The sequence below is a fragment of the Seohaeicola zhoushanensis genome, from assembly GCF_014656415.1.
In the GTDB taxonomy this organism is placed as follows: Bacteria; Pseudomonadota; Alphaproteobacteria; order Rhodobacterales; family Rhodobacteraceae; genus Seohaeicola_A; species Seohaeicola_A zhoushanensis.
Genome location: NZ_BNCJ01000007.1, coordinates 1 through 55304, shown reverse-complemented (window position 1 = coordinate 55304; position 55304 = coordinate 1). Strand labels below are relative to the sequence as shown.

At 69.0% G+C, this 55304-nt stretch carries 55 protein-coding genes and 1 tRNA gene (1 of these 56 running past the window's edge); 21 read left to right on the top strand and 35 right to left on the bottom strand.

Going from position 1 to position 55304, the window contains the following annotated elements:
- The 5 genes from polA to IE266_RS13560 form a co-directional block, all read right to left on the bottom strand.
- Positions 1-1281 carry the start of a DNA polymerase I gene (gene polA / locus IE266_RS13580; RefSeq protein ID WP_189680639.1) on the bottom strand. Its footprint begins 1530 nt before the window's first position, so the window shows 1281 of its 2811 coding nt (coding positions 1-1281); the start codon lies at positions 1279-1281; the stop codon falls past the left edge of the window.
- 220 nt (positions 1282-1501) lie between these two features.
- Positions 1502-1681: a zinc-finger domain-containing protein gene (locus IE266_RS13575; RefSeq protein WP_189680638.1), complete on the bottom strand. Its 180-nt coding sequence runs from the start codon at positions 1679-1681 to the stop codon at positions 1502-1504.
- 81 nt (positions 1682-1762) lie between these two features.
- Entirely contained in the window at positions 1763-2224 is a 462-nt protein-coding gene (locus IE266_RS13570; RefSeq protein WP_189680637.1) for a DUF1203 domain-containing protein, read from the bottom strand.
- Between the two features lie 334 nt (positions 2225-2558).
- Entirely contained in the window at positions 2559-3758 is a 1200-nt protein-coding gene (locus tag IE266_RS13565; protein WP_189680636.1) for a winged helix-turn-helix domain-containing protein, read from the bottom strand.
- On the bottom strand, positions 3759-4784 hold the full coding sequence (locus IE266_RS13560) for a LacI family DNA-binding transcriptional regulator (RefSeq protein ID WP_189680635.1): 1026 nt from the start codon (positions 4782-4784) through the stop codon (positions 3759-3761).
- A gap of 124 nt (positions 4785-4908) precedes the next feature.
- Between IE266_RS13560 and IE266_RS13555 the strand changes: the two genes are divergently transcribed.
- Positions 4909-4985, top strand: a tRNA-Arg gene (locus IE266_RS13555).
- 64 nt (positions 4986-5049) lie between these two features.
- On the opposite strand, the gene IE266_RS13550 is transcribed toward IE266_RS13555, so the two are convergent.
- Positions 5050-5463, bottom strand: a complete 414-nt coding sequence (locus IE266_RS13550) for an ester cyclase (RefSeq protein ID WP_189680634.1) — start codon at positions 5461-5463, stop codon at positions 5050-5052.
- A gap of 114 nt (positions 5464-5577) precedes the next feature.
- Complete coding sequence (locus tag IE266_RS13545; RefSeq protein WP_189680633.1) at positions 5578-6156, bottom strand: TetR/AcrR family transcriptional regulator; 579 nt, start codon at positions 6154-6156, stop codon at positions 5578-5580.
- 128 nt (positions 6157-6284) lie between these two features.
- Here IE266_RS13545 and IE266_RS13540 point away from each other — a divergent pair, with 128 nt between their 5' ends.
- Positions 6285-6626 (top strand): cupin domain-containing protein, encoded by a 342-nt coding sequence (locus tag IE266_RS13540; RefSeq protein ID WP_189680632.1) that lies wholly within the window; start codon positions 6285-6287, stop codon positions 6624-6626.
- A 7-nt stretch (positions 6627-6633) separates the two neighbouring features.
- On the opposite strand, the gene IE266_RS13535 is transcribed toward IE266_RS13540, so the two are convergent.
- The 5 genes from IE266_RS13535 to IE266_RS13515 all read right to left on the bottom strand — a co-directional run bounded on the left by IE266_RS13535 (position 6634) and on the right by IE266_RS13515 (position 10925).
- Complete coding sequence (locus IE266_RS13535) at positions 6634-7470, bottom strand: L,D-transpeptidase (protein WP_189680631.1); 837 nt, start codon at positions 7468-7470, stop codon at positions 6634-6636.
- A 93-nt stretch (positions 7471-7563) separates the two neighbouring features.
- Positions 7564-8772, bottom strand: a complete 1209-nt coding sequence (locus IE266_RS13530) for an aminopeptidase P family protein (protein ID WP_189680630.1) — start codon at positions 8770-8772, stop codon at positions 7564-7566.
- A gap of 197 nt (positions 8773-8969) precedes the next feature.
- Positions 8970-9275, bottom strand: a complete 306-nt coding sequence (locus IE266_RS13525) for a hypothetical protein (protein WP_189680629.1) — start codon at positions 9273-9275, stop codon at positions 8970-8972.
- Positions 9276-9292: 17 nt separating this feature from the next.
- Positions 9293-10132, bottom strand: a complete 840-nt coding sequence (locus IE266_RS13520) for a hypothetical protein (RefSeq protein ID WP_189680628.1) — start codon at positions 10130-10132, stop codon at positions 9293-9295.
- Position 10133: 1 nt separating this feature from the next.
- A complete protein-coding gene (locus IE266_RS13515) occupies positions 10134-10925 on the bottom strand; it encodes a hormone-sensitive lipase (RefSeq protein WP_189680627.1) in 792 nt (263 codons plus the stop codon).
- 84 nt (positions 10926-11009) lie between these two features.
- Between IE266_RS13515 and IE266_RS13510 the strand changes: the two genes are divergently transcribed.
- Positions 11010-12485 carry an NAD-dependent succinate-semialdehyde dehydrogenase gene (locus IE266_RS13510; protein ID WP_189680626.1) on the top strand — a complete coding sequence of 492 codons (1476 nt, stop codon included), beginning with the start codon at positions 11010-11012 and terminating at the stop codon, positions 12483-12485.
- A 160-nt stretch (positions 12486-12645) separates the two neighbouring features.
- Here the strand turns inward: IE266_RS13510 and IE266_RS13505 are convergent, their stop codons facing one another.
- The 15 genes from IE266_RS13505 to tldD all read right to left on the bottom strand — a co-directional run bounded on the left by IE266_RS13505 (position 12646) and on the right by tldD (position 29203).
- Positions 12646-13149 (bottom strand): SixA phosphatase family protein, encoded by a 504-nt coding sequence (locus tag IE266_RS13505; protein ID WP_189680625.1) that lies wholly within the window; start codon positions 13147-13149, stop codon positions 12646-12648.
- A gap of 68 nt (positions 13150-13217) precedes the next feature.
- On the bottom strand, positions 13218-13400 hold the full coding sequence (locus IE266_RS13500; protein WP_189680624.1) for a hypothetical protein: 183 nt from the start codon (positions 13398-13400) through the stop codon (positions 13218-13220).
- A gap of 105 nt (positions 13401-13505) precedes the next feature.
- The gene (locus IE266_RS13495) at positions 13506-14948 is read right to left on the bottom strand and encodes an amidase (protein ID WP_189680623.1); all 1443 of its coding nucleotides are present in this window, start codon (positions 14946-14948) and stop codon (positions 13506-13508) included.
- Positions 14945-15229 (bottom strand): ArsR/SmtB family transcription factor, encoded by a 285-nt coding sequence (locus tag IE266_RS13490; protein WP_189680766.1) that lies wholly within the window; start codon positions 15227-15229, stop codon positions 14945-14947. Before IE266_RS13490 ends, IE266_RS13495 begins: the two co-directional genes overlap by 4 nt.
- 102 nt (positions 15230-15331) lie before the next feature.
- On the bottom strand, positions 15332-16564 hold the full coding sequence (locus IE266_RS13485; protein WP_189680622.1) for a mandelate racemase/muconate lactonizing enzyme family protein: 1233 nt from the start codon (positions 16562-16564) through the stop codon (positions 15332-15334).
- A gap of 270 nt (positions 16565-16834) precedes the next feature.
- Positions 16835-17923, bottom strand: coding sequence for a Zn-dependent alcohol dehydrogenase (locus tag IE266_RS13480; protein WP_189680621.1), 1089 nt, complete (start codon positions 17921-17923; stop codon positions 16835-16837).
- Positions 17924-18008: 85 nt separating this feature from the next.
- Positions 18009-19208, bottom strand: a complete 1200-nt coding sequence (locus tag IE266_RS13475) for a TCR/Tet family MFS transporter (RefSeq protein ID WP_189680620.1) — start codon at positions 19206-19208, stop codon at positions 18009-18011.
- Positions 19209-19211: 3 nt separating this feature from the next.
- Positions 19212-20543 (bottom strand): lyase family protein, encoded by a 1332-nt coding sequence (locus IE266_RS13470; protein WP_189680619.1) that lies wholly within the window; start codon positions 20541-20543, stop codon positions 19212-19214.
- The gene (locus IE266_RS13465) at positions 20543-21259 is read right to left on the bottom strand and encodes an alpha/beta fold hydrolase (protein WP_189680618.1); all 717 of its coding nucleotides are present in this window, start codon (positions 21257-21259) and stop codon (positions 20543-20545) included. Before IE266_RS13465 ends, IE266_RS13470 begins: the two co-directional genes overlap by 1 nt.
- Positions 21260-21826, bottom strand: coding sequence for a protocatechuate 3,4-dioxygenase subunit alpha (gene pcaG / locus IE266_RS13460; RefSeq protein ID WP_189680617.1), 567 nt, complete (start codon positions 21824-21826; stop codon positions 21260-21262).
- Between the two features lies 1 nt (position 21827).
- Complete coding sequence (gene pcaH, locus IE266_RS13455; RefSeq protein ID WP_189680616.1) at positions 21828-22538, bottom strand: protocatechuate 3,4-dioxygenase subunit beta; 711 nt, start codon at positions 22536-22538, stop codon at positions 21828-21830.
- Between the two features lie 24 nt (positions 22539-22562).
- Entirely contained in the window at positions 22563-23351 is a 789-nt protein-coding gene (pcaD, locus tag IE266_RS13450) for a 3-oxoadipate enol-lactonase (RefSeq protein WP_189680615.1), read from the bottom strand.
- A 111-nt stretch (positions 23352-23462) separates the two neighbouring features.
- On the bottom strand, positions 23463-26081 hold the full coding sequence (gene topA, locus IE266_RS13445; protein ID WP_189680614.1) for a type I DNA topoisomerase: 2619 nt from the start codon (positions 26079-26081) through the stop codon (positions 23463-23465).
- 309 nt (positions 26082-26390) lie between these two features.
- Positions 26391-27545 carry a DNA-processing protein DprA gene (gene dprA / locus IE266_RS13440; protein ID WP_189680613.1) on the bottom strand — a complete coding sequence of 385 codons (1155 nt, stop codon included), beginning with the start codon at positions 27543-27545 and terminating at the stop codon, positions 26391-26393.
- A 236-nt stretch (positions 27546-27781) separates the two neighbouring features.
- On the bottom strand, positions 27782-29203 hold the full coding sequence (tldD, locus tag IE266_RS13435) for a metalloprotease TldD (protein ID WP_189680612.1): 1422 nt from the start codon (positions 29201-29203) through the stop codon (positions 27782-27784).
- A gap of 183 nt (positions 29204-29386) precedes the next feature.
- On the opposite strand from tldD, the gene coxB reads away from it, so the two are divergent.
- The 9 genes from coxB (at position 29387) to IE266_RS13390 (ending at position 36864) form a co-directional block, all read left to right on the top strand.
- Entirely contained in the window at positions 29387-30271 is an 885-nt protein-coding gene (coxB, locus tag IE266_RS13430) for a cytochrome c oxidase subunit II (RefSeq protein WP_189680611.1), read from the top strand.
- A 79-nt stretch (positions 30272-30350) separates the two neighbouring features.
- Positions 30351-31292 (top strand): heme o synthase, encoded by a 942-nt coding sequence (gene cyoE, locus IE266_RS13425; protein ID WP_189680610.1) that lies wholly within the window; start codon positions 30351-30353, stop codon positions 31290-31292.
- Positions 31289-31450, top strand: a complete 162-nt coding sequence (locus IE266_RS13420) for a cytochrome c oxidase system small membrane protein (protein ID WP_189680765.1) — start codon at positions 31289-31291, stop codon at positions 31448-31450. The genes cyoE and IE266_RS13420 overlap by 4 nt, the downstream gene beginning before the upstream one ends.
- Positions 31447-32016 (top strand): cytochrome c oxidase assembly protein, encoded by a 570-nt coding sequence (locus IE266_RS13415; RefSeq protein ID WP_373310578.1) that lies wholly within the window; start codon positions 31447-31449, stop codon positions 32014-32016. The genes IE266_RS13420 and IE266_RS13415 overlap by 4 nt, the downstream gene beginning before the upstream one ends.
- 24 nt (positions 32017-32040) lie before the next feature.
- Positions 32041-32856, top strand: a complete 816-nt coding sequence (locus IE266_RS13410; protein WP_189680609.1) for a cytochrome c oxidase subunit 3 — start codon at positions 32041-32043, stop codon at positions 32854-32856.
- 88 nt (positions 32857-32944) lie between these two features.
- A complete protein-coding gene (locus tag IE266_RS13405) occupies positions 32945-33616 on the top strand; it encodes an SURF1 family protein (RefSeq protein ID WP_189680608.1) in 672 nt (223 codons plus the stop codon).
- A 5-nt stretch (positions 33617-33621) separates the two neighbouring features.
- On the top strand, positions 33622-35010 hold the full coding sequence (thrC, locus tag IE266_RS13400; protein ID WP_189680607.1) for a threonine synthase: 1389 nt from the start codon (positions 33622-33624) through the stop codon (positions 35008-35010).
- The gene (locus tag IE266_RS13395; protein ID WP_189680606.1) at positions 35007-36269 is read left to right on the top strand and encodes a M16 family metallopeptidase; all 1263 of its coding nucleotides are present in this window, start codon (positions 35007-35009) and stop codon (positions 36267-36269) included. Before thrC ends, IE266_RS13395 begins: the two co-directional genes overlap by 4 nt.
- Before the next feature lie 10 nt (positions 36270-36279).
- Positions 36280-36864 (top strand): GNAT family N-acetyltransferase, encoded by a 585-nt coding sequence (locus tag IE266_RS13390; protein WP_189680605.1) that lies wholly within the window; start codon positions 36280-36282, stop codon positions 36862-36864.
- On the opposite strand, the gene IE266_RS13385 is transcribed toward IE266_RS13390, so the two are convergent.
- Positions 36861-37232: a GFA family protein gene (locus tag IE266_RS13385; protein ID WP_189680604.1), complete on the bottom strand. Its 372-nt coding sequence runs from the start codon at positions 37230-37232 to the stop codon at positions 36861-36863. The two genes, IE266_RS13390 and IE266_RS13385, sit on opposite strands and share 4 nt — an antisense overlap.
- Positions 37229-37972, bottom strand: a complete 744-nt coding sequence (locus IE266_RS13380; protein WP_189680603.1) for a rhomboid family intramembrane serine protease — start codon at positions 37970-37972, stop codon at positions 37229-37231. The genes IE266_RS13385 and IE266_RS13380 overlap by 4 nt, the downstream gene beginning before the upstream one ends.
- Positions 37973-38128: 156 nt before the next feature.
- Between IE266_RS13380 and IE266_RS13375 the strand changes: the two genes are divergently transcribed.
- Positions 38129-38296, top strand: a complete 168-nt coding sequence (locus tag IE266_RS13375; RefSeq protein WP_189680602.1) for a hypothetical protein — start codon at positions 38129-38131, stop codon at positions 38294-38296.
- A gap of 138 nt (positions 38297-38434) precedes the next feature.
- Here the strand turns inward: IE266_RS13375 and putA are convergent, their stop codons facing one another.
- The gene (putA, locus tag IE266_RS13370; protein WP_189680601.1) at positions 38435-41815 is read right to left on the bottom strand and encodes a bifunctional proline dehydrogenase/L-glutamate gamma-semialdehyde dehydrogenase PutA; all 3381 of its coding nucleotides are present in this window, start codon (positions 41813-41815) and stop codon (positions 38435-38437) included.
- A gap of 106 nt (positions 41816-41921) precedes the next feature.
- Between putA and IE266_RS13365 the strand changes: the two genes are divergently transcribed.
- Positions 41922-42410, top strand: a complete 489-nt coding sequence (locus IE266_RS13365; RefSeq protein WP_189680600.1) for an Lrp/AsnC family transcriptional regulator — start codon at positions 41922-41924, stop codon at positions 42408-42410.
- 31 nt (positions 42411-42441) lie between these two features.
- Complete coding sequence (locus IE266_RS13360) at positions 42442-42999, top strand: tetratricopeptide repeat protein (protein ID WP_189680599.1); 558 nt, start codon at positions 42442-42444, stop codon at positions 42997-42999.
- Positions 43000-43588: 589 nt separating this feature from the next.
- On the opposite strand, the gene IE266_RS13355 is transcribed toward IE266_RS13360, so the two are convergent.
- The gene (locus IE266_RS13355; RefSeq protein WP_189680598.1) at positions 43589-44902 is read right to left on the bottom strand and encodes an MFS transporter; all 1314 of its coding nucleotides are present in this window, start codon (positions 44900-44902) and stop codon (positions 43589-43591) included.
- Positions 44903-45047: 145 nt separating this feature from the next.
- The gene (locus IE266_RS13350) at positions 45048-46217 is read right to left on the bottom strand and encodes a Do family serine endopeptidase (protein ID WP_189680597.1); all 1170 of its coding nucleotides are present in this window, start codon (positions 46215-46217) and stop codon (positions 45048-45050) included.
- Positions 46218-46408: 191 nt separating this feature from the next.
- Between IE266_RS13350 and IE266_RS13345 the strand changes: the two genes are divergently transcribed.
- Positions 46409-47080: a winged helix-turn-helix domain-containing protein gene (locus tag IE266_RS13345; protein WP_189680596.1), complete on the top strand. Its 672-nt coding sequence runs from the start codon at positions 46409-46411 to the stop codon at positions 47078-47080.
- 3 nt (positions 47081-47083) lie between these two features.
- Positions 47084-48430 carry a sensor histidine kinase gene (locus IE266_RS13340; RefSeq protein ID WP_189680595.1) on the top strand — a complete coding sequence of 449 codons (1347 nt, stop codon included), beginning with the start codon at positions 47084-47086 and terminating at the stop codon, positions 48428-48430.
- On the opposite strand, the gene IE266_RS13335 is transcribed toward IE266_RS13340, so the two are convergent.
- Positions 48405-49043: an ImuA family protein gene (locus tag IE266_RS13335; RefSeq protein ID WP_189680594.1), complete on the bottom strand. Its 639-nt coding sequence runs from the start codon at positions 49041-49043 to the stop codon at positions 48405-48407. The genes IE266_RS13340 and IE266_RS13335 overlap by 26 nt on opposite strands.
- 259 nt (positions 49044-49302) lie before the next feature.
- Positions 49303-49839, bottom strand: coding sequence for a putative glycolipid-binding domain-containing protein (locus IE266_RS13330; protein ID WP_189680593.1), 537 nt, complete (start codon positions 49837-49839; stop codon positions 49303-49305).
- 230 nt (positions 49840-50069) lie between these two features.
- Between IE266_RS13330 and IE266_RS13325 the strand changes: the two genes are divergently transcribed.
- Complete coding sequence (locus IE266_RS13325; protein WP_189680592.1) at positions 50070-51113, top strand: aldo/keto reductase; 1044 nt, start codon at positions 50070-50072, stop codon at positions 51111-51113.
- Here the strand turns inward: IE266_RS13325 and IE266_RS13320 are convergent.
- Complete coding sequence (locus IE266_RS13320; RefSeq protein ID WP_189680591.1) at positions 51110-52081, bottom strand: GlxA family transcriptional regulator; 972 nt, start codon at positions 52079-52081, stop codon at positions 51110-51112. The genes IE266_RS13325 and IE266_RS13320 overlap by 4 nt on opposite strands.
- A gap of 78 nt (positions 52082-52159) precedes the next feature.
- On the opposite strand from IE266_RS13320, the gene bcoG reads away from it, so the two are divergent.
- Genes bcoG through IE266_RS13305 form a run of 3 tightly spaced genes read left to right on the top strand, consistent with a single transcriptional unit; the run spans position 52160 to position 55211 of the window.
- Positions 52160-53068 (top strand): 3-dehydrocarnitine:acetyl-CoA trimethylamine transferase BcoG, encoded by a 909-nt coding sequence (gene bcoG / locus IE266_RS13315; RefSeq protein ID WP_189680590.1) that lies wholly within the window; start codon positions 52160-52162, stop codon positions 53066-53068.
- On the top strand, positions 53065-53742 hold the full coding sequence (locus IE266_RS26900) for a lipocalin family protein (RefSeq protein ID WP_229864106.1): 678 nt from the start codon (positions 53065-53067) through the stop codon (positions 53740-53742). Before bcoG ends, IE266_RS26900 begins: the two co-directional genes overlap by 4 nt.
- The gene (locus IE266_RS13305) at positions 53739-55211 is read left to right on the top strand and encodes a carnitine 3-dehydrogenase (RefSeq protein ID WP_189680589.1); all 1473 of its coding nucleotides are present in this window, start codon (positions 53739-53741) and stop codon (positions 55209-55211) included. Before IE266_RS26900 ends, IE266_RS13305 begins: the two co-directional genes overlap by 4 nt.
- Positions 55212-55304: the final 93 nt, after the last annotated feature.

Sequence of the window (55304 nt, the reverse complement as noted above, 5' to 3'; positions counted from 1 at the left end):
GCCGATCTTGAGGATGGCGTCATCCTCGAGCACCGGCTTCAGGATCGCCAGCGCCTGGTCGAGCGGCATCTGGCCTTCGGCCAGGGTGTCCGAGCCGAAGAGGTCGCCGCTGGCGCCGTCGCGGTGGCCGACCGGGATGTAGCAGGCGTGGCCCGGCTCGACGCAGAGCGAGATGCCCACCAGCTCGGCCTTCATCTCGTCGAGCGAGGTGGTCTCGGTATCGACCGCCACGTAGCCGCGTTCGCGGATCTGCGAGACCCAGGTTTCCAGCGTCGCCGCATCGCGGACGCAGTCGTATCGCGCCTTGTCGAAGTCCGGGGCTTCCGGCGCGGCTGGGGCCTCGGCCGCCGCCTCGGCGGGCTTCTCGGGGATCGCCGGGGTTTCAACGCCCAGCTTGTCGGCGACCCGCTTGGTGAGGGTGCGGAACTCCATCTCGGCGAGGAAGGTCATCAGCGCCTCGGGGTCGGGGTCGCGCACTTCGAGGTCGTCGAGAGTGAAGTCGAGCGGGGTGTTGCAGTCGAGCTGGACCAGCTTCTTGGACAGTTCGATCTGGGCGCGCTTCTCGGTCAGCACCTCGCGCCGCTTGGGCTGCTTGATCTCGCCGGCGCGGTCGAGCAGCTCTTCGAGCGAGCCGTATTCGTTGATGAGCAGCGCGGCGGTCTTGATGCCGATGCCGGGCGCGCCGGGTACGTTGTCGACCGCGTCGCCGGCCAGGGCCTGCACGTCGACCACATGCTCGGGGAAGACGCCGAATTTCTCGAAGACGCCGTCGCGGTCGATGACCTTGCTCTTCATCGCGTCATACATCACCACGCCGTCGCCGACGAGCTGCATCAGGTCCTTGTCCGAGCTGATGATGGTCACCCGGCCGCCGGCGTCGCGGGCCTGGCAGGAGAGGGTGGCGATGATGTCGTCGGCCTCGTAGCCTTCCAGCTCCTTGCAGGCGATGTTGAAGGCGAGGGTGGCCTCGCGGGTCAGCGGGATCTGCGGGCGCAGGTCCTCGGGCATCGCCTCGCGGTTGGCCTTGTAGAGGTCGTACATGTCGTTGCGGAAGGTGTGGCTGCCCTTGTCGAAGACCACGGCGACATGGGTGGGGGCGTCGGGGCCGGTGTTGTCCTCGACCATCTTGAAGATCATGTTGCAGAAGCCTGCGACCGCGCCGATGGGCAGGCCGTCGGACTTGCGTGTCAGCGGCGGCAGCGCGTGGAAGGCGCGGAAGATGAAGGCCGAGCCGTCGATCAGGTGCAGGTGGCAGCCCTTGCCGAAGGTTGTGGTCGCCATGATGCCCTCTTTCGCCTGTATCGCCGGCCCCCTGTATCCCGCATCGGGGAGGGGGCTGCAATGGCCGAGAGAGGGCGGAATTCACCCGCCCCCTGGACTGTCCCAGCTGGGACGGGGGGTCATGTTGTTGATTTTGCTGTGATTCCGTCGGGAGTGGTTTTCGCGGACGAATTTGGGGCCTTGGCTGCGCCCGGAGCCGCTGCGTTCCGGTCCCGCCGGATCAGGCCGCGGCCGCGTGGTCCTTGTGGACGAACTTGCAGTCGCAATAGGGGCATTCGACCTCGCCGGTCTCGTGCGACAGGCTGAGCCAGACGCGGGGATGGCCCAGCGCGCCGTCGCCGCCGTCACAGGCGACGCGATAGCTGTCCACGACCTTGGTTTCCGGCGCTTCGATGCTCATTGCGGGTCACGTCCTTCATGCCGACCGGTTTCGCCCGCGTTTATGCGCAATTGGCCCCGCGGGGGCAAGAGGGGGGATGCCTCAGCCGCGCTCGACCCTCGCCTGGTAGCAGTTGTTGCGCGCCGAGCGGACGTGGACATAGGCGATGTCCTCGCGCGCGAGGATGGTTTCGGCGGCGGTGGGGATCTGTTCGGTGGGCACGATCCGGCCGGTGCCGTAGACGATGCGGTCTTCGGCATTGTAGCCCTTGATGAGGTATTCGGGCGAGGCCAGCGCGGCGGGAATCTCCGTGCCGCCGCCCCGTTCGCAGGGATCGGCGCAGAGGAAGATCGGGCCGGTCTCGGCATAGGGCTGCAAGGCCGGGAAGGGGCGGTGGGCGAGGATCAGCATACCGGCGCCCTTGGGGATCTGTTGCAGGCAATGGCGGCAGGGGTTTCCGGCGCCGTCGGAGATGGTGCGTTCGGGGGCATGGCCATAGGCATCGGGGGCGCCGGATTGCAGGGCGCGTACTTCGGCGGTGGGCAGGGCGGTGAAGCGGATCATGGCGGGTCTCCTTTTGCATCGTGATGCCATTTGAGGGGGTGGTGGAGCGACCCGGATGTTGCGCAATGGGACCGGCGGCCCCCCACCCCCATCCCCTCCCCACGAGGGGGAGGGGAGGCGCCTTTGGACGTGGTAGGAACTTGCGCCACAGGGCGTGCAAGCCGGGCGAGCGCCGGCCCGTGGGGTGGCGCTGCTGCGGTTGTAGTCTGTGCTTTATCCCGGCCACGTCCGGAGGACCTCCGAGCGCAGTGAGCCGGTGCAAAAGCGCCAGCCCGCCGGGACGGGCCGGCGCTCGCCCGGCGCCTTCGGCTTGATTCCGGGCGGTGCGGTGGGGCTACTTCGGCTCGCGTAGCCAGCCGTCGGCGAACGCCACACGGGAGACGCCGGCGAGGCGGCAGAGGCGGGCGAGTTCGGACTCGAGCCGGGCCTGGCGGCCGGCGCCCCAGGCGACGCCGCGTTCGGGCCAGAGGGCGGTGACGCGCAGCACGTCCTGATCGCGCTGGGCCTTCATGTCGATGCGGCCGACCAGGCGGTCGCCTTCGAGCAGGGGGAAGACGTAGTAGCCGTATTGCCGTTTCGCCTCGGGCACGAAGATCTCGATCCGGTAGCGGAAGCCGAAGAGGCGTTCAGCGCGGTTGCGGTCGCGCAGGGCCGGGTCGAAGGGGCTGAGCACGCGCAGGCGCTGGGTGACGGCGGGGATTTCGAATTCGGTGGTGCCGGGGCGGGCGAAGGCGATGCGCTCGGTGCCGTCGGCGCCCTCGATGCGGATCGGTTCGAGGCGACCGGCGGCGCATTCCGCCGCGCACCAGTCCTTGGCCTCCTGCGGGGTGACGGTGGCCCAGAAGGCGGCGATCTCGCCCGAGGTGGCGAAACCCAGTCGGTCGAGCGCGGCGGTGCAGCACCAGTCGATGGTTTCGGCCGGGTCGGGGCGGGTCTCGCGCAGGGTCTCCTCGATCACCCGCTCGGTCAGGTCATAGCGCTTGCGGAAGGCATCGCGGCCCACCACGGTCAGCGCGCCGGTGTGCCAGAGGTATTCGAGCGCGGCCTTGGAGGGGTGCCAGTCCCACCAGCCCGAGCCGCCCTTCTTCTCGTCGCCGCCAACTTCGGCCGCAGAGACCGGGCCGTTGTCGCGGATATGGGTCAGAACCGGTTCGAAGTGGTCGTGGAAGGCCTCGCCCTGCCAGTTCTTCCAGCGGTCCTTGAGCGTCCCGGCGTTGCGGGCGAAGCGGATCTGCCAGTGCGGGTAGAAGGCGCGCGGGATCACCGAGGCGTCATGGGTCCAGTGCTCGAAGAGCTGGCCCTTGGCATAGTGCCTTGTCAGGTTGTCGGAGCGGTAGGCGGGGCGGCGGGCGAAGAGGATCAGGTCATGCGCCCGCGCCACGGTATTGACGCTGTCGAGCTGGACGAAGCCGAGGCGTTCGATCAGCGCCTGCAGGTCGTCGCCCTTGCCGGGGCCCGAGGGGCTTTCGGCCAGCGCGTGGCGGTCGAGGAAGAGCGCGCGGGCGGCGCGGTTGTCGAGCCGGGGCGGGGACACCTAGCGCCGCTTCAGCGTATCGCCGTAGCTGATCTTGGGGACCAGCGTGACCTGGCTCTCGATCTCGACCGGCGGCTCGGCGAGGCGGGCGGCGATGATCTCGGCGGCCTTGCGCCCGATCTCGAGCCGGCAGGCGTCCATGGTGGCAAGCTGGCGGGGTAGGCCCTGGAGCAGTTCCACTCCGTTGAAGCCGGCAAGACCGATCTGGCCGGGCACGTCGATGCCCTTGTCGAGCAGGTAGAGCAGCCCGCCGGCCCCGATCATGTCGTTGGAATAGTAGAGAAAATCGAGCTCGGGCGAGCGTTCGAGCATGGCCTGGGTCATCTCGCGGCCCTTGGCGAGCGCCGAGCCGCCGGAATAGAATTCGCGGTCCTCGATCTCGATGCCGTTCTTGGCGAGGAACTCGGTGAAGCCCTCGAACCGCTTGCGGGCGCGGTGGTCGAGCGGCATCTTGGTGCCCATGAAGCCGATGCGGCGGTAGCCCGCCTTGAGGATCGCAGCCGCCATCTCGCGCCCCGCGCGGCGGTGCGAGATGCCGACCATGGCGTCGACCGGCTTGCCGTCGGTGTCCATGATCTCGACCACCGGGATGCCCGCGGCCTCGAGCATGGCGCGGGAGGCCTCGGAGTGTTCGAGCCCGGCAATGATCACGCCGGAGGGCCGCCAGGAGAGCATCTCGTAGAGGACGCGTTCCTCCTTCTCGGGCAGGTAGTCGGTGACGCCGACCACCGGCTGCAGCTCGGTGTCTTCCAGCACCTGGTTGATGCCGGTCAGGACCTCGGGGAAGACCATGTTCGATAGCGAGGGGATGATGACGGCGACCAGGTTCACCCGGTTCGAGGCCAGCGCGCCGGCGATCTTGTTGGGGACGTAGCCCAGCTCCTTGGCGGCGGCGAGCACCTTCTCGCGCGTGGCCTCGGAGACATCGCCCCGGTTGCGCAGGACGCGGCTGACGGTCATCTCGGAAACGCCAGAGGCCTCGGAAACATCCCTGAGTGTCAGCGGTCGTTTGGGTTCGTTGGCCACGTCAGGTCTTTCCGGTTGCCTTTTCCCGATGCTAGCGCAAACGCCGCGCGGGGTTCAACAACTGTTCACGAGGTGGCGCAAAACCGATGACAAGGCCCGCGAAGCCGGGTAAGAGCGGGTCGGCGGCCCCGTGGCTCAATTGGATAGAGCAGCCCCCTCCTAAGGGGCAGGTTACAGGTTCAAATCCTGTCGGGGTCACCATTTTCCTAGTCGTGGATCGAAGGAACGGGCGGTCATGTCCGTGCGCCTTGCCCTGCGCGCCGGTTCAGGCCCAGCCGAGCTGGGCCAGGGAATGGCCGTCGTTCCAGATCTTGGTCATGTGGCGGATCTTTCCGTCCTCGAATTCCATCGAATAGACGTAGTCCGCCGCGAGCGACTTGCCGGTGGGGGGCAGTGGGCCGCCCTCGCCGGTGTGCGTGCCGCGGAAGATGCCGTAGGCGAGAACGGTGTTGCGCCCCTCGTCGGCGGCGAAGCCCTTGAGATCGTAGCGGCCATCCGGGATCGGGGTGAACAGGCCCTTCATCCAGTCGGTATAGCCCTCGAGCGTCACCGTATCGGCCAGCGCGCCGGACTGGCAGGCGAAGCTGGCGTCGTCGGTGCACCAGGTCTTGCAGGTGTCCCATCCCTTGCCCGCCTCGCAGGCTTCGAAGAAGTTCCTTGCGGTTTCGGTAATCGACATGTCGGTGGCCTCCCCCATTCCCCTCCCGTGCAACGGGAGCCGGGTGTGGGCATTCTACAACGAATATTTTAAAATTTCAATTTTAGAAAAATCGGGCCGGCCATCCGAGGCGAGTCAATTCAGGACGGCCTGGCGGATGATGTCGTGGAGCCTTGGGATGGCGTCCTTTTTCGACGGATGGCGGCCATAGAGGACCAGGCCGTGGACGCTGCACATGATGTAGCTCGCCAGGAGTTTCGGGTCCTTGGAGGCGGGCAACTCGCCCGCGGCCTGGGCGCCGCGCAGGGCCTGTTCGAGGTGCGATTCCATCGCCGCGCAGAAGTCGTCGATCATCGCGGCGGCCTCGTCGCTGATCGCATGTTTCTGGGCCAGGTGGTTCATCATCAGGCAGCCCTTGTATTCCTCGCGCGCGGCTCCGCGCACCACGTTGTCGAGGAAGTCGAGGACGCCCTTGAGGTTCGGTTCACGCGACAGCATCTCGAATCGGGGAGACATGACCTGACCGCGATAATGCGCCAGCGCGTTGGCGAAGAGGCCGTCCTTGTCGCCGAATTCCTTGTACATGCTGGCGGTGTTCATGCCGGTGGCCTGCGCCACCTCGCCGATCGAGGTGGCCTGGAAGCCGTTCTGCCAGAACAGGCGCATCGCCTTGTCGAGAACGTCCTGGCGGTCGTATGTGCGATTGCGTCCCATGCAGGGAATTTAGAATTTCCGTTTTAAAATTTCAATGAGGCGGCTGCCGGGGGAGTTGCCGATTCCGGCGCGATGCCGCAGGCTGCGGGGGCCGCGGCCCTGCGCGCGCCGGTACAAGGAGTGCCCCAATGACCACCCTGATCGAACCTGTCACCGCCTCGGTCGATCCCGAGTTCGACCGGCCCGCGCCCGAGAAGGTGATCTCGGGCAATCCGGTCTTCACCACCTGGAACGTCGAGGAGCGCGACGGGCTCTACTGCGGCATCTGGCAGTCGACGCCGGGGAAGTGGCGGATATCCTATGACGAATGGGAATACTGCCGCATCCTGATGGGCCATTCGATCATCACCGGCGAGGATGGCTCGGTGCTGGAGGTGCGGGCCGGCGACAGTTTCATCCTGCGCCCCGGTTTCCGGGGCACATGGGAGGTCGTGGAGTTCACCCGCAAGGACTATGTGATCCGGCTGTGAGACCAGATCACTCGGTGACGGTGCGCCGCTTCTTCTGCGGTTCCTCGATTACCACAACGTCGCCGCCCGCCGCCGCTTCGGCCTCGAGCTTCTTGCGGAACTTCTCGGCTTCGACCGCGGCATAGACCTCGTCGGCGTCGAGCATCACCGGCGGCAGTTCGACGCCGCGGTTGGCCATCTCTTCGCCTTCCAGGGCGATCGATTCCTCGTAGGAGCGGACGACGACCTGGGTGCCGAGGTCGGTGCGGTCGAAGAGGTGGATGATGTCCTGGTTGAACAGGCGGATGCAGCCGGCCGAATTGGCGTTGCCGATCGAGGTCACGTCATTGGTGCCGTGGATGCGGAAGTAGGTGTCCTTGCCGCCGCGATAGAGGTAGAGGGCGCGCGCGCCGAGCGGGCTGGCGACGCCGCCGGGGATGCCGCGGCGGAAGGGGCCGTATACCTCGGGTTCGGTGCGCAGCATGTTGGCGGTGGGGATCCAGCCGGGCCATTGTTCCTTGCGGTTGATGGTGCCCTTGCCGCGGAACGACTTTCCCTCGCGGCCGACGGCGACGGGGTAGCGCGTGGCCATGCCGCCCTCTTCGACATAGTAGAGGAACTTGGCATAGGGATCGACGACGATGGTGCCCGGCGATTCGGAGCCGTTGTAGGCAACTTCGCTGCGCCGGTTGGGTTCGGCGAGATACTGCGGGTCGACGGCGGGGATGGTGATGTCGCCATCATCGACGGCCGCGTAGGGACCGACATCAACCGGCGGCGCGGTCTGTTCGGTCGGGGCGCCACAGGCGGCCAGCACTCCAAGCACCGAGACGAGCAGGAGCGAGCGGAATGTCAGTGCGGGCATGTCTTGGTCCGTGTCCAGTTTGTGACATCTAACTAGCAGCTTATCCGTCCACGTCAAAACCCGGGCCGGAATTTCCGGCCCGGTGCGGGATTTTCATCCCACCACGTTGAAGGCGGGCCCGTAGGGATAGCCGGTGATGCCCTCGTTGCCCTCTTCGGTGATGAGCAGGATGTCATGTTCGCGGTAGCCGCCGGCGCCGGGCGATCCCTGGGGAATCGTCAGCATCGGCTCCATCGAGATGACCATGCCGGGCTGGAGCACGGTGTCGATGTCCTCGCGCAGTTCGAGGCCCGCCTCGCGGCCGTAGAAATGCGAGAGCACCCCGAAGGAATGGCCATAGCCGAAGGTGCGGTATTGCAGCAGGTCGCGCTCGGCCAGGAAGGCGTTGATCGCCAGAGTCACCTCGGCGCAGGAGGCGCCGGGTTTCAGCAGGCTCATGCCGTATTCATGGGCGGCGACATTGGCCTCCCAGATCTTCAGGCTGGCGGGGTCGACCTCTCCGACGAACATGGTGCGTTCCAGCGCGGTGTAATAGCCCGAGATCATCGGGAAGGTGTTGAGGCTGAGGATATCGCCGCGTTCGAGCCTGCGCCCCGTCACCGGGTTGTGCGCGCCGTCGGTGTTGAGGCCCGACTGGAACCAGACCCAGGTATCGCGGTATTCGGCGTCGGGGAAGCTCCTGGCGATCTCCAGTTCCATCGCGTCGCGGCCGGCCATGGCGACGTCGATCTCGCGCAGCCCCGCCTCCACCGCCTCGCGGATGGCATAGCCGCCGACATCGGCGACGCGGGCGCCCTCGCGGATCAGGGCGATTTCGGCCGGGGATTTCATCATGCGCTGGCGCATCGTCGCGGGGGCGAGGTCGACCATGGCGACGGGTGAGAGGAAGTCCTCCATCTTGTCGCGCTGCGTGAGCGTCAGGTGGTCGCCCTCGTAGCCGATCACGCCGTCCTCGCCGGTGACCGAGCGGATCGCGCGCCAGTAGTTGTCGCGCGCCCAGTCGGTATAGGTGATGTTGTCGGTATGGCAGCGCCGCCAGGGCTGGCCGGCGTCGATCCCGGCGGAGATGGTCACCGCCTCGGTCTCGGTCACCACCAGCGCGTAGGGTCGGCCGAAGGAGCAGTAGAGGAAGCCCGAGTAATAGGCGATGTTGTGCATCGAGGTGAGGACGGCGGCACCGGCGCCGGCGTCGTCCATCGAGGCGCGCAGCCCGGCAAGGCGGGCCTCGTATTCGGCGCCGCTGAAGGGCAGCTTTACCTTGTCGCCGTTGTGGAAGCGGTAGAATGCGGGACGTTCAGTCATATCAGACCCTCCGTTTGCATGGCGCGGAGGTGCTGCGGGCCTGTCCTGCCCTGGTCCTGCGCCATGAGAGAGTCCCGGCGTACAGGACGGGTGCGGGCGCATCGCAGGGATGTGGCGACGCCATCGCCGGTGCCCGCGCCAGTGATCTCACCGCGCGGGGGCGGCTGGCAAGGGAAATCTGACGGTGCAGGGGGGCGTCAGCGCAGCTTGCGCGCCTTGGCCTCGGCCAGCAGGCGGGCATAGAGCTGGTTTGCCTCGACCTGCGAGAGGCCGATCCCGCCGACGCGGTTCTGGCCGGTGGCGGCCTGGGCCGAGGCCGAGCCGGCAGTGCCGCCCGCGGCGACCGGGGTCATCACGTCGGTGCGGGTATAGGTGCGGTCGGGAACGGAGGTGGTCGGGAAATACCCGAACACCGGCGGCTTCACGGTAATCACGGGCTGATCCCCGGCGAGGGCCGGCGCGGCGGCGAGCAGGGCGCAGGTGATGGCAATGGCGCGTTTCATGGCAATATCCCTTGCGGTCAGTTCGAATTCCGGAACGGCCGGGAAAATGACGCCGCCAATAGCAGCCGCCGGCCGTCCACATTGTTGGTGATATCACCAACCCCTAAAGAAATCTGCAAGTTTCTCTCGCGTCCGGTCCAGAGGTTCAGCCCGGCTATGGCCTCGTCGCCATACCAGCCGAGGCTTAGGCCCCAGGCCTCGCCCAGGCCGATCCCGGCGCCGGCGAACCAGCCGGGGTCGGAACTGCGCGCCTTGACGCCACTGCCGTAGCCGGCGCTGAGCAGCACCGGGTAGGGGAACTCCGGCCCGCCGGGGCGGACGGCCGAGAGCGAGAGGCTCCACTCGGTATCCAGGCTGCGGGAGTCGCCCCAGGTGGCGATGTTGTCGACATCGAGGCCGACCGCGCCGCGCCATTGCGCACCAAAGGCCATTTCGCGGCTGAACTTGACGCCCAGCTTGCCGGATTCGCCGAAGTGATGGGGCGAGACCGAGGTGATGTCGAGCACCGGGGTGATGCCGATGCCGTTGACCGGGTCTCCCAGGCCGAAGCCGATGGCGAAGGAGGCGTCCCAGTCGTTGGGCCAGATGCGGTCGCGCTTGTTGGTGGCGGCGGCGGAGACGAACCAGACCCCGCGCGGCGCGCCGAAGCCGGTGGGGATGCCGAAGAGCGAGACCCGCCGCGCCACCGGTGCGCGGCCCTGTTCGAGGCGTTCCAGCAGGTCGAGCAGCTCGGCGTCCGAGAGGGTGGCCGGGTCGATGCTCTGCGCCTCGGGCAGGGGGATCTGGCGGATGCCCTGGGCGGCGGCGGGCAGCGGCAGCAGGGCGGCGCAGAGGGCCAACAGGCGGGCGGTTCGCATCTCAGCTGCCGGTGAGGGTGCGGGTCAGTTCCGAGTCGGGATCGGCCAGCGCGTCGATCACGTCGAAGTGATGCCGCTGGGGGACCACCACGTTTTCGGCGTTCCAGGCCTCGGCCAGCCAGCGGGCCTGGTCGAGGAAGGACGGGCGCTCGGCCGCGCCGACCCAGAGGGTGACGGGCACCGAGGGCGCGGGTTGCAGCACCGGGCTTTCGGCCTCGGCGGCGGCCTGGTCCATGGCGAAATGCGCGTTCATCGAGGTTCGCAGCAGCGGGCGCAGGTCGGAGAGCGGCGAGATCGGGACGATATGGGCAAGCCGCGCGGCGACTTCGGGCGGCAGCATCCCCGGCGCGGCCATGCGCGCGACGAGATGGCCGCCGGCGGAATGGCCGGTGAGCGAGATGGGGCCGTCGACCTCGGCGGCAACCGCCTGAACCGCCTGCGCAATCTGGGCGGTGATATCGGCGATCCGCACCGCGGGGCAGAGGTCGTAGGACGGCATCGCCACCGCCCAGCCGCGTCCCAGCGGCCCTTGGGCAAGATGCGACCAGACCGACTTGTCGAAGTTCAGCCAATAGCCGCCATGCACGAAGACGACCGCGCCGCGCGCCTCGCCCTCGGGCAGGAAGAGGTCGTAGCGGTGGCGCTCGCCCGACCCGTAGGACAGATCGAGCCGGGCGCGGCCTGCGGCCAGCATCCTGTCGCGGAAGGCGGCGGCCGCCTCGCGCCAGCGCACCGGATAGGCCTCTGCCCCCGCGATATACTTGCCGTTGGCATAGGCATCATCCAGATCCATGCGTCTTCTCTCCCTCGTCATTCTGGACAAACCCTGCCCCAAATGGTTTGCATCCGCGAGTGGATATTGCCGGAGGAGGCCAAGATGCTCGACGCGACAACCGATCTCAAATCGCTCCTGAAGGACCCGAGCCTGCTGGAGACCCGCGCCTATGTCGGCGGCAAGTGGGTGGACGGCGACAACGGCACCTTTGCCGTGACCAATCCGGCCCGCGGCGATGTCATCGCCGAGGTGGCCGACCTCAGCCGCGCCCAGGCCGCCGAGGCCATTGCCACCGCCTATGCCGCCCAGAAGGAATGGGCGAAATACACCGGCAAGGAACGCGCCAACATCCTGCGCAAGTGGTATGACCTGATGATGGAGAACGCCGAGGACCTCGGCACCATCCTGACCGCCGAGCAGGGCAAACCGAAGCCCGAGGCGGTGGGCGAGATCGGCTATGGCGCCTCCTTCGTGGAGTTCTTCGCCGAGGAGGCCAAGCGGGTCTATGGCGAGACCATCCCCGGCCACCAGCGCGACAAGCGGATCACGGTGATCAAGCAGCCGATCGGGGTGGCGGCCTCGATCACGCCCTGGAACTTCCCCAACGCGATGATCACCCGCAAGGCCGCGCCTGCGCTGGCCGCCGGCTGCGCCTTTGTCGCGCGGCCCGCCAAGGAGACGCCGCTCTCGGCCATCGTGCTGGGCGTGCTGGCCGAGCGCGCGGGCATTCCGGCAGGGGTGTTCAACGTGGTGCCCTCGTCGCGGTCCTCCGAGATCGGCAAGGAGTTCTGCGAGAACCCGAAGGTGCGCAAGCTGACCTTCACCGGCTCGACCGAGGTGGGGCGCATCCTGCTCAAGCAGGCGGCGGACCAGGTGCTGAAATGCTCGATGGAGCTGGGCGGCAACGCGCCCTTCATCGTCTTCGACGACGCCGACCTGGATGCGGCGGTCGAGGGCGCGATGATCTGCAAGTTCCGCAACAACGGCCAGACCTGCGTCTGCGCCAACCGGATCTACGTGCAGGCCGGGGTCTATGACGCCTTCTCGGAAAAGCTGGCGGCGGCGGTGAACAAGCTGAACGTCGGCGACGGTCTGACGGCGGGGGTGACGACCGGGCCGCTCATCAACGCGGATGCGGTGGAGAAGGTGAAGGAGCACCTCGACGACGTGGTAAGCCATGGCGGCAAGGTGCTGACCGGCGGCAAGCCGCACGCGCTGGGCGGCACCTTCTTCGAGCCGACCATCGTGACCGGGGTGACGCAGTCGATGAAGGTCGCGCAGGACGAGACCTTCGGCCCGCTGGCGCCGCTGTTCAAGTTCGACACGGTGGACGAGGTGATCGAGATGGCGAACGATACCATCTTCGGGCTGGCGTCGTACTTCTATGCCCGCGATCTCTCGCGTGTCTACAAGGTGGCCGAGGCGCTGGAATACGGGATGGTCGGGATCAACACCGGCATCATCTCGACCGAGGTGGCGCCCTTCGGCGGGGTCAAGCAGTCGGGCCTGGGGCGCGAGGGTTCGCACCACGGGATCGAGGAGTTCATGGAGCTGAAGTATCTCTGCATGAGCGTGTGATCCGGCCGCCCGGCGCGGTTCCAGGCGGGGTGGGTCGAGGCCCATCCTGCGGGGCGGGGGAAACCCCGCCCTTTTTCATTCTGGGGAGGGGGCAAGGGGGCACTGCCCCCTCTTGGCCCTTGGCCAATTCACCCCCGGAGATATTTGGAAAGAAGAGAAATCAGGGGCGTGGCGCGGGGCGGTCGGGCATGTGCAGGCGGATCAGCCGGGCGGGGCCGCCCTCTTCCGGGGTGAGGACGAAGAGCGAGGCGAAATCGGCCTGGCTGACCTCGACGGTACCGGCATGGCCGAGGCCTGCGAGGATCGAGGGAATCGTCTCGGCGTGGCCGACGATCAGCACCCGTTCGTCCTCGTGGTCGAAGCCCAGCAGGTCGACCAATCCGGCGATGTCGCGCCGGTCGACTTCCGTCTGCGCGGTGCCGAGTGCGGTTGCGATGATGGCGCCGGTCTCGCGGGTGCGCCGGGTATCGGAGGTGATGACCTGGCGGATACCGGCGCCTTGAAGCATCTCGGCCCAGGCCGCGGCGCGGAGCCGACCGGCCTCGGTCAGCGGGGGATCCTCGCCCGCCGCCTTCTCGGCGTGGCGGATGACGAAGACCGCTTCCTGTGCCGGGGCGGTGGTGGCGAGCAGCGCCAGGGCAGCCGCGAGGAGGATGGATCTCATTCCCGGCTGTCTCCTCTTGACGGTCGCGATGCGGTGCGGGGGGATGGTCGCCCCCCGCGGCGGATGCCTCAGCTCTCGTTGGCGCCGCGCAGGCTGCGGATCGCGCGGCGCACCGCGCGCCAGTCCTCGGCCTCGGCCCGCTTGCCGGCGGCATCGCACATGCGCTCGCGGCTGGCGGCCTCGGCCTCGGCGCGGTCGCCATGCGTGCGGTAGAGCGCGCGGGCATATTCGGCGGTCTGGATCACTTGCATCTGTCTCTCCCTTGGCTGGGCGGAGAGCGCGCTCTCCGCGTGGAGGGAGGTTCAGGATAGCGCAAAGGCGCGCGAAAATCACCCCCGCGCGCCGGGGCCGGCAGATCAGTGCCGGCGGAACGGGTCGATCGGCGTGGAGGGCAGCCCCAGCGCCTGTTCGATGAAGAGCGCCGTCTGCAGCAGTTTCGCCTCACCGCGCGGCGGTCCGATCAGCTGGATCGAGACCGGCAGCCCGGCCTTCGTGAAGCCCGCGGGCATCGCCAGCGCGGGCAGCAGCGTCGTCGTGGCGAGGAAGGAGAAGCGCAGCCAGTCCTCGTAGGTGCCGATCTCCTGCCCGTCGACGAAGCGGGGGTATTCCTGTTCCACCGGGGCAGGGGCGATGCCCACCACCGGGATCGCCAGCACGTCCCAGGTGGAGAGGAACTGGCGCATGATGTCGTAGAGCTGCGAGCGGCGCGCGGTGGCGGCGTAGATCTGCTCGACGGTCAGGTTCAGCCCGTAGGCGACGTTGTCGGCCAGGCGCGGGCCGAAGGTGGCGCGCACCTCTTCGGGCAGGCGGGCGATGACGGTGCCGTAATGCATCCCCCGGATGGCGAGATAGGTCTCGTTCAGGCCGGCGAGGTCGGGGCAGGCCTCCTCCACGGTGGCGCCGGCGGCGGCGACCTGGGCCATGGCGGCGCGCAGGGTCTCGCGGATCTCGGTCTCGACCGCGGCGAAACCGTCCTGGTCCTCGGAGAAGGCGATGCGGGGCGGGCGCGTGGCCTGTTCCACCGCCGTCTGGAAGGGCACCTCCGGCGCGTCGAGCGAGAGCGGCATCCGCGGGTCCCAGCCGGTCATGGCGTCGAGGAAGAGGGCGATGTCGCGCACGTCGCGGGCCATCGGGCCGTTCAGCCCCTCGGGCAGGAACTTGGCCCCGCCGGGGCCGCCGCCGCAGCGCCCCGGCGCCGGGCGCAGGCCGAGCACGCCGCAATGGGCGGCGGGGGTGCGCAGGCTGCCCATCAGGTCGGAGCCGTGGCTGAGCCAGACCTCGCCGGTCGCCAGCGAGACCGCCGCGCCGCCCGAGGAGCCGCCGGCGTTCATCCTTGTGTCCCAGGGGTTGCGGGTGGAGCCGAAGACGGCATTGGTGGAATTGCCTCCGGCGCCGAACTCGGGCGTGTTGGTCTTGCCGACGACGAGGCCACCGCGGGATTCCAGCAACTCGACCAGCGGGTCGCTCTCGGTGGGTACGAAATCGGCCAGGGCGAGGTTGCCCCAGGTCGAGCGCACCCCGGCGACGGCCTGCAGGTCCTTGATGCCGATGGGCAGGCCGGCGAGCCAGCCCGCCAGGGCGGCGTTCTCGGTGGCGAGGTTGCCGGCGCGGTCGCGGGCGCGGTCGAAGCAGGTGGTGACGATGGCGTTGACGTCGGGTTCGACCTGGGCGGTGCGGTCCTGCGCAGCGGCGATCGCCTCGGCGGGGGCAATCTCGCCCCTGCGCAGCAGGGAGACCACCTCGCGCGCGGGCAGGGCGCAGAGCTCGGGGCCGGTGTAGAGCCTGTGCGGGCGGGTCATTCGGTGCCGCAGAACAGGCCGTGCAACATGCCGATGACCTGCTTGGTCGGGCCTTCGGCGAGGGCGTAGTAGATTGTCTTGCCGTCGCGCCGCGCGGTCACCAGCCCCTCTTCGCGGAGCCGGGCGAGCATCTGGCTGACGGCGGCCTGGCGGATGTCGAGCAGGCCCTCGAGCGTGCCGACCGACTTCTCGCCGGTGCAGAGGTGGCACAGGATCATCAGCCGACCCTCATGGGCCAGCGTCTTGAGGTAGGCGGCGGCTTCGGCGGCGCGGGCCGCCATCTCGTCGGTCGAACCCGGCGGCAGGTCGTAGGTTGCTTCGGTCGTCAAAGCGCAACTCCGGTTCACAGAACCCGCGCATCATGTCCGACAGTTGTACCCCTGTCACCCCTCGGATGGCGGAGCACCGCCCTGGAAGGCATTGCCCTCGACATAATTGCAGGGTTCTTCCTGCATTTGCAGGTGCAACCCGGTTCCGCTGAAGGGATGGGCGCGGGCAAACGCCTCGTCGACGTCGATCCCGAGGCCCGGCGCGTCGGAGAGGCGGACGAATCCCTCCTCGACGCGAATCGAGCCGCGGATGAGCCGGTCGTGGAACGGGGTCTCGATGGTTTCGGCGATCAGCAGGTTCGGGATCGAGGCGGCGAGCTGCAGGTTGGCGGCCCATTCGACCGGGCCGGCATAGAGATGCGGGGCCATCTGCGCGTTGTAGACCTCGGCCATGGCGGCGACCTTCTTCATTTCCCAGATGCCGCCGGCGCGCCCGAGCGCCGGTTGCAGGATGCTGGCGGCGCCGGCGCGCAGCAGGGGGGCGAACTCGGCCTTGGTGGTGAGCCGCTCGCCGGTGGCGATGGGAATGCCGCAGGCCCGCGCCACCTGGGCCATGGCCTCGACATTGTCGGGCGGCACCGGTTCCTCGAACCAGAGCGGGCTGTAGGGTTCCAGCGCGCGGCCGAGCCGGATTGCGCCGGCGGTGGTGAACTGGCCGTGGGTGCCGAAGAGGATGTCGGCCCGGTCGCCCACCGCCTCGCGCACCCTGCGGCAGAACTCGACCGAGAGCGCGATGTCGGAGAGCGCCGGCATGTGGCCGCCGCGCAGGGTATAGGGGCCCGCGGGGTCGAACTTCACCGCGGTATAGCCCTGGCGTACCATCTCGGCGGCGCAGTCGGCGGCCATGTCGGGCGAGGTCCAGAACTCGGCGATCGGCTGGCCTTCCTGGGGGTAGAGGTAGGTGTAGCAGCGGATCTCGCGGTTCATCATCCCGCCGATCATGGCGTGCACCGGGCGGTCGCGGTCCTTGCCGACCATGTCCCAGCAGGCGATCTCGAGGCCCGAGAAGGCGCCCATCACGGTGAGGTCGGGGCGCTGGGTGAAGCCGGAGGAATAGGCGCGGCGGAACATCATCTCGATGTTCTCGGGGTTCTCGCCCGCCATGTGCCGCTCGAAGACGTCGCGGATCACGTGGGTCATCGCCTCGGGGCCGACCGAGGCGGCATAGACCTCGCCCCAGCCCACGACCCCGCTGTCCGAGGTCAGCTTGACCAGGACCCAGTAGCGCCCGCCCCAGCCGGGGGCGGGCGGCGAGGTGACGATGACGTCGAGATCGGCGAGTTTCATGGCGGGGCTCCCTGTCGCTTGGCGCCACCTTCGCGGCCCCCCGGCAGGCGCGCAAGGCGGCTTGCGACAAAGTTGGTCGCAGCCCGCCCCTGTCCCGGCGCCCGCATGGGCGTCGAGCGCCGGATATCTTGGAGTATTTGGAAAGTGAAGAAATCAGGGGCGCGTCGCCTTCGCCCGGCCGCGCGCCCCTGTCTTTCTCTTCTTTTCAAATACCTCCGGGGGAGTCGCGCCGCAGGCGCGGCGGGGGCGGCGCCCCCAACCTGCGCCCTCTCAGCGCTTGAAGACGATGACGTTGCGCTTGGCGGCGCCGCCGAGGGTATCGGCGATGGCCTCGTTGATCTGCTCCAGGCTCCAGCGGCCCGAGATCAACTCGTCGAGCTTCAGCCGGCCCTGGCGGTAGAGGTCGATCATCCAGGGAATGTCGCGCTTGATCACCACGTTGCCCATCTTCGAGCCGACATAGCCCTGGCCGACGTCGGCCATCAGCAGCGGCGAGAAGGCGGCCTTCTGGTCGCCGTGCGGCATCCCCACCATGACCACGCGGCCGGAATTGGCGAGGTAGCGCGGCGCCTGTTCGTAGACGGCGGCGACGCCGACCGTCACCAGCACCACGTCGGCGCCGCGGCCGAGGATCTTCTTCACCTCGGCCCAGGGCTTGGCGGACTTGGCCGAGACGGTGTCGGTGGCGCCGAACTCGCGGGCGATCTCGAGCTTCTCGTCCAGCATGTCGACCGCCACGATCCGGCGCGCCCCGGCGATGCGGGCGCCCTGGATCGCGTTCAGTCCGACGCCGCCGGCGCCGATCACCACCACGTCCTGGCCGACCCGCAACCCGGCCGCGTTGACCGCCGCGCCCACGCCGGTGATGACCCCGCAGGAGATCAGCGAGGCGACGTCCTTGCCGATGTCATGGGGAATCGTCACCACCTGGCTCTGGTCGACCACAACCTTCTCGGCGAAGGCGCCGCAGGCCATGGCCTGGAGCATCTTGTCGCCCGAGGCGGTGGTCAGCGGCCCGGCGGTGTCGTCGTGGCGTGTTTCGCAGGTGGTCAGGTGGCCGGACTGGCACGAGGGGCAGCCGCCGCAGGAGCGCACCAGCGTCACGCAGACGCTGTCGCCCACCGCGATGCCGCTGGTGCCCTCGCCAAGCGCGGTGACGCGGCCCGCGGCCTCGTGGCCGTAGACGGCGGGCAGGTGGCCGCCGAAGCCGCCCTGCTGGAAGGAGATATCCGAATGGCAGATCGCCACGGCGTCGATCTCGACCTCGACCTGGCCGCGGCCGGGGGCGGCGAGATGCACCTCCTCGATGACCAGGGGGGTGTTGAAAGCGTGGCAGACCGCCGCCCGTATGGTTTGCATGGTTTCCTCCTGAACCGTCTTTGGCGGCAGGTTAGCGTGCCTTGGCTTCGCCGCAAGTGCGAAAAGACCTTCCGCTCTGCGGTTCTCAGTCCTCGGTGCGGGGCGTGCGGCGGATCACCAGCACCGAGAGCGCGAGCAGCAGGGCCGCCAGCACGAAGGGCGCGCCGGGGAAGAACAGGCGCGCGCCCTCGGCGGTGAAGGCGGCGAAGGTCGAGGTCATCAGCATCGGCGAGGCGATGGCGGCGAGCGCATGGACGCTGGCGATCACCCCCTGCAGCTCGCCCTGTGCATCGGCGCCGGTGCGGCGCGACAACATCCCCTGCAGCGCCGGCATCGCCACCGCGCCAAGCGAGGCGATCGGGGTCAGGATCAGCGCGAGCGGGCCACTGGTGACCACCGCCAGCATGACGCAGGCCAGCGCCTCGAAGACGATGCCCCATTGCGCGGTGCCGCGTTCGCCCTGCCGGGCGATCATCCAGCGGATCAGCCAGATCTGCACCGCCGCCGCGGCGATGCCGTAGAGCGCCAGCGACAGGCCGATCAGCTGTGGCGTCCAGCCGAAGCGGGCTTGGCCGAAGTAGCTCCAGACCGCCGGATAGACGTAGAGGGCGAGGTCGTAGAGGAAGAGCACCACCAGCAGGCGGCGCAGCTCGGGGTGGGCGCCGATCTGGCGGAAGGCCCCCAACGGGTTGGCGCGGCGCCACTCGAAGGGGCGGCGGATGGTGTCGGTGACCGTCTCGCGCAGGACCAGCAGGCCGAAGAAGAAGTTCAGCGCCGCCAGCGCGGCGGCGGCGTAGAAGGGCGCGCGGGTGCCCATCTCGCCCAACATCCCGCCCACCAGCGGGCCCAGCACGAAGCCGATGCCGAAGCCGGCGCCGATCAGCCCGAAGTTGGCGGCCTTCTGTTCGGGGGTGGAGATATCGGCCATATAGGCCGAGGCGGTGGCATGGGTTGCGGCGGTGATGCCGCCGACCAGCCGGCCGAGCAGCAGCAGCCAGATCGACCCGGCCAGCGCCATCACCAGGTAGTCGAGCGCCATGAAGAAGAGCGAGACCAGCAGCACCGGCCGGCGGCCGTAGCGGTCGGAGAGGTTGCCGACGACGGGGCCGAAGACGAATTGCATCAGCGCGAAGACGGTCGATAGCACGCCGCCCCAGAGCGCGGCATTGGCGAGGCTGCCGCCCTGCACCTCCTGCAGCAGTTCGGGCATGATCGGCAGGATCAGCCCGATGCCCATGGCGTCGAGCACAACCGTCATCACGATGAACAGCGTGCCCGAGCGCATCGGTCAGCTCAGGGCGCGCACGGCGGCGGCGAAGGCCTCGGCCTCTTGCGGGGCATGGCCCATCTGCTGCGCGGCATCGAAGAGCGCGGCGGCGTCGATGGCCGGGTAGTCGCGGGCGATGAGGGCGCGCAGCGGCGTGTCGGTGGCCAGCGCCTCCTTGCAGAGCGCCTTGACCGCGGCCTGGGCCTCGGGGCGCGGAAGCTGTTCGGCGAGCGCAAAGCTCATCGCCTCGGCGTGGATCATGTCGAGGCCGGCTTCGAGCGCGCCGGTCATGGCGGCGGGGACCGGGGCGATGCCCTGCGCCAGCGCCTTGCCGGTGGTCGCGGCGGCGGCCGCGCCCAGCACGATCTGCGGCAGGCAGAGCCATTCGGTGAACCAGGCGGCGCCGTCGCGCTGGTGGCGCGGCATGGCGGTTCCGTGCAGCGTTGCCATCAGCCCGGCGGACTGGCGCGCCAGCGCCACCAGCACCGAGGGGGCGACCGGGTTCTGCTTCTGCGGCATCGTCGACGACGCGCCTGCGCCGCCCAAAGTGATCTCGCCGATGCCGGTCGTCACTAGCTCGGTCGCATCCTCGCCCAGCTTGCCGAGCGCCAGGGTCAGCCGCAGGCACCAGTCGGCCAGGCGCAGGATGGGCGTGCGGTCGGCGTGCCAGCTGCGGCCGGGGTCGGCCAGGTTCAGCGCGGCGGCGAGGTCGGCGCGCAGCTGCGGCGCCTCTGGCCCCAGCGCGGCGGCGGTGCCGGCGGCGCCCGAGAGCGAGACCAGCAGGCAGTCGCGGCGCAGGCCGTCAAGCTCGGCCAGCAGGCCAAGCAGCGGCGCGCCCCAGCCCGCGACCACCGCGCCGAAGCTGGTGGGCGTGGCGTGCTGGCCATAGGTCCGCGCGGCCATCGGCAGGCGGGCGTGGGCCCGCGCCGTGGTGGCCAGCGCGGAGAGGATCGCGCGCAGGTCTGCCTCGAGCAGCCCCAGCGCCTGGCGCAGGCGCAGCATCAGCCCGGTGTCCGAGATGTCCTGGCTGGTGGCGCCCCAATGGGCGTATTGCGCGTGTTCGGGGGCCTGCATCTCCTTGCGGAACTCGGCCACAAGGGCGGGCACGCTGACGCCGTTCGCGCCGGTCGCCACCGCCAGCGCGGCCGGGTCGATCAGGATCTCAAGCGCGGCGCGGTTGATCGCCTTGGAGGACTCCTCGGGGATGATGCCGCGCGCGCCCTGGGCGCGGGCCAGCGCGCCCTCGACCACCAGCATGGCGCGGATCTCGGCGCTGTCGGTGAAGAGCCGGCCGATCTCGCCGGTGGGAAACAGGCGCCCGTAGAGGGCGCTGTCGAAGACAGATCCGGCCATCAGCCAGCCTCCGCGATTCGGGACAGCAGGGCGGCGAGGCCTTGCGGGTCGGAGAGGAAGGGCGAGTGCCCGGTCGGCAGCTCGTGCACGCGGTCGCGCGGCCAGTCGCGGGTCATCTCGTCCTGGAATTCGGGCGGGATCGTCCCGTCGTTGCGGCAGAGGATGTAGGAGCGGGGCAGCGAGGCGTAGCGCTCGGTGATGGTGATCGGTTCGGCCTGCGGTTTCAGCGCCTGCGGGCAGAGCCGGGCGGTGGCCCAGGCCGCCTGTTCGGGCGTGCAGTCGTTGTAGAAGAGGCCCGGCGCCAGCGCGGGCACAACCGTCATGCTGAGGCCGTCAGCGCTGCGCTGCACCGCTTCCAGGATCGGCTGGCGCGGCGCGCGCTTGCGCATGTCGACCATGCTCAGCCCCGTTTCCGAGGGGAAATAGGCGCAGAGATAGACCAGTGCGCGCAGGCCCTTGGGGTCGGCCTCGGCGGCGGCGGTGATCGGGAAGCCGCCCCAGGAATGGCCGACGACGATGGTCTCGGGCGTCGAGGCCGCCAGCACCGCCGCGCCGCTGGCGGCCAGCGTCACCTGGTCGTGCGGCGTGGTGTCGGCGCCGTTGCCCGGCAGGTCGATGGCGCGGGCGCCATGCCCCAGCGCGGTCAGCGCCGGGATCAGGTCGCGCCAGCACCAGGCGCCGTGACAGGCGCCGTGAATCAGCAGGAAATCAGCCACTTACATATCCAGGAAGACGGTCTCGCCATCGCCCTGCAGGCAGATGTCGAAACGGTAGGTGCCATTGCCGGTGTCCCGCGCGATCAGCGTGTCGCGGCGGTTCTGGTGTTCCAGCCGGGTCAGCAGCGGATCCTTCGAGTGGTCGTCGCCCTCGAAATAGAGCCGGGTCTGCAGCCCGATGTTGATGCCGCGCGCGACCACCCAGACGCCGATATGCGGGGCCATGCCGGCAACCGCGCCGGGCTTGATCGTCTTCAGCTCCCACTCGCCGGTCTCGAAGTTCGAGGCCCGCCGCGCGAAGCCCTGGGCGCCGGGGCCGTAGCGGCCCTGCGCGTCGGCCTGCCAGAATTCGACCATCACGTCGTTGAGCGTCTTGCCGAGCCCGTCGCGCACCACGCCGGTGAGGGTGATGCGCTGGCCCGGCGCGTCCTCGGGGAAGGGGGTCGCGCCCAGATCCTCGGCATAGATCCCGTGGATGCCGACGAAGTTCGGCGTGCAGCCGATGTGGACATAGGGCCCGGCGGTCTGCGAGGCGGATTCAGGAAGATATCCCAGCTGTTGCACCATCTCAGAGGCCCTCCATCCGGTTCTCGAACATGGTCTGGCGGTTGCCGCGGATGACGATGTCGAACTTGTAGGCGAGGCAGTCGTGCGGCAGCGCCCGGCCCATGTCGAGCGGGGCCACCAGCCGGTCGATCGCCGCCTTGTCGGGGATCGTGTTGACAATCGGGCAGCGCGCGATGAGCGGGTCGCCCTCGAAATACATCTGGGTGATGAGGCGCTGGCCAAAGCTCTGCCCGAAGACCGAGAAGTGGATGTGCATGGGCCGCCAGTCGTTCACCCCGTTGGGCCAGGGATAGGCGCCGGGCCGGATGGTGAGGAATTCATAGGACCCGTCGGCGCCGGTCAGCGTGCGCCCGCAGCCGCCGAAGTTCGGATCGAGCGGGGCGAGGTAGCCGTCCTTCTTGTGGCGATAGCGCCCGCCGGCATTGGCCTGCCAGACCTCGACCAGCGCACCGGCCACGCCGCGCCCGGTCTCGTCGAGCACGCGGCCGTGCACGATGATCCGCTCGCCGATGGCCGGTTCGCCGGTGAAGTTCAGGATCAGGTTGTTGTCGAGCTTGCCGATCAGCTCGTGTCCGAAGACCGGGCCGGTCTGCTCGGTCGCGGTGGGTGCGCCCGAGACCAGCGCCAGTTTCGGGCTGCGCGGAATGCTCGACTTGTAGCCCGGCGCATAGGGCAGGGGATGGTTGGCGCGGTTGCGCGGCATCAGGGTCATGGGCGGCTCCTTTGGGCGGGCGCGTCAGACATGGCCGACTTCCTTCAGGAAGGCGGTCAGCGCCGCTGCGTATTCCTCGGGCTGTTCGACGCAGGGCAGGTGCCCCGCTTTGCGGATCAGGTGGAAGCGTGAGCCGGGCACCAGGTCGACGGTCTCGCGCACCAGGTCGGGCGGGGTCGACCCGTCCTCGTCGCCGGCGATGCCGAGCGTGGGCAGGCGCAGCCCGGCGGTGGTGGTGTAGAAATCGGTGCCCGCGATGGCGGCCGAGCAGCCGGCATAGCCCTCGGCGGGCTGGCGCACCAGCATGTTGCGCCAGATCTCGAGCTCGGGCGTGGCGCGGAAGCCTTTGGAGAACCAGCGTTCCATCACCGCATCGGCGAGGCTTTCGATACCATCGGCGTTCACCGCGTCGATGCGGGTCTTCCACATCTCGGCGGTGCCGATCTTGGCGGCGGTGTTCGACAGCACCATGGCCCGCACGAGGTCGAGCCGTTTGACCGCCAGCCCCTGCGCGATCATTCCGCCGATGGAGAGGCCGACGAAGACGCAGTCGCGCACCCCGAGTTGGTCGAGCAGGGTTTCGACGTCGCGCACCAGCGCGCCCATCGCATAGGGCGCGGGCGGCATCGACGAGAGGCCGTGGCCGCGCTTGTCGTAGCGGATGAACTTCAGCCCCTTGGGCAGCAGTGGCAGGATCTGATCCCAGAGCCGCAGATCGGTGCCGAGCGAATTGGCGAATACCACCGGCGCGCCGTTCTCGTCCCCGTCGATCCGGTAGTGCAGGCGCACGTCCCCCACGTCGGCAATCCGCATGGTTCCCTCCTTGCTTGCGTCCACAGGTATCTAACCGTGGCGGGGGCAGGAGGTAAAGGTGGCGGGGAGGGGCGTAGGGCGGGGTTTACCCCGCCGCCCGCCGGTGCGGCCTCAGTCCGAGGCCGCCTTGGATTTCGCCGGGGTTTTCTTGGCGGCGGTTTTCGTGGTCTTGGCCGTCTTGGCGGTGGCCTTGGTGGTCTTCTTCGCCGCCGGCTTGGCCGCGGCCTTGGTCTTCTTGGCCCCGCCCTTCTTGGCGCTCTTCTCGGCGATCAGTGCCAGCGCCTGGTCGAGCGTCACCGCCTCGGGCTCGATCTCCTTGGGCAGGGTCGCGTTGACCTTTTCCCATTTGACATAAGGACCATAGCGGCCCGGCATCACCACCACGGCGCCACCGTCGGGGTGTTCGCCCAGCTCCTTGAGCGGCTGCGCCGCCGTGCCGCCGCGCGCGCCGCGGCTGGCCAGCTTCTGGGCCAGCACCTCGACCGCGCGGTTCATGCCGATCTCGAAGACCTCGTCGACGCTGGGCAGGTTGGCATAGAGCTTGCCGTGCTTGACGTAGGGCCCGAAGCGGCCGATTGCCGCCTCGATCATCTCGCCATCATCCGGGTGCGGGCCGATCTCGCGCGGCAGGCTCAGCAGCCGCAACGCCTTTTCCAGGTCGAGCGCATCGGCGTCCCAGCCCTTGGGCAGCGAAGCCCGTGGCGGCTTGGGGTTGTCCTCGGTCGCCTCGCCGCGCTGCACGTAGGGGCCGAAGCGGCCCGAGCGCAGGGTGATGAGCTCGCCCTGGTCCTCGCCCAGCACCTTGCCGTCGGGCGAGATCTGGTCGCTTTCGGTGCCCGGCGGGCCGAAGGGGCGGGTGTAACGGCATTCGGGGTAGTTCGAGCAGCCGATGAAGGCCCCGCCCGAGCGCGCGGTGCGCATCGACAGCCGGCCCTCGCCGCAGTTCGGGCAGCGGCGCGGGTCGCTGCCGTCCTCGGTGGGCGGGAAGAGATGCGGCGCGAGCACCTCGTTGATCTTCTCGAGCACGTCGGTGATGCGCAGCTCGGCGGTTTCGGCCACGGCGGCCGAGAAGTCGCGCCAGAAGCGCGAGAGTACCGTCTTGTAGTCGGCGTCGCCGGCGCTGATGTTGTCGAGATCGTCCTCGAGCGAGGCGGTGAAATCGTAGCCGACGTATTTCTGGAAGTAGTTGATGAGGAAGGCCGTCACCAGACGGCCCTTGTCCTCGGGGATCAGCCGGTTCTTGTCCTTGCGGACATATTCCCGCTCCTGGATCGTGGTCACGACGCTGGCATAGGTCGAGGGCCGGCCGATGCCGAGCTCTTCCATCTTCTTGACCAGCGTCGCCTCGGTGTAGCGCGGCGGCGGCTGGGTGAAATGCTGCTCGGGGCTGACCGAACGCTTCTCGGCCTTCTCGCCCTGGCTGATCTGCGGCAGGCGCTTGTCGTCCTCGTCGACCACCTCGTCGCGGCCTTCCTCGTAGACCTTGAGGAAGCCGTCGAAGAGCACCACCTGGCCGGTGGCGCGCAGTTCGACCTGGCCGTCGCGGCTGCCGATGTCGACGGTTGTGCGTTCGAGACGCGCCGATTCCATCTGGCAGGCCAGCGTGCGCTTCCAGATCAGGTCGTAGAGGCGGGCCTGGTCACTGTCCTTGAGCTTGAGCTGGTCCACGTCCGCCGCCATGTCGGTGGGGCGGATACATTCGTGGGCTTCCTGGGCGTTCTTGGCCTTGTTCTTGTAGATCCGCGGCTGCGCCGGCACGTAGTCCTTGCCATAGCGCGCACCGATGGCCTCGCGCGCGGCGGTGACCGCCTCGGGGGCCATGTCGATGCCGTCGGTTCGCATGTAGGTGATGTGCCCGGCCTCGTAGAGCCGCTGCGCCGCGTTCATGCACTGGCGCGCGCCCATGCCGAACTTGCGGCTGGCTTCCTGCTGCAGCGTCGAGGTCATGAAGGGCGGCGAGGGGTTGCGGCTGGCGGGCTTGGCCTCGACCGAGGTGACGGTCAGGTCGCGGCTGGTCACCGCCTGCACGGCAAGCTCGGCCTGGGTGGCGTTCTCGATGTCGTAGCGGTCGAGTTTCTTGCCGGCCAGAACGGTCAGCCGGGCCTCGTATTCCTGGCCGCGCGGGGTGGCGAGCACGGCCTTGACGGTCCAGTATTCGCGGGCGCGGAAGGCTTCGATCTCCATCTCGCGTTCGACGATGAGGCGGAGGCAGACCGATTGCACGCGGCCCGCCGACTTGGCGCCGGGCAGCTTGCGCCAGAGCACCGGCGAGAGGGTGAAGCCGACGAGATAGTCGAGCGCGCGGCGGGCGAGGTAGGCCTCGACCAGCGGCATGTCGACCTGGCGCGGGTTCTTCATCGCCTCGGTCACGGCGTTCTTGGTGATGGCGTTGAAGGTCACGCGGCTGACGGCGGTGTCCTTCTTGATCGAACGCCGCTTGGTGAGCGCCTCCTGGAGGTGCCAGGAGATCGCCTCGCCCTCGCGGTCGGGGTCGGTTGCGAGGATCAGTTCGCCGTCTTCGGCCAGCGCATCGGCGATCGCCTTGACGTGCTTCTTGCTGTCGTTGGCGACCTCCCAGGTCATCTCGAAATCATGCTCGGGATCGACCGAACCATCCTTGGGCGGAAGGTCGCGGACGTGGCCGTAGGAGGCGAGAACCGTGTAGCCGGGCCCGAGGTATTTGTTGATCGTCTTGGCCTTGGCAGGCGATTCCACAACAACAACGGGCATTTAGCTAACGACCTCTCGAACATCCGCAGGGCGGCTCTATGGCGGGGCAACATGTGGGGTGCAAGACCTGATTGTCAATCCGCGCGGTTTGGGCGCATCCGGCGGCGGTGGTGACAGGGTCGCCGAATGGGGTCGCGGGGCCGGGGCTGTTGCGCCTCTCGTTGGCGCGGCGGGCGGGGCGCGCCCTACGGGCGGGGGTATTGGCCGGCACCGGCGCCCCTGCCGGCGGGGGGCGCCGGCGGCGTGGTCGATCTGGAGTATTTGGAAAGAGAAGAAGCCGCAGGCGGGGCGCTGGCCGGGGCGGGCGCGTCAGTTCAGGCGGCAGAGCAGGCCGCCGGACTGGCGGGCGATCTGGCCATCGAGTTCGAGGTCGATGAGGGCCGGGCCGACCTGGTCGGCGGAGGCGGCGAGGTCGCGAATCAGCTGGTCCTCGGCGATCGGGCTGGGGCCGAGCCGGTCGAGGATGCGCTGGTGCAGCGCCGCGGTTTCGGCCAGCGTGCGGGGTGGTTGCGGCGGGCGTGGCGCCGGAGCGGGCCGGTGTTCGGGCGGCGGGGCGGCGGCGGGCAGGTCGTCGAGGCCGAGCGCGGCAAGCACGTCGGTGGCGTGGCGGACCAGCGTGGCGCCGTCGCGGATCAGCATGTTGCAGCCGGCGGCGCGGGCGTCGATCGGGTGGCCCGGAACCGCCAGCACCTCGCGCCCCTGGTCGAGCGCGTCGCGGGCGGTGATGAGGCTGCCGGACTTCGTCGCCGCCTCGACCACCACCACCGCGCGGGCGAGGCCCGAGACGATGCGGTTGCGCGCCGGGAAGTGGCGCGCCTGCGGGGCGAGGCCCATGGGCTGTTCCGAGAGGCGCAGCCCTTCGGTGGCGATGCGCCCGGCGAGCGCGGCGTTCTCGGGCGGGTAGATCACATCGACGCCGCCGGCCATCACCGCGATGGTACCGGTGGCGAGCGCGCCGTCATGGGCCGCCGCGTCGATGCCGCGGGCGAGGCCCGAGACCACGGTGAAGCCGGCGGCGCCGAGGTCGCGGGCCAGGCCGCGCGCCATGCGGGTGCCGATCGAGGAGGCGTTGCGGGCGCCGACCACGGCGATGCAGGGGCGGGCGGCGAGATCGGCGCGGCCCTGCGCCCAGAGCAGCGGCGGCGGGTCGGGAATCAGCGTGAGATCGGGCGGATAGTCGGGATCGCCGAGGCACAAAAGCCGCGCGCGCGCGGCCTTTGCGGCCTTCATCTCGGCTTCGATCACGCGGGGCGGGCAGGTTTCGTAATCCTCCACCCCGGCGGTGCGTGCCACTTCGGGCAGCGCGTCCAGCGCGTTCTGCGCTGTCTCATGTTCGGCCAGCAGCCGGTAGAACGTGGTCACGCCGACACGGCGCGAGCGCAACAGGCGGAGCCAGGAAAACCGATCGTCTTCCGTGGTGGGTGGGAGTGGGGGGTGAGTGGAAGAACTTTTGTTCCCGGTCATCCGTCGCTCCGCCGTGTTGCAGGGACAGGTCTAGCCGAGGGCGGGTTAACAGGTCGTAAATCGGGACAAATTATTGCGATCGGGGCGCATGGTATGGCCCCTGGGCGGGCCAGGTCGTTGATTCGATGCGTGGAACCCGAGGTGCGCCGGGGTGTCGGAAAAAACCGGGTCCGCTTGGAGCACCGGAAAGATGGCCCGCCGCACCCGACTCAGGCACAGCGCGGCGGGCGATTCTCTCAGGCGGCGGAGCCGCCGATGGTCAGCCCGTCGATCAGCACGGTGGGCTGGCCGACGCCGACCGGCACCCATTGCCCGTCCTTGCCGCAATTGCCGAGGCCCGGATCCAGCGCCATGTCGTTGCCGAGGCCGCGGATGCGCTTGAGCGCGTTGGGCCCGTCGCCGATCAGCGTGGCCCCCTTGACCGGCGCGCCGACACGGCCGTTCTTCACGCGGTAAGCCTCGGTGCAGGAGAAGACGAACTTGCCGTTGGTGATGTCGACCTGGCCGCCGCCGAAGCCGACCGCCCAGATGCCGTCCTTGATGTCGGCCACCAGGTCGCCGGGGTTGGCGGTGCCGCCCAGCATGATGGTATTGGTCATGCGCGGCATCGGCTTGTGGGCAAAGCTCTGCCGGCGGCCGTTGCCGGTGGGGGCGACGCCCATCAGCCGGGCGTTCTGGCGGTCCTGCATGAAGCCGGTGAGGATGCCGTCCTCGATCAGCACGGTGCGCGAGGAGGGCGTGCCCTCGTCGTCGACGGCGATCGAGCCGCGGCGGTCGGGCAGGGTGCCGTCGTCGACCACGGTCACGCCCGGCGCGGCGACGCGCTGGCCCATCAGCCCGGCGAAGGCGGATGTGCCCTTGCGGTTGAAGTCGCCCTCGAGCCCGTGGCCGATGGCCTCGTGCAGCAGGATGCCGGGCCAGCCGGGGCCGAGCGCCACCTCCATCACTCCGGCGGGGGCGGGTTCGGCGTCGAGGTTCACCAGCGCGATGCGCAGCGCCTCGTTGGCCTTGGCCTGCCAGTCGGCGGGGTCGATCAGCCCGTCGAGTCCGACGCGCCCGCCGCCGCCGGCGGTGCCGGATTCGCGCCGGCCGCCCTGTTCGACGATCACCGATACGTTGAGCCGGGTCATCGGACGGATGTCGCGCACGCGAATGCCGTCGGGGCGCAGAATCTCGACCTCCTGCAGCGAGGCGGCGAGCATGGCCGATACCTGCACCACGCGGGAATCGAGGCCGCGGGCGAAGGCGTCGATCTCGCGCAGGGTCTCGATCTTGACCGGGAACGGCACGCCGCCGATCGGGTCGGCGTCGGTATAGGGGCGGCGATTGGTGGCGCGGGGCGCCTCGGCGAGCGTGCCGCCGCCATCGCCAACGGCCAGGCGCGCGGTCTCGCCGGCGCGTTTCAGCGCCGCCAGCGTCATCTCGGTGGAATGGGCGTATCCGGCGACGTCGCCCTTGACCGCGCGCAGGCCGAAACCCTCGGCGGCGTCGTAGCTCGCGCTCTTGAGACGGCCGTCGTCGAAGGTCAGCGCCTCGGAGCGGCGGCGCTCGACGAAAAGCTCGCCGTCATCGGCGCCATCGGTCGCCGCGCGCAGCTCGGCAAGGGCCGCATCGAGCGGCAAAACGGATTCGAAGGGGCGAAAAGGGGTGTCATCCATGAGTATTTCCGGCCTTTCCGGCTGATCAAGGGCAAAAAGCGTCCGTTTGACGCAAGCTGATGGCTTTATCTGTCTGTCGGAATATGGTTTCTAGCGGCAACGAACACAACGGGGCTGGCGCGCGGCCGATTTGGCGCGACCAGGTTCCAGGTACGAAGCGCGATCAACCGATCAGGACACGACATGAAGACAGCATTCACGATTTCGGGGCTGCTCGGCGGACTTACCGCCCTGCCGGCCATGGCCCAGGACAAGCTCGAGATCGTCGGCAGACCGGTGCCCGGCGGAACCTCGTTCCAGACGGCGGCGACCAGCCTGGCGCACGAGCAGCAGTGGCTCGATCACATGATTCTGATCATCATCACTGCAATCTGTGTCTTCGTGACGCTGCTGCTGATCTACGCGATCGTGCGGTTCAACCGCCGCGCCAACCCGACGCCGGCGCAGTTCACCCACAACACGCCGCTGGAAGTGGCGTGGACCATCGTGCCGGTGTTCATCCTGGTGCTGATCGGTGCCTTCTCGCTGCCGGTGCTGTTCGACCAGCAGGAGATCCCCGAGGCCGACATCACCGTCAAGGCGACCGGCAACCAGTGGTACTGGTCCTACCAGTATGTCGATCATGACTTCGGCTTCGACAGCTACATGATCGGCCAGCCGGCCACCGGCGGCAACTACGTGCTCGACGAGAACGTCGAGAAGATGCTGACGGATGCGGGCTACAGCCGCGACGAATACCTGCTGGCGACCGATACCGCGCTGGTGCTGCCGGTCGGCAAGACAGTGGTGGTTCAGGTCACCGGTTCGGACGTGATCCACTCGTGGACCATCCCGGCCTTCGGCGTGAAGCAGGACGGCGTTCCGGGCCGCCTGGCCGAACTCTGGTTCAAGGCCGACAAGGAAGGCATCTACTTCGGCCAGTGCTCGGAGCTTTGCGGCAAGGACCACGCCTATATGCCGATCACCGTCAAGATCGTCAGCGAAGCCGCCTACGAGGAATGGCTGAAGGGCGCGATCGACCAATACGCCGGCAAGCCGCTGGACGTGAAAGTGGCGCAGGCCGACTAAGGAAACGGTGCGCGCCAGGCGCGCACCCTACACCCAACCCGTAGGGTGCGCGCCTGGCGCGCACCGCCGAGGCACCGGAATGAGCGACGCAAGCCTTCAGACGCAGACCAGGATGGGCGAAGCCGGATTCGGCGACTATTTCGCCCTGCTGAAGCCGCGCGTCATGTCGCTGGTGGTGTTCACCGCGCTGGTCGGCCTGCTGGCCGCGCCGGTTCCGGTGCATCCGTTCATCGGCTTCTGCGCGATCCTGTTCATCGCGGTGGGAGGTGGCGCCTCGGGCGCGCTGAACATGTGGTGGGATGCCGATATCGACGCGGTGATGCGGCGCACCCGCTCCCGGCCGATTCCCGCGGGCCTGATCGAGCCGGGCGAGGCGCTGGGCCTCGGCATCGCGCTTTCGGGCTTCTCGGTGGTGATGCTGGCGCTGGCGACCAATATCCTTGCCGGGGCGCTGCTCGCCTTCACGATCTTCTTCTACGTCGTCATCTACTCGATGTGGCTCAAGCGGTCGACGCCGCAGAACATCGTCATCGGCGGCCTGGCCGGCGCCTTCCCTCCGCTGGTGGGTTGGGTGGCGGCAACCGGCAGCATGGCGGTCGAGCCCTGGCTGATGGTGGCGTTGACCTTCCTGTGGACGCCGCCGCACTTCTGGGCGCTGGCGCTGTTCATGCGCAACGATTACGACGATGCCGGCGTGCCGATGCTGACCGTGACCCACGGCCGCCGCGCGACCCGCTGGCATATCCTGGCCTATACCGTGGTGCTGGCGGCCTTTGCCATCGGCGCCGGATTCACCGGGCTGGGCGGGCCGCTGTATCTGACCGTCTCGGTGGTGCTGAACGCGCTGTTCCTGCTCGGCGCGCTGCGGATCTGGCGGCGTGACGAGGCGGCCTCGGAGGCCGACAACTTCGCGGTCGAGCGGAAGTTCTTCCGGCTCTCGCTGCTCTATCTCTTCCTGCACTTCGGTGCGATCGCGGCCGAGGCCATGCTGAAGCCCTACGGACTTGGAGGCTGGTCATGAGCCTGCGCCCAACCCACGAACTGCACAACCGCCGTTTCGGCCGCAACCTGGGCCTGGGCCTGGTGCTGGCCGCCTTCGTCGCGCTGGTCTTCGGCCTGACGATGGTCAAGGTCACCCGTGGCGACTTTGCCGCGGTGCAGACGGAGCAATCGAAATGAACCCGGCGCAGAAGACCCTGGTGAAGCTGGTCGGCGTGGTCGTCCTGATGGGCGGCCTGTCCTGGGCCTCGGTTCCCTTCTACAGCTGGTTCTGCAAGGTGACCGGTTTCGGCGGTGTCACCGGCGTGGCCGAGACCGGGTCGGACACTGTCCTGGACAAGACCATCAAGATCCGCTTCGACGGCTCGCTTGATCGCGAGATGCCCTGGAGCTTCAAGCCGCTCGAGCACACGATGGAGCTGAAGATCGGCGAAACCGGGCTGGCCTTCTACGAGGCGCACAACCCGACCGACCGTCCGGTCGCGGGGCAGGCGACCTACAACGTCTTCCCCTACGAGGCCGGATCGTTCTTCATCAAGGTCGAGTGCTTCTGCTTCACCGAGCAGGTGCTGGCGCCCGGAGAGACGGTGCAGATGCCGGTCAGCTTCTACGTCGATCCGGCCATCGTCGACGACATGGATGGCAAATACATCCACAGCATCACGCTGTCTTACACTTTCCACGAGATCGACCTGCCGGAGGGCTATGCCGCCCTTGACACCGGTGCAGGCGCAACTACGAACTGATTGCCCAAGGCGAGGGACACCTGAATGGCACACGCAAAGAACCACGACTATCACATCCTGCCACCCTCTATCGAGCCGTTCATCGGGTCGGTCAGCGCGTTCGTCATGCTGTTCGGCGCCGTGCTCTGGATGCACGGCGGCTCTCCCTGGGCCTGCCTGATCGGCCTGGTCGGGGTGCTCTACACCATGTTCGTGTGGTGGAAGCGCGTGGTTGAGGAAAGCCATGTCGGCGATCACACGCCCGTCGTGCGGATCGGCCTGCGTTACGGCTTCATCCTGTTCATCATGTCCGAGGTGATGTTCTTCTTTGCCTGGTTCTGGTCGTTCTTCAAACACCAGATCTACCCGATGCAGGAATACATCGGCACCGAATATGTCGCGCCGCACATCCATGCGATCGACCCGTTCCACCTGCCGCTGATCAACACGCTGATCCTGCTGCTCTCGGGCTGCGCCGTGACCTGGGCGCACCATGGCCTCGTGCATGGCAACGACCGCAAGGCGCTGGTGCAGGGCCTGGCCATCGGCATCGTGCTCGGCGTCGCCTTCACCGCGCTGCAGGGCTATGAATACGCGCTGCTGCTGACCCACGACGGCTGGGAATTCGGCGGCGACCAGTTCTTCTCGAACTTCTTCATGGCAACCGGCTTCCACGGCTTCCACGTGATCATCGGGACGATCTTCCTGACCGTCTGCCTGATCCGCGCGATCAAGGGCGACTTCACCCCCGAGCGCCACGTCGGCTTCGAGGCCGCCGCCTGGTACTGGCACTTCGTGGACGTCGTCTGGCTGTTCCTCTTCTTCGCGGTCTATATCTGGGGCACCTCGCACCTGGGTTGACCCGGCCGGCGGCACGACCGCCCGCGCCCCCAAACCTGCAAGGCGCGCACCCGTTGCGCGCCTTTTCACGTCCTGACGGAAGCCTTGAATGAAGCGTCTCCTGTTCCTGCTGATCATCGGCCTTGCCGGCGCCGCGACGCTGGTGTCGCTGGGAGTCTGGCAGATCCAGCGGCTGGAATGGAAACAGGCGCTCCTGGCCGAGATCGACGCCCGCATCGGCGCGGCGCCGGTGGACCTGCCGGCCAGCCCCGACCCCGAGCAGGACCGCTACCTGGCCGTGCGGGTCGAGGGCACGATCCTGCAGGGCGAGCTTTTCGTGCTGGTGTCGCGCAAGCAGGTCGGCCCCGGCTTTCGCGTCATTGCGCCGCTGCAAACGGCCGACGGGCGGCGCATCCTGCTCGACCGCGGTTTCATCCGCGATGACGCGCGGGGAGTGGTGCGCCGGCTTGGCCCGGTGGAGGTCGAGGGCAACCTGCACTGGCCCGCCGAGACCGACAGCTATACCCCCGAACCCGAGCGCGCGACCGAGACCTGGTTCGCCCGCGACGTCGACGCCATGGCCGCCGCGCTGGACACCGAGCCGGTGATGCTGGTCGCCAAGTCGGAGACGGACCCCGGTGTGTCGCCGATGCCGGTGGACTCGGCGGCGATCCCGAACGATCACTTGCAATATGCCATCACCTGGTTTTCGCTGGCCGCCATCTGGATCGGCATGACCGGGCATTTCCTCTGGCGCACCCGCGCCCGCAGACAGACCTGAGGCCCATGAAATACATCTCGACCCGCGGGCAGGCGCCCGAACTGACCTTCGACGAGGCGATGCTGACCGGCCTCGCGCGTGACGGCGGGCTTTACGTCCCGGAATCGGTGCCGCAGATGAGCGCCGCCGAGATCGCTGCGCTGGAAGGGCTGTCCTACGAGGAGGCGGCCTTCCGGGTCATGCGTCCCTTCATCGGCGAGAGCTTTGCCGACGACGAGTTCCGCGCCATCATCGAGCGCGCCTATGCCGGTTTCGGCCATGCCGCGCGGGCGCCGCTGAAGCAGCTCGATTCGGGGCACTTCCTGCTGGAACTGTTCCATGGGCCGACGCTGGCCTTCAAGGACTTCGCGATGCAGCTGATCGGCCAGCTGTTCCAGACCGCGCTGGCGCGCCGGGGCGAGCGGGTGACGATTGTCGGCGCGACTTCGGGCGATACCGGGAGCGCGGCCATCGAGGCCTTCCGGGGGCTGAAGAATGTCGACGTGTTCATCCTATACCCGCATGGCCGGGTCAGCGAGGTGCAGCGGCGGCAGATGACGACGCCGTCGGAATCGAACGTGCACGCGCTGGCCGTCGATGGCGACTTCGACGACTGCCAGGCCCGGCTCAAGGACATGTTCAACGACTTCGACTTCCGCGATGGTGTGCGGCTGGCGGGTGTGAACTCGATCAACTGGGCGCGGGTGCTGGCGCAGGTGGTCTATTACTTCACCTCTGCCGTGTCGCTGGGCGCGCCGCACCGCAAGGTGAGCTTCACCGTGCCGACCGGCAACTTCGGCGACATCTTCGCAGGCTACATCGCAAAGAAGATGGGCCTGCCGATCGACCGGCTGGTGGTGGCGACCAACCAGAACGACATCCTGCACCGCTGCCTGAGCGGGCAGGGCTATCACAAGGGGCCGACCCATCCCTCGGTCAGCCCGTCGATGGACATTCAGGTTTCCTCCAACTTCGAGCGCGCGCTGTTCGACGCCTACAATCGCGACGGCCGCGCCGTGGCGCAGCTGATGGACGAGCTGAAGGCGGGCGGTTTCGAGGTCAGTCAGGGCGCGATGGAAGCCCTGCGCGAGAGTTTCGATTCGGGCCGTGCCTCGGAGGCGGAGACGCTGGCGACGATCAAGGCGACGCTGGCGCAGAGCGCCGAGCTGATCTGCCCGCATACCGCTGTCGGCGTGAAGGTCGCCGACGAGCAGCGGGTGGCCGGTGTGCCGATGATCACGCTTGCCACCGCCCATCCGGCCAAGTTCCCGGCGGCGGTCGAAGAGGCGAGCAGCGTGCATCCCCCTCTTCCCCCGCGCATGGCCGACCTATATGACAGGCCGGAGCGGGTGACGCGGATCGCCAACGATCTCGCCGCCTTGCAAGATCACATCAAGGGACATATCGGCGCGTGACTGTTCAGCAAGCACAGCTTTCCAACGGCTTCCGCATCGTGACCGAACACATGCCGGGGCTGCAATCTGCCGCCGTCGGCATCTGGGTCACCGCCGGGGGGCGCCATGAGCGTCTCGAGCAGAATGGCATTGCCCATTTCCTCGAGCACATGGCCTTCAAGGGCACCAAGCGGCGCAATGCGCTGCAGATCGCCGAGGCGATCGAGGACGTGGGCGGCTATATCAACGCTTATACCAGCCGCGAGGTGACGGCCTATTACGCTCGCGTTCTGGAGAACGACGTGCCGCTGGCGATGGACGTGATCGGCGACATCGTGATGAACCCGATCTTCGACCCGAACGAGATCGAGATCGAGCGCGGGGTGATCCTGCAGGAGATCGGCCAGGCTCTGGACACGCCCGACGACATCATCTTTGACTGGCTGCAGGAAGAAAGCTATCGGGACCAGCCGCTGGGCCGGACGATCCTGGGCCCCTCGGAGCGGGTCAGCGCTTTCAACCGCGAGGATCTGCAGGCCTTCATCGGCGAGCATTACGGGCCGGGCGAGATGATCCTCTCGGCCTGCGGCGCAGTCGATCATGACGCCATCGTGCGCGCCGCCGAGGCGATGTTCGGACACCTCACGCCGACCGCGCTGCGCGACGTGCCCAACGCGACCTTTACCGGGGGCGAGTTCCGCCGCGAGAAATCGCTGGAGCAGGCGCATTTCGCGCTGGCCTTCGAGAGCCCGGGCTATCGGCACGAGGATATCTACACCGCGCAGATCTATGCCAGCGCGCTGGGCGGCGGCATGTCCTCGCGGCTGTTCCAGGAGATCCGCGAGAACCGGGGCCTGTGCTATTCGATCTTCGCCCAGACCGGCGCCTATGCCGATACCGGCACCACGACGATCTATGCCGGGACCAGCGGCGCCCAGGTCGGCGACCTGGCGCGCATCACCATCGACGAGATGAAGCGCGCGGCCGAAGACATGACCCCGGCCGAGGTTGCCCGCGCCCGCGCGCAGATGAAGGCCGGGATGCTGATGGGGCTGGAAAGCCCGTCGAACCGGGCCGAGCGCCTGGCGCGGCTGGTGCAGATCTGGGAGACGGTCCCGACGCTGGAGGAGACCATCGAGAAGATCGACGCGGTGACCACCGGCGACGTCCGCGAATTCGCGGCTCAGCAGGCCTACCAGGCGCCGGCGGCGCTGGCGCTGTACGGCCCGGTCGAAGAGGCGCCTTCGCTGCCCGAACTTCAGGAGAGGCGCGCCGCCTGAGACCGACCGGATGCTGCTGGCCAAACGCAAGCTCAAGCTCGAGACGGAGCGGCTGACGCTCCGCCCGCCGGTGCACGGCGATTTCCGTGCCTGGGCGGCCCTGCGCAGTGACAGCGCCGAGTTCCTGACCCCCTGGGAACCCTCGTGGGCCCCGGATCACCTGACCCGGCGGTCCTTCACCAACCGAGTCTACTGGGCGCAGCGCTCGGTCGCCAACGGCTCGGCGGTGCCGCTGTTCCTGGTGCGCCGGTCGGACGAGGTGTTGGTGGGGGCGATCACGCTGGACAACATCCGCCGCGGCCCGGCGCAGTCGGGCACGTTGGGCTACTGGACCGGGCAGCCCTTTGCCCGCCACGGCTATATGCGCGAGGCGATCGGGGCGCTGGTGCACCACGCCTTCACCAAGCTCGATCTGAGCCGGCTCGAAGCGGCCTGCCTGCCCGAGAACGCGGCCTCGCGCGGGTTGCTGGAGAACTCGGGGTTCAAATACGAGGGTGTCGCGCAGTCCTACCTGCAGATCGCGGGGCGCTGGCGCACCCATGTCCTGTACGCAGCGTTGCGCAGCGACCGGCGCGGGCGGACAGAGACGGGCTAGGGCTTGTCCAGCGCGAAGCTGACCCCGTCTGACCAGGGGAAGGGCTCCAGGTCCTTCGGGTTCACGCCCTCGAAACAGCCGATATTCACACCGGTTTGCGCCGGGTCCGAGCGGCGCTGGTGGTGGGTGTAGATCCCGCAGGTCTTGCAGAAGTAGTGTTTGGCCGTATGGGTGCCCCAGGAATAGAGAGTCAGGTTGTCGGCGCCGCGGATCACCTTGACCGTGGCCGACAGCGCGCTGACGTTGGCGGCCTGCCGGCGGCGGCAGAAGGAACAGTCGCACCGCTTGGCGCCGTTCAGCCCGTTGGGCAGTTCGACCTCGATCTCCACTGCGCCGCAGTGGCATGTTGCGCGTCGGATCTCGGTCATTTGCGGCGTACCTTGGGAATGCTGGAGCGGGCGAAGGCGTAGTCGGGCGTCGGGTGCGGCGGGTGGCCCTGGGTGCGGTTCCAGTAGCGGGCGCCGCCGCGGCGCAGCCAGACCGGCAGGGTCAGCGCCAGCCCGATGATGAAGCCGCCGGTATGGGCCGAATAGGCGATGCCGCCGCCGTTGGGGTCGGCTTCGAGGCTGCCGAGGAATTGCAGGCCGAACCAGAGGCCGAGCATCAGCCAGGCGGGAACGGCGAAGACCCGGAAGAAGATGATGAAAATCACCAGGATATCGACTTTTGCCTTGGGGAAGAGCAGCAGGTAGCCTCCCATCACCCCGGCGATGGCGCCCGAGGCGCCGACGGTGGGGACCGGCGACTCCGGTCCCATCATCACATGCACCAGCCCCGCGCCGATGCCGCTGACGAGGTAGAAGAGCAGGAAGCCGAGATGGCCCATCTCGTCCTCGAGATTGTCGCCGAAGATCCAGAGGAACAGCATGTTGCCGATCAGGTGCATGAAGCCGCCATGCAGGAAGATCGAGGTGAAGATGCCGGACCAGCCGTAACCCGCGCTGACCGCCTGCGGCACGATCCCCCATTCCATGAAGAAGCGCATCAGCGCACGGTCGTCGCCCATCAGCTCGAGGTAGGGGAGGAAGCAGGCCACGTTGATCGCGATCAGCGCGTAGACGACGAAGGGCGTCCGCCCGGAGGGGTTATGGTCGCGGATCGGGAACATGGGTGCACGCTCTCTGCAAAGCGGGGCGTGGTCAAGGGAGTTCGGACAGAAGAATTTTCACCTGACGCTATTTGGCGTCACATTGCCGCCGCAATGATCGGCGAACCACTCTGCACGTCATGGTTGTAACAAGGGAATTTCAGCATGAAAAGCAGAATGACACGTTTCTTCAAAGGTGAAGATGGGGCCGTCACGGTGGACTGGGTGGTTCTGACCGCGCTGATCGTGGCGCTGGCGGCGGCCGCCTTTGCCGGTGTCGAAGGCGGGGTCGCTTCGCTGACGCAGTCGATTGCCGATTACCTGGCGGGCCTGCTGGTCGGCTGATCCACCGCGCCGAGAGTCGGCCTGGCCCGGTGGTCGCCGCCTGCCCGGTATCCTGCGGGTGGCGGCGTTGCATTGGAGTATTTGGAAAGAGAAGAAGCAGCAGGCGCGCGCTCTGGTCCCGAGGCGCGCCCGCCTGGGTCAGGCGGCGCCGCCCAGCAGGGCGGCGTTGCCGCCGGCGGCGGTGGTGTCGACGCAGACCAGCCGCTCGCCCATCACCCGCGCGAGGTCGGGCAGGCCGGGGATCAGCGGCAGGATCGGGCCGCTGCGCCGGGCCAGCGCCCGTTCGATTGCGCGCGCGGTTTCGGCGTCGCCCCACCAGAGCACGCCGCCGATATCGGGCGTATCGGTCAGCGCCTCGGGGGCGATGGTCTCGCTCGGGGCGATGGCGCTGCCGCCAAGCGCCTCGATGGCCCGCGCCTGCGCCTGGGCCGCCTGCTGGCCGGGGCCGAGGCAGAGCAGCGGGGCGCGCGGGACATAGGTGAGGCGGTTGCTCTCGCCCGTGGGGCCGGGCATCGAGCGCGGCGTGGCGGCGGTTTCGGGCAGGGTCGCGGTGCTCTCGGCCGCCTGCCGGTCGGGGGCGCAGAAGCGCGGCATGTAGTTCGGCCCGCCCGCCTTTGGCCCGGTGCCCGACAGCCCCTCGCCGCCGAAGGGCTGCGAGCCGACGATTGCGCCGATCTGGTTGCGGTTGACGTAGATATTGCCGGCATGGACGCGTTCGGTCACATGCTGGACCCGGTCGTCGATGCGGGTCTGCAGGCCGAAGGTCAGCCCGTAGCCCGTGGCGTTGATCGCGTCGATGACCCTGTCGAGTTCGCCCGATTTGAAGCGGGCGACATGCAGGACGGGGCCGAAGATCTCGCGTTCGAGATCGGCGATGCCGTCGATGCGGATCAGCGTGGGCGCGACGAAGGTGCCGCCCTGCGGGGCGGGCAGTTCCTTGAGCACCCGGCCCTCGTGGCGGGCGATGTCGATATGGGCGCGGATGGTGCCTTGCGCCTCGGCGTCGATCACCGGGCCGACGTCGGTGGCGTGCAGCCAGGGGTTGCCGAGGGAGAGCGCGTCCATCGCGCCGGTCAGCATCCGCAGCACGTCCTCGGCGATATCCTCCTGCAGGTAGAGGCAGCGCAGGGCCGAGCAGCGCTGGCCGGCCGACTGGAAGGCCGATTCGACCACCGCCTGCACCGCCTGTTCGGGCAGGGCGGTCGAATCGACGATCATCGCATTCAGGCCGCCGGTCTCGGCGATCAGCGGGGTGCCGGGCTCCATGTGTTCGGCCATGCTGGCGCGGATCTTGAGCGCGGTCTCGGTCGAGCCGGTGAAGGCGACGCCCTTCACGCGCGCATCCGCCGTCAGCGCCGCGCCGACGCGGCCGTCGCCGGGCAGCAGTTGCAGCGCCGATGCCGGCACCCCGGCCTCGTGCAGCAGCGTGACCGCAAAATGCGCGATCAGCGGCGTCTGCTCGGCGGGCTTGGCGAGCACGGCGTTGCCGGTCGCCAGGGCGGCGGCGATCTGGCCGGTGAAGATGGCCAGCGGGAAGTTCCAGGGGCTGATGCAGGTGAAGACCCCCGCCGGATCGCCTGCCGGGATATTGGCGGCGTAGTAGCGCAGGAAATCCACCGCCTCGCGCAGTTCCGCCACGCTGTCGGGCAGCGACTTGCCGGCCTCGCGGGCGAGGATGGCGAAGATCTCGCCGAAATGCTCCTCGTAGAGGTCGGCGGCGCGGTTCAGGGCGGCGGCGCGTTCCGAGGGTGGGGCTTGCCAGGGGCGGGCGGCGGCCAAGGCTGTGGCGACATCGGCGGCAGAGGCGGCGGCAACGGTGCCGGGGTGGTCGGCGGCATCGGCCGGGTTGGTGACGGGGGCCGCCGTCTCGGGGGCGGCGGGGCCGGCCAGCAGCGGCGCGGCGCGCCAGCTGGCGGCGCGGAAGGGCGTGCGCGCCGCCTCGATCCGGGCCAGCGTCGGCGCGTGGTTCAGGTCGAAGCCCTGCGAGTTGGGCCGCTCGGGCGCGAAGAGCTGCGCGCCGGTCCTGAGGCGGCTCTCGCCGGCCTTGGCCAGCGTCTCCCAGGGGTCGGCGGCCACGGCTTCGGGCGGCACCGCCGTATCGACGATCTGGTTGACGAAGGAGGAGTTGGCGCCGTTCTCCAGCAGTCGCCGCACCAGGTAGGCCAGCAGGTCGCGGTGCGCGCCGACGGGGGCGTAGATGCGGCAGCGGGTCTGGTTCTGCTCCATCACCAGCCGGTGCAGCGTCTCGCCCATGCCGTGCAGGCGCTGGAACTCGAAGGGCTGGCCGTCCTGTGCCATGTGCAGGATGGCGCTGACGGTATGGGCGTTGTGGGTGGCGAACTGCGGGTAGATCCGGTCGGTCATCGACAGCAGCTTGCGGGCATTGGCGATATAGGAGATGTCGGTCGCCGGCTTGCGGGTGAAGACCGGAAAGCCCTCCATCCCCATGACCTGCGCGCGCTTGACCTCGGTGTCCCAGTAGGCGCCCTTGACGAGGCGGACCATCAGCCTGCGATCATGCCGTTCGGCCATGTCGTAGAGCGTGTCGATCACCGCGCCGGCGCGGGGACCATAGGCCTGGACCACCACGCCGAAGCCGTCCCAGCCGGCGAGGCTCTCTTCCGCGAGCACCGCTTCGATGACCTCGAGCGAGAGCGCCAGGCGGTCGGCCTCCTCGGCGTCGATGTTCAGCCCCATGCCGGCGGATTTCGCCAGAAGGGCGAGCGAGCGCAGGCGCGGGACGAGGTCGCGCATCACGCGGGCTTCCTGCGCCACCTCGTAGCGCGGGTGCAGCGCCGAGAGCTTGACCGAGATGCCGGGATTGGCGCGGATGTCGTCATGGGTGCAGGCCTCGGCAATGGCCGAGATCGCGCGGGAGTAGCTGAGGTGATAGCGCGCGGCATCGGCCTCGGTGCGGGCCGCCTCGCCCAGCATGTCGTAGCTGTAGGTAAAACCCCTGGCCTCCATCGCGCTGGCCCGCTTCATCGCGGCGGCGATGGTTTCGCCCAGCACGAACTGGCGGCCCATCTCGCGCATGGCGCGGCTGACGGCGGTGCGGATGACGGGTTCGCCCAGCCGCTTGATCGCGCCGCGCAGCGCCTGCGCCGGGCCGGGGCGGTCGTCGTCGAGCACCTTGCCGGTCAGCATCAGCGCCCAGGTCGAGGCATTGACCAGCGGCGAGGCGGAATGGCCGAGGTGCCTGGCCCAGTCGGACGGCGCGATCTTGTCCTCGATCAGCGCGTCGATGGTATCGGCGTCGGGCACCCGGAGCAGCGCCTCGGCCAGGCACATCAGCGCGATGCCCTCGTCGGTCGAGAGGCCGTATTCGGCGAGGAAGACCTCCATCAGCCCCGGCGCGGTCTGCGCGCGGATGGCGCGGACAAGGCTGGCGCCGGCGGCACTGATGGCGGCGCGGTCTTCGGGCGCAAGCGAAGCGGCACGGGTGAGCGCGTCGAGCGCGGCGCTTTCGTCCTGGTATTTGCCGCTGTCGATACGGGTGCGCAGGGTCGGGTGGGGCATATCGGTGTCTCCGGTCGATATGCCCTGTATACGCGCAAACGAGCGGGACATTGGCCGGATCTCTGCTAGGCTGCGGGCGAAACGACTGATTTTCGGGGGGTAGGCAATGCAAAACGACTGGCCGGAACTCGACCGCTTCGACCGGCTGATTCTGGCGGTGATCGCCAGCGACGGGCGGATCTCGGTCGCCGACCTCGCGCGGCGGATCGGCCTGTCGAAGTCGCCGACCCAGGCGCGGCTGCGACGGCTCGAGGCCGAGGGTGTGATCCAGGGCTATCGCGCGCTGATCGACCCGATCCGGCTGGGGCTGGACCATGTCGCCTTTGTCGAGGTCCGCCTGTCGGACACGCGCGAGGCGGCGCTGGCGGCCTTCAACGCGGCGGTGGCGAAGATCGGCGAGATCGAGCAGGCGCATCTGATCGCGGGGAACTTCGACTATCTGATGAAGATCCGCACGCGGTCGATGAGCGAATACCGGCAGGTGCTGGCCGAGAAGATCTCGACCCTGCCGCATGTGGCGAGCACCTCGACCTATGTGGCGATGCAGGCGGTGAAGGAGGATGGGCCGCTGGGGCCGCTCGAAGATGTGACTTGACCGAATCCGGCGGTACGGCAGCATTCGGGACATGCGACACCTTCTGATCCCCCTGCTGTTCCTGCCCGGTCCGCTGCTGGCCGAGGGCTGCCCGGCGGCGCCCGACCATAGTGCCGAGGTCGATGCTCTGATCGCCGAGGCGCGGGCGGCGCCGACCGAGATGGCAGGGCGCGAGGCGGGCAATCGGATGTGGAAGCTCTGGACCGACGCGCCGGACGAGCCGGCGCAGTCGCTGCTCGACGAGGGGATGCAGAAGCTGCGGGGGGCGGATTATCTCGGCGCGCTCGACGATCTGAACCGGCTGGTGGACTACTGCCCCGACTATGCCGAGGGCTATAACCAGCGCGCCTTCGCCTATTACCTGACCGAGAAGTTCGGCCCGGCGCTGGAGGATCTCGACCGGGCCATCGCGCTGTCGCCGAACCATGTGGCGGCGCTGTCGGGGCGAGCGCTGACCCTGCTGGGGCTGGGGCGGACGGAGGAGGCGGCGCGGGCACTGGCGCGCGCGCTGGAGCTGAACCCCTGGCTGTCGGAGCGGTCGCTGGCGGGCCCCGGCGGGCCGCTGGAGCCGAAGGGCAAGGACATCTGAATGGCGACGTTTTCCGGCGCGGAAAACGTCCGAATTCCTGCGAGGAATTCGTCACCGGGCGGAGCTGTTTTCCTCGAGGGAAAACAGGCCGAAATCCGCGCCGGATTTCGGTGCGGCGCGGCTTGAGTTGAGCGGGCGGTGTTGTTATCGGTGCCATGGTGGTGCGCGGACGTGGCGAAACCGGTAGACGCGGCAGACTTTGATTTGGAGTGCCCGAGGGGAAACCCCCGGTGCAGAACCGCTCAAATTCGGGGAAAGCTCTGGGGGTTGCCCCCCGTGCCAATCCCGAGCCAAGCCCCCTTGGGGGAAGGTGTAGAGACTAGACGGGCGGCGCCTAAAACCTGCGGGTCATGGCGAAGGGATAGTCCAGCCCACGAACGTCCCGGCAGGGGCGGCGGCGAAAGCCGAAGTGGGATGAAAATCTGCTTCCCCAGGGAGTGCGGGTTCGAGCCCCGCCGTCCGCACCATTTTTTGGTTGGCCTACCGCCTTCGGCTGCTTGAGGCCGGTTTGAGAGTGTCCCAGCTAGGATGCTTCTCAACTATTTGAAATATAGATAAAATTTCGGAGTGACTGTCCGGGACACGAAAATCACCCCTGTTTCGACGGCCAATGCGGGTGCAGCTCGTCGATCACGACCGCGTGGGCGTGGGGCCTGCCGTGGGCCTGCAGGTGGGGATGGTCGGCGGGCAAGGCGGCGTGGTCGTGGGGCAGCTCGGCGGGGTCGCTGGCGGGCCAGATCGCCAGCGTGACGACGACCCCCAGCGCGGTCAGGGCGGCGAGCAGCACGAAAGTCGCATCCATCCCGAAGGCCGCGCCGAAGCGGCCGGCGAGCGGGTAGGTGACCAGCCAGCAGGCATGGCTCAGCGCGAAATGGGCGGCGAAGAGGGCGGGGCGGTCCTCGGGCGTCGCGGAACGGCGCAGCAGGCGGCCGCCGGGGGTGAGACCAAGGCCATAGCCAAGCCCCATGACCAGCCAGAGCGCCATCAGTGCGCCGAGCGAGCCGGCGAGGGGGCCGGCGGCGGTGGCCAGCGTCATCAGGACTGCGCCGGTCAGCATGGCCTTGCGGTCGGGGAGGCGGTGCAGCAGGCGCGGCAGCATCAGCGCCGCGGCCATCGAGCCGCCGCCGAAGGCCGCCAGCGCCAGGGCGACCTCGGATTCGCCGAGGCCGAAGCGCGATTTTACTAGCACCACGGTGTTCACCAGCACCATCGCGCCTGCCGCCGAGACCGCGAAGTTCACCGCCAGCAGCCCGCGCAGGCGGGGCGTGGCGAGGTAGAGGCGCAGCCCCCGCGTCGTGCGGTCCCAGATCCCGCGGGGCGGCGCGGGGGCCGGGGCTGGCAGGCGGGCGCTGACCACCAGCAGGGCCGAGCCGAGAAAGCCGATCACCGTGCCGAGGAACAGCACCGGGAAGCTCACCACCGTCAGCAGCGCCGCCGCCAGCACCGGCGAGAGCAGGCTTTCGAGGTCATAGGCCAGCCGCGACAGCGAGAGGGCGCGGGTATAGTCCTCTTCGTCGGTCAGCACGTCGGGAATGGTGGCCTGGAAGGCGGGGGTGAAGCCGGCCGAGGCGGCCTGCAGCAGGAAGATCAGCAGGTAGACCTGCCAGACCTCGGTGACGAAGGGCAGCGCCAGCGCCACCAGCGCGCGCACCAGGTCGAGCGCGACCAGCAGCCCCCGGCGGGGCAGGTGCGCGGCCAGCGCGGCGGCGATGGGGGAGAGCGTGACATAGGCGATCATCTTGATCGCCAGCGCGGTGCCCAGCACCAGCCCGGCATCGGCCCCGGCGAGTTGCCAGGCCAGCAGGCCGAGCGCCACCGTCGCCAGCCCGGTGCCGGTGAGCGCGATCACCTGCGCGGCGAAGAGGTGGCGCCAGGTGCGGTTGGTGAAGAGGGGGCTTGTCATGGTGGGGACAACTTAGCGCCTGCCGGGGCGCGGCGTCGATGCCCGGTGCAAAAAAGTCCGGCGGCGGAGTGGATGCGCTCCGCCGCCGGTTCCGGCCCATGTGCCCGCCCGATGGGGACTGGACGGGCACTCCTGTATTGGGGGGTCAGGCCGGATCTGCCGGGCGTTCGCCCAGCGTGACCTTGGCGTCGACCGGCTTGCCCGAGCGCAGGAGGCCGAGGGTTACCTCGCTGCCGGGAGTTGCGGTCGCGATCAGCCGGGTCAGGTCTCGGGGTTCAGCCACGGTCTTGCCGTCGACGCTGGTCACGATGTCGCCACGGGACAGGCCGGCCTTGGCGGCGGGGGTGTCGCCGGTGACCTCGGTGATCAGCACGCCGCTGGCCTTGTCGAGGCCGAGGGCGGCGGCGATGTCATCGCTGACCGGCTGGATGTGCACGCCGAGCCATCCGCGTTCGACCTTGCCGTCGCCGGCGAGGTCGGCCACCACGCGCATCGCGGTGTCGGCGGGGACGGCAAAGCCGATGCCGACCGAACCGCCGGTGGGCGAGAAGATTGCCGTGTTGATGCCGACGACCTCACCCGAGGCGTTGAACAGCGGCCCGCCCGAGTTGCCCTTGTTGATGGCCGCGTCGGTCTGGATGTAGTTGTCGAAGGGCCCCGAGTGGATGTCGCGGCCCAGCGCCGAGACGATGCCCGAGGTGACGGTATTGCCCAGGCCGAAGGGGCTGCCGATGGCGACCACGCCTTCACCCACGCGCAGGGCGTCGGACGAGCCGAAGCTGACGGTCGGCAGGTCCTTGGCCTCGGCCTGGATCAGCGCGATGTCGGTGGCCGGGTCGGAGCCGATCACCTTGGCGTCGACCTTGCGGCCATCGGCGAGGGTGACGGTGACGGTATCGGCGCCATCCACCACATGGGCGTTGGTGACGATCTGGCCGTCGGACTTGATGACGAAGCCGGTGCCGACACCGCTCATCTCACGCGGCTGGCCGAAGGGGCTGTCCTGGCCGCCGGGCATTCCGGGCATACCCGGCATCCCGAAGCGCTCGAAGAAGTGGTCGAAGGGCGTGCCCTGCGGCAGCGACTGGCCGCCGGCGGGCTGCAGCTCGGCCTTCTTGGTCACTTCGATCAGCACCACGGCGGGGGCGACCTTGGCGACGAGGTCGGCATAGTCGTGCTGGATCACCGCCGCGGCGGCATTGGCGGGCGCGATCCAGCCCGGAGTGAGCGAGCCGAGGGCGGTGGCGCCCATCAGCGCGGCGGCCATGGTGATTGCCGGAAGGCGGCGGACTCGGGTCTTTGCGGAGTCTTGCATCTTGGGTCTCCTTGTTCCTGCCCGGAAGGTCTCGTCCGGGGATGAGGCCAATCTGGCGGCGCGACCTGACAGGGAAACCGCAGGGAGGTTACGGATCTGTCAGGTTGCTCACATTCGCGTCATTTGTCGTGACCGGCGCGGCGGGATGGCTTAAGTCGGCGGCGATACGGACAGGCCGAAGGGCCAGGACAATGAAACTTCTGCTGATCGAGGATGACGCCGCCACGGCGGCCTATGTCGTCAAGGGACTGCGCGAGGAGGGGCATACCGTCGACCATCTCGCCGACGGGCGCGACGCGCTGGTGCAGGCGATGAGCGGGGCCTATGACCTGCTGATCGTCGACCGGATGCTGCCGGGGCTGGACGGGCTGTCGCTGGTGCGCTCGCTGCGTTCGGCCAAGGTGGAGGCGCCGGTGATCTTCCTGACCGCCGTGGGCGGGGTGGACGACCGCATCGAGGGGCTGCAGGCGGGGGCGGATGACTATCTCGTCAAGCCCTTCGCCTTTGGCGAGCTGTCGGCGCGGATCGCGGCGCTGGCGCGGCGGGCGCCGCAGGCGGTGCCCGAGACGGTGCTGAGCGCGGGCGACCTGAAGATGGACCTGATCGCGCGCAAGGTGACGCGCGAGGGGGTCGAGATCGACCTCCTGCCGCGCGAGTTCCAGCTGCTGGAGCATCTGTTGCGGCGCAAGGGGCGGGTGCAGACGCGGACCATGCTGCTGGAGGCGGTCTGGGATCTGAACTTTGACCCGCAGACCAATGTGGTCGAGACCCATATCAGCCGGCTGCGGGCGAAGGTGGACAAGCCGTTTGAGCGCGAGCTGATCCGCACGGTGCGCGGCGCCGGTTACCGGATCGAGGCCTGAGCGGTGGCGCTGGGGGGCCTTGCCGGGTCGACCCCGGTGCGCCAGGCGGTGGGCATCGTGGCGGTGGTGGCGGTGGTCAACCTGGTGACGCTGGGGCTGGCCTATCTCGGGCTGCGGGCCGCGACCGAGGAGGCGCTGCGGGCCAACCTCGCGCAGAATGTGGCGGGTTTCCAGGTGGCGGTGACGCCGCGGGCGCTGGAGATCCTGGTGGCGGCCGAGGCCGATGCCGCCGACCCGGCCTCGCGCGTCTTCGTCTACATCGCGCCGGACGGGCGGGTGACGGGGAACGCCGATGCCAAGCTGAGCCGCGATGGTGTCGAGATCCACCCGCGTCCCGAGGGGCGGCCGCTGAGCACCGACGGCTACCTGCCGCAGATCGAGCCGATGGCGGGCGGCATCCTGGTGATCGCCGAGAGCCGGACGCCGCTGACGCGGCTGCGCGAGACCTTCCTGACGCTGCTGGCCATGAGCCTGGTGCCGACGGTGCTGATCGCGCTGGGCGCGGGCGCGGTGATCGCGGCGCGGGCGCGGCGGCGGGTCGACCGGATCGAGGCGACGCTGGCGCGGCTGGGCGAAGGGGCGCTCGACGCGCGTATCCCGGCCGAGCCGGGGCGGCATGACGACCTGGCCCGCATCGGGGTGCGGATCAACAAGATGGCGGCGGCGCAGGAGGCGGCGACCAGCGCGCTGCGCCAGGTCTCGGCCGATATCGCCCATGACCTGAAGACGCCGTTGCAGCGCATGGCCGCGCTGTTGCACGACCTGCGCGGCCGGCTGGAGGAGGGCGGCGAGGAGGCGGCGCTGGCCGATCGCGCCATTGCCGAATCCGAGGGCGCGGTGGCGGTGTTCCAGGCGCTTCTCCAGATCGCCCAGATCGAGGGCGGCGGCGCGCGGGTCGAGATGGCGCCGGTCGACCTTGCCGCGCTGGCGCGGGGGCTGGGCGAGCTTTACGCCCCTTCGGCCGAGGACGAGGGGCGGCGGCTGCGGCTCGACCTGCCCGAGGGGGCGGTGACGGTCGAGGGCAACCGCAGCCTGCTGGGGCAGGCGATGTCGAACCTGCTGGAAAACGCGCTGCGCCATACGCCCGAGGGCAGCGAGATCACCCTGCGGGTGGCGCGCGAGGGCGAGGCGGTGTTGCTGGAGGTCGCCGACACCGGCCATGGCATCCCCGAGGCCGAGCGCGAGAAGGTGCTGCGCCGCCTGTACCGGCTTGAGCGCAGCCGCACCACGCCGGGCCATGGCCTTGGCCTGTCGCTGGTGGCGGCCATCGCGGGGTTCCATGGTGCCGAGCTGAGCCTGGCGGACAATGCGCCGGGGCTGCGGGTCAGCCTGCGGTTTCGCGCGGCCTGAGCGGCGGGAGATCGCCGGGGGCGCCGTAAAGCTCCAGCCCGGCGCGGGCGCGGGTCTGCACGGCGGTCCAGCCCTGCGGCGGCTGCGCCCGCGCGCGCCGCCGTTCGAGCCGCCAGCGCCGCTCTTCCCCGACATGGGCCGGGGCCATGTGCCAGCGCGTCTCGACCCCCGGCGCGCCGCCGTCGCCGGGCGTCAGCAAGAGGCCCAGCGGCGCCACCCCGGCCTGCCTGCCGCCGGTCTCGGCCGCCAGGTGCATCCGCCGCACCGCCGTCAGACCCGGCGGGCCGGGCAGGTCGGCCACCACCAGCGGCGCCGCGCCCGAGCGCAGCGCCTCTTCGGCGCACCAGAGCAGATCCTCGGCCCGGCCCGGCGTCACGAAGAGCAGGCGGGCAGGATCTGCAAAGGCCAGCATCCCCTCGGGGTTGAGGTGGTCGGGCCGCCAGGCCGGGGCGATCCAGAGCACCGGGCCGCGCATCTGCCCGGCAAGCCAGACCGCCAGCGTGCGCCGCGCCTCGCCGCAGGCCTCGTGCACCCGCCCGAGCGGCAGCAGCACACCGCCCCCGAGGTCGATCCGGGGGCCTTCGGCAAGGGGAGAGAGCAGCTGAGTCGGCATGGCGCGAGGATATAATGTTCGTGTTATGTTCTCAATGGCCGGGTTGATGGCATGGCCCCCCCGTGACGCCCCTCCCTACCGCCCTCGATCCTGGGGTGAGTCGGTTGACCGATGATGAAGGGGAGAGGGGGTTTGCAGGTGTCGTTTGCGGGTATCGGTCGCGGGTATCCTCCGCGGCAGAAGGTGCCTGCGGAAAGGAAAGTGCCTGCCAAAAGGAAGGTGCCTGCGGAAAGGGACGTCTCCAGCCAAGCGGAGCGGCTCAGGTTTGCGCGCTCCAGCATCCCTTGTGCGATCGAACGATGCCCTGCGCGTCCACTGCAAGCTGCGCGGTGGTGCCCGTATCCGTCGTCAGGCATTCGTAGTCGTGGCTTCCCTCGCGTCGAAGACGGAGATGGAGCGGTGTCAGCTGTTCCTTTGCCACATCGAGGCTTGCGACCAGGACGTCCGCTTCGTCGCCGATGCCCAGCCCGAGGCGGCGGATCGGCAAGGTCAGGGTCGCGGGCGTAAAGCCGAGATGAATGTCCCTGGCGCCGGTGACCGCGGGAACCGGGCGGCCATTGAGCTTCCAGGTGTCATCCGCCGCGCGCTGTATGAAGATGCGGGATCTGGAGCCGATGCGGACCCGGCGGGTCGTTCCGTCTGCCCAGGCGCGAATACGATAGCGCAAAACGTTCCAGTCGGCGTCCGTCGACGAACCGTCGATCAGAAAGCCGCCTTCCGCCTCGGCGAAGCGGCACGCGTCATTGCCAGGCCCGTCCTGCCGCACCCATAACACTGCCCAAGCACCCGCGATCATGGCTCGATCTCCGTCCTGTGTGATAATGTGGCATGTAACGGTAGCATAGCATCTCGTGGCGGCCAAAACGCGGCTATCCATCGTCGGCACACGACAGCTCGAAGCGGCGTTTCCCACCGAGGCGGCGCCGGTTCGCGCTGGAGGAACCGCCGGGCCCGCCCCGAAAAACACGTGGGCGGCGGCGTGGTCCCCATGTTAAGCACCCCCGGCACAGGACAAGGACCAACCGCATGAAGATGAACCCGCTGGGCCGCACCGGGCTGATGGTCTCCGAGCTCTGCCTCGGTACCATGACCTATGGCAACCAGACGCCCGAGGCCGAGGCCCATGCCCAGATCGACCGCGCCCTGGCGGCGGGGATCAATTTCATCGACACCGCCGAGATGTATCCGGTGAACCCGGTGCGGGCCGAGACGGTCGGGCGCACCGAGGAGATCATCGGCACCTGGAATGCCGCCAACCGGGGGCGGCGGGGGGAGTTCCTGCTGGCCACCAAGATCGCCGGGATCGGCAGCCAGGCGCGGGGCGGCGAGGCGATCTCGGCGGCTTCGATCGCGCGGGCGGTCGAGGCCTCGCTGCGGCGGCTGCAGACCGATTGCATCGACCTCTACCAGTTCCACTGGGCGAACCGGGGCAGCTACAACTTCCGGCGCAACTGGGCCTATGACCCTTCAGGGAAGGATACGCAGGCGGTGCTGGGCGAGATGGCGGAGGCGCTTGAGGCGCTGCAGGCCCAGGTCGACAAGGGCAATATCCGCCATTTCGGGCTGAGCAATGAATCGGCCTGGGGGACGGCGCAGTTCCTGCGCATCGCCGAGGCGCGGGGCTGGCCGCGGGTGGCGACGGTGCAGAACGAGTATTCGCTGCTCTGCCGGCTCTACGATACCGACATGGCCGAGCTGAGCGTGATGGAAGAGGTGGGGCTGCTGGCCTATTCGCCGCTGGCGGCGGGGCTGCTGACCGGCAAGTATCAGGACGGCGCGGTGCCGGCGGGCTCGCGCCGGGCGCTGGTGCCGGAGATGGGCGGGCGGGCCACGCCGCGGGCCTTCGGCGCGGTGGCGGCCTATCTCGACATCGCGCGGCGGCACGGGCTGGACCCGGTGCATATGGCGCTGGCCTGGTGCCGGACGCGGCCGTTCATGTGCTCGGCGATCTTCGGAGCGACCACGGGGGCGCAGCTCGAGGTGGCGCTGGGCTCGGTAGGGGTGGTGCTGTCGGACGAGGTGCTGGGCGAGATCGCGGCGGCGCACAAGGCGCATCCGATGCCGTTCTAGCGCGCGGCCCGGCGGCGCTCGCGGGCGGATTGGCCATGGGCGGCGCGGAAGGCGCGGGCGAAGCTGGCCTGCGAGGCGAAACCCGTCGCCAGGGCGATGTCGGTCAGCGGGCGGTCGGTCTCGGTGACGAGGCGCAGCGCCTCGGCGAGGCGCAGCGCGAGATAGTGGGCCTGCGGCGTGCAGTTCAGCCGGGCGCGGAACTGGGCCTGCAGCGCGCGGGGCGAGATGCCGAGGCGGCGGGCAATCTCGGCCATCGGCAGGGGCGCGTCGAGGCGGTCCTCCATCAGTGCGCTGGCCCTGGCGGTAAGGGCGGAGTGGCCCGGGTGGGCGGCGGCGCGGCGCTGGGTGCGCATCGGGCCGGGGGCCGCGTCATAGATGAAGGCGCCGGCGACGCGGGTGGCAAGCGCCGCACCGCCGCGGGCGGCGATCAGCTGCAGCATCATGTCGATGGCGGGTGTGGCGCCGCCGCTGGTCATGCGGGCGCCATCGACGTGGAAGCGGTCGCGCAGCGTGGTGACGGCGGGGAAGCGGGCGGCGAAGCTCTCGAAATCCTCCCAATGCGGCGTCGCGCGGTGGCCGTCGAGCAGGCCGGCGCTGGCGAGGATGGTGGCGCCGCCGTCGATCCCGCCGAGCGTCGCGCCGGTGGCGGCGATCCGGCGCAGGCTGGCGAAGAGGGCGGGGGTGGCCTGGGCCTCGAGGTTGAAGCCGGCGATCACCAGCAGCAGGTCGCAGGGTTCGGCGCGGGCGATGGGGGTGCCGGGCACCTCGATCCCGCTGGTGAGCCGTGCCGGGCGGGCGGTGGCCGTCAGGTAGGTCCAGTCGAACATGCGGCGCGCAGCGAGGCGGTTGGCGGCGCGCATCGGGTCCACCGCGGCGGCGAGCGGCAGCATGTTGCTGTCGTCCAGCACGAGGAGCGCCACCCTCAGCGGCGCGGTCTCGGGGCGGTGAATGTTTTTTGCGGATTTCATCAAGTCTGATGCGTATCAGGTAAAGTGGTTTCGGCCAAGCGGGGCAATCCTCCGGCACGGATCAAAAGGAGCCTGCCGATGCCGCTGACCATGAACCGCGAGGTCTTCATCACCTGTGCCGTGACCGGATCGGGGGGCACGCAGGACCGCAGCCCGCATGTGCCGCGCTCGCCCAGGCAGATCGCCGAGAGCGCGATTGCCGCCGCGAAGGCGGGGGCGGCGGTGGTGCATTGCCATGTCCGCGACCCCGAGACCGGCGTGGCCTCGCGCAAGCTCGAATATTACCGCGAGGTGACGGAGCGCATTCGCGATGCCGAGGTGGACGTGGTGCTGAACCTGACCGCCGGGATGGGGGGCGACATCTATTTCGGCCCACCCTCGCGGCCGATGCCGGTGCAGAACAGCACCGACATGGCCGGGGCCGAGGAGCGGGTGGCGCATGTGGCGGAATGCCTGCCGGAGATCTGCACGCTGGATTGCGGCACGATGAACTTCGCCGAGGCCGATTACGTGATGACCAACACGCCGGGGATGCTGACGGCGATGGGCGGCATGATGACCGACCTCGGCGTGATGCCGGAGATCGAGGCCTTTGACACCGGGCACCTGTGGTATGCGAAACAGCTGGTGGCCGATGGCGTGCTGAAGGGCCCGGCGCTGGTGCAGCTTTGCATGGGCGTGCCCTGGGGCGCGCCGGATGACCTCATTACCTTCATGGCGATGGTGAACAACGTGCCGCCGGACTGGACCTTCAGCGCCTTCGCGCTGGGGCGGAACCAGATGGCCTATGTCGCCGCCTCGGTGCTGGCGGGGGGCAATGTGCGGGTCGGGCTCGAGGACAATCTCTGGCTCGACAAGGGCGTGCTGGCGCGCAATGAGGATCTGGTGGAGCGGGCTGTGGGCATCGTGGAACGGATGGGGGCGCGGGTGATCCGACCTGAAGACGTGCGGAAGAAGCTGGGGCTGGTGAAGAGGGCGCCGCGGTGAGCGCCGGGCGGGCGCCGGACCGGGGGCTGGCGCTGCAAGGCTTGAGCGGCGCGCTTTATGCCGGCCAGGTGATTGCAACCTTGGCGGGGGCAGTGCGCGGGTTTCAAGGCGCCAGACCGCTGGGCCGGTCCGGCGCTCGCCCGGCGCGGCTGCGCCGCGTGCTTCCGGGCGTTGTGGCGCTGGCGCTGGGCCTCGCCGCCTGCGCACCGGCAACCACGGGGTTCCGCGACACCAGGACACCGATGGGCGCGACGCTGCGGTTCGATGCCGGGCGCATTGCCGGGCCTTGGCACGTGGTGGCGCGGATGGGCAGTTCGGCCGAGCCGGAGACCTTCGATTTCGCCGCGCCCGGCGCGGGCTGGCAGGTCACGCAATCGCGGCTCTCCTGCACCGCCGCCGGTTGCGCGCGGAGCCGGGCGGACAGGCCGGTGCGGATGGTTGCGCCGGGGCGGATCGAGGTCGGCGGGCAGGTCTGGTGGGTGCTCTGGGTCGACGACGACTTCCGCACGGCGGCGATCGGGACGCCGGACGGTTCCTTCGGCTGGATCATGGACCGCAAGGGGCCGAAGGGCATCTCGGCCGACCGGCTGAACGCGGCGAAGGAGATCATGGACTGGGCAGGCTATGACCTGGGCCGGTTGCAGATGGTGACAGGCACGGTGGGGGGCATGTGATGCAGAGGGCGGCGATCATCGGCGGCGGGGTCATCGGCGGCGGCTGGGCCGCGCGCTTCCTGCTGAACGGCTGGGACGTGCGGGTCTTCGACCCCGACCCGGAGGCGGAACGCAAGATCGGCGAGGTGCTGGACAATGCGCGGCGCTCGCTGCCGGGGCTGTCGGATGCGCCTTTGCCGCCCGAGGGGCGGCTGAGTTTCCACGCCGATATGGGCGAGGCGGTGAAGGGCGCGGACTGGATTCAGGAGAGCGTGCCGGAGAACCTTGCGCTCAAGCATCGCATCCTGGCGCAGATCCAGGCGGCCTGCGACGCGGGCGCGGTGATCGGGTCGTCGACCTCGGGGTTCAAGCCCTCGCAGTTGCAGGAGGGGTCGGCCGCGCCCGGCCAGATTCTCGTCGCGCATCCGTTCAACCCGGTCTACCTGCTGCCGCTGGTCGAGCTGGTGCCCTCGGCGGCCAATGACGCGGGGTTCGTCGAGCGGGCGGCGGAGGTGCTGCGCTCGATCGGGAGCTATCCGCTGCATGTGCGCAAGGAGATCGACGCGCATATCGCCGACCGGCTGCTGGAGGCGGTCTGGCGCGAGGCGCTCTGGCTGGTCAAGGACGGGATCGCCACCACCGAGGAGATCGACAACGCGATCCGCTATGGCTTCGGCATCCGCTGGGCGCAGATGGGGCTGTTCGAGACCTATCGCGTGGCCGGCGGCGAGGCGGGGATGAAGCACTTCATGGCGCAGTTCGGGCCCTGCCTGGCCTGGCCCTGGACCAGGCTGACCGATGTGCCGGAGTTCACCGAAGAGCTGGTGGACCTGATCGCCGGGCAGTCGGACGCGCAGTCCGGCGCCTTTGGCATCCGCGAGCTGGAGCGGATCCGGGACAACAACCTGGTTGCCATGATGCGGGCGCTGAAGGGGCAGGACTGGGGCGCGGGGGCGCTGTTGCGGGCGCATGACGCGCGGCTCAAGGCCGGGACGGCGCTGGTGGCGCGGGCCGCGGATGTGGCCGAGGGCGTGCCGGTGCTGACGCTGGCGCGGGCGGTGCCGCTCGACTGGACCGATTACAACGGGCACATGACCGAGAGCCGCTACCTCGACGCCTTTGCGCAGTCGACCGACCGTTTCATGGAGCTGATCGGCTGCGATGCGGAGTATATCGCCGGGGGCGGCAGCTATTTCACCGCCGAGAGCCATATCCGCCATGTCGACGAGGTCCATGCGGGCGCGCGCATCGAGGTGCGCACGCAGATGCTGCTGGGGGAGGGCCGCAAGCTGCATCTGTTCCATGCGATGTATGAAGGCGAGCGGCTGCTGGCGACGGGGGAGCATTTCCTGCTGCATGTGGATCTGGGCACGCGGCGGTCCTGCCCGCCGGGGCCGCAGGTGGCCGAGGGACTGGCACTGATGAGCCGGGCGCATGGCGGGATGGCCTGGCCCGAGGCGGCGGGGGCGGCGATCCGGCGGGCGGGGTAGGGCGTTTTCGTCGTGTCTCGTCCTGGGGGAGGGCCTTTGCCTTGGGGGTGGTTTGGGCGGGGAGGTGGTTCCCCTCACCCTGACCCTCTCCCC

Bases quoted from the DNA above. Each gene is read 5' to 3' on its own strand.
- IE266_RS13505 (WP_189680625.1), bottom strand. From the start codon at position 13,149: ATGAGATCCATCCTCCTCGCGGCTGCCCTGGCGCTGCTCGCCACCACC.
- pcaH (WP_189680616.1), bottom strand. From the start codon at position 22,538: ATGACCCTGATGCCGCGCAACCGCGCCAACCATCCCCTGCCCTATGCG.
- IE266_RS13335 (WP_189680594.1), bottom strand. From the start codon at position 49,043: ATGCCGACTCAGCTGCTCTCTCCCCTTGCCGAAGGCCCCCGGATCGAC.
- IE266_RS13330 (WP_189680593.1), bottom strand. From the start codon at position 49,839: ATGATCGCGGGTGCTTGGGCAGTGTTATGGGTGCGGCAGGACGGGCCT.
- tldD (WP_189680612.1), bottom strand. From the start codon at position 29,203: ATGGATGACACCCCTTTTCGCCCCTTCGAATCCGTTTTGCCGCTCGAT.
- IE266_RS13410 (WP_189680609.1), top strand. From the start codon at position 32,041: ATGGCACACGCAAAGAACCACGACTATCACATCCTGCCACCCTCTATC.
- topA (WP_189680614.1), bottom strand. From the start codon at position 26,081: ATGCCCGTTGTTGTTGTGGAATCGCCTGCCAAGGCCAAGACGATCAAC.
- IE266_RS13510 (WP_189680626.1), top strand. From the start codon at position 11,010: ATGCTCGACGCGACAACCGATCTCAAATCGCTCCTGAAGGACCCGAGC.
- IE266_RS13575 (WP_189680638.1), bottom strand. From the start codon at position 1,681: ATGAGCATCGAAGCGCCGGAAACCAAGGTCGTGGACAGCTATCGCGTC.
- IE266_RS13390 (WP_189680605.1), top strand. From the start codon at position 36,280: ATGCTGCTGGCCAAACGCAAGCTCAAGCTCGAGACGGAGCGGCTGACG.
- IE266_RS13480 (WP_189680621.1), bottom strand. From the start codon at position 17,923: ATGCAAACCATACGGGCGGCGGTCTGCCACGCTTTCAACACCCCCCTG.
- IE266_RS13350 (WP_189680597.1), bottom strand. From the start codon at position 46,217: ATGCAAGACTCCGCAAAGACCCGAGTCCGCCGCCTTCCGGCAATCACC.
- IE266_RS13535 (WP_189680631.1), bottom strand. From the start codon at position 7,470: ATGCCCGCACTGACATTCCGCTCGCTCCTGCTCGTCTCGGTGCTTGGA.
- pcaD (WP_189680615.1), bottom strand. From the start codon at position 23,351: ATGCGGATTGCCGACGTGGGGGACGTGCGCCTGCACTACCGGATCGAC.
- IE266_RS13360 (WP_189680599.1), top strand. From the start codon at position 42,442: ATGCGACACCTTCTGATCCCCCTGCTGTTCCTGCCCGGTCCGCTGCTG.
- IE266_RS13485 (WP_189680622.1), bottom strand. From the start codon at position 16,564: ATGAAACTCGCCGATCTCGACGTCATCGTCACCTCGCCGCCCGCCCCC.
- IE266_RS13355 (WP_189680598.1), bottom strand. From the start codon at position 44,902: ATGACAAGCCCCCTCTTCACCAACCGCACCTGGCGCCACCTCTTCGCC.
- pcaG (WP_189680617.1), bottom strand. From the start codon at position 21,826: ATGGTGCAACAGCTGGGATATCTTCCTGAATCCGCCTCGCAGACCGCC.
- coxB (WP_189680611.1), top strand. From the start codon at position 29,387: ATGAAGACAGCATTCACGATTTCGGGGCTGCTCGGCGGACTTACCGCC.
- IE266_RS13530 (WP_189680630.1), bottom strand. From the start codon at position 8,772: ATGACTGAACGTCCCGCATTCTACCGCTTCCACAACGGCGACAAGGTA.
- IE266_RS13490 (WP_189680766.1), bottom strand. From the start codon at position 15,229: ATGGCGGCCCGCGCCGCCGAAGCCGCCGCCTACCTCAAGACGCTGGCC.
- IE266_RS13500 (WP_189680624.1), bottom strand. From the start codon at position 13,400: ATGCAAGTGATCCAGACCGCCGAATATGCCCGCGCGCTCTACCGCACG.
- IE266_RS13385 (WP_189680604.1), bottom strand. From the start codon at position 37,232: ATGACCGAGATCCGACGCGCAACATGCCACTGCGGCGCAGTGGAGATC.
- IE266_RS13540 (WP_189680632.1), top strand. From the start codon at position 6,285: ATGACCACCCTGATCGAACCTGTCACCGCCTCGGTCGATCCCGAGTTC.
- IE266_RS13520 (WP_189680628.1), bottom strand. From the start codon at position 10,132: ATGCGAACCGCCCGCCTGTTGGCCCTCTGCGCCGCCCTGCTGCCGCTG.
- bcoG (WP_189680590.1), top strand. From the start codon at position 52,160: ATGCCGCTGACCATGAACCGCGAGGTCTTCATCACCTGTGCCGTGACC.
- IE266_RS13545 (WP_189680633.1), bottom strand. From the start codon at position 6,156: ATGGGACGCAATCGCACATACGACCGCCAGGACGTTCTCGACAAGGCG.
- IE266_RS13550 (WP_189680634.1), bottom strand. From the start codon at position 5,463: ATGTCGATTACCGAAACCGCAAGGAACTTCTTCGAAGCCTGCGAGGCG.
- IE266_RS13325 (WP_189680592.1), top strand. From the start codon at position 50,070: ATGAAGATGAACCCGCTGGGCCGCACCGGGCTGATGGTCTCCGAGCTC.
- IE266_RS13320 (WP_189680591.1), bottom strand. From the start codon at position 52,081: ATGAAATCCGCAAAAAACATTCACCGCCCCGAGACCGCGCCGCTGAGG.
- dprA (WP_189680613.1), bottom strand. From the start codon at position 27,545: ATGACCGGGAACAAAAGTTCTTCCACTCACCCCCCACTCCCACCCACC.
- putA (WP_189680601.1), bottom strand. From the start codon at position 41,815: ATGCCCCACCCGACCCTGCGCACCCGTATCGACAGCGGCAAATACCAG.
- IE266_RS13525 (WP_189680629.1), bottom strand. From the start codon at position 9,275: ATGAAACGCGCCATTGCCATCACCTGCGCCCTGCTCGCCGCCGCGCCG.
- IE266_RS13470 (WP_189680619.1), bottom strand. From the start codon at position 20,543: ATGGCCGGATCTGTCTTCGACAGCGCCCTCTACGGGCGCCTGTTTCCC.
- IE266_RS13570 (WP_189680637.1), bottom strand. From the start codon at position 2,224: ATGATCCGCTTCACCGCCCTGCCCACCGCCGAAGTACGCGCCCTGCAA.
- cyoE (WP_189680610.1), top strand. From the start codon at position 30,351: ATGAGCGACGCAAGCCTTCAGACGCAGACCAGGATGGGCGAAGCCGGA.
- IE266_RS13345 (WP_189680596.1), top strand. From the start codon at position 46,409: ATGAAACTTCTGCTGATCGAGGATGACGCCGCCACGGCGGCCTATGTC.
- IE266_RS13495 (WP_189680623.1), bottom strand. From the start codon at position 14,948: ATGACCCGCCCGCACAGGCTCTACACCGGCCCCGAGCTCTGCGCCCTG.
- thrC (WP_189680607.1), top strand. From the start codon at position 33,622: ATGAAATACATCTCGACCCGCGGGCAGGCGCCCGAACTGACCTTCGAC.
- IE266_RS13515 (WP_189680627.1), bottom strand. From the start codon at position 10,925: ATGGATCTGGATGATGCCTATGCCAACGGCAAGTATATCGCGGGGGCA.
- IE266_RS13475 (WP_189680620.1), bottom strand. From the start codon at position 19,208: ATGCGCTCGGGCACGCTGTTCATCGTGATGACGGTTGTGCTCGACGCC.
- IE266_RS13415 (WP_373310578.1), top strand. From the start codon at position 31,447: ATGAACCCGGCGCAGAAGACCCTGGTGAAGCTGGTCGGCGTGGTCGTC.
- IE266_RS13365 (WP_189680600.1), top strand. From the start codon at position 41,922: ATGCAAAACGACTGGCCGGAACTCGACCGCTTCGACCGGCTGATTCTG.
- IE266_RS13405 (WP_189680608.1), top strand. From the start codon at position 32,945: ATGAAGCGTCTCCTGTTCCTGCTGATCATCGGCCTTGCCGGCGCCGCG.
- IE266_RS13380 (WP_189680603.1), bottom strand. From the start codon at position 37,972: ATGTTCCCGATCCGCGACCATAACCCCTCCGGGCGGACGCCCTTCGTC.
- IE266_RS13375 (WP_189680602.1), top strand. From the start codon at position 38,129: ATGACACGTTTCTTCAAAGGTGAAGATGGGGCCGTCACGGTGGACTGG.
- IE266_RS13420 (WP_189680765.1), top strand. From the start codon at position 31,289: ATGAGCCTGCGCCCAACCCACGAACTGCACAACCGCCGTTTCGGCCGC.